Annotated in this window: 56 protein-coding genes and 3 tRNA genes (2 of these 59 running past the window's edge); 26 read left to right on the top strand and 33 right to left on the bottom strand. The window is 67.1% G+C overall.

Going from position 1 to position 55014, the window contains the following annotated elements; all coding sequences use genetic code 11:
* From WDJ57_RS06780 to WDJ57_RS06765, 4 genes are all read left to right on the top strand, one after another.
* A protein-coding gene (locus WDJ57_RS06780) for an electron transfer flavoprotein subunit beta/FixA family protein (protein WP_338905020.1) crosses the window boundary here: on the top strand, positions 1–545 show its 3' portion. Its footprint begins 250 nt before the window's first position; 545 of the gene's 795 nt are visible here — the last part of the coding sequence; its start codon lies beyond the left edge, outside the window; it ends in the stop codon at positions 543–545.
* A complete protein-coding gene (locus tag WDJ57_RS06775) occupies positions 542–1498 on the top strand; it encodes an electron transfer flavoprotein subunit alpha/FixB family protein (protein WP_338905018.1) in 957 nt (318 codons plus the stop codon). The genes WDJ57_RS06780 and WDJ57_RS06775 overlap by 4 nt, the downstream gene beginning before the upstream one ends.
* 9 nt (positions 1499–1507) lie before the next feature.
* The gene (locus WDJ57_RS06770) at positions 1508–3625 is read left to right on the top strand and encodes a (Fe-S)-binding protein (protein ID WP_338905016.1); all 2118 of its coding nucleotides are present in this window, start codon (positions 1508–1510) and stop codon (positions 3623–3625) included.
* A 75-nt stretch (positions 3626–3700) separates the two neighbouring features.
* On the top strand, positions 3701–4102 hold the full coding sequence (locus tag WDJ57_RS06765; protein WP_338905014.1) for a universal stress protein: 402 nt from the start codon (positions 3701–3703) through the stop codon (positions 4100–4102).
* Positions 4103–4111: 9 nt separating this feature from the next.
* Here WDJ57_RS06765 and WDJ57_RS06760 read toward each other — a convergent pair whose 3' ends face one another.
* Entirely contained in the window at positions 4112–4915 is an 804-nt protein-coding gene (locus WDJ57_RS06760) for an enoyl-CoA hydratase/isomerase family protein (RefSeq protein ID WP_338905013.1), read from the bottom strand.
* Positions 4916–5261: 346 nt separating this feature from the next.
* Complete coding sequence (locus WDJ57_RS06755; protein WP_338905012.1) at positions 5262–6959, bottom strand: methylmalonyl-CoA mutase family protein; 1698 nt, start codon at positions 6957–6959, stop codon at positions 5262–5264.
* 474 nt (positions 6960–7433) lie between these two features.
* Here WDJ57_RS06755 and WDJ57_RS06750 point away from each other — a divergent pair, with 474 nt between their 5' ends.
* Both WDJ57_RS06750 and WDJ57_RS06745 read left to right on the top strand, forming a co-directional pair.
* Positions 7434–7613 carry a hypothetical protein gene (locus WDJ57_RS06750; RefSeq protein WP_338905011.1) on the top strand — a complete coding sequence of 60 codons (180 nt, stop codon included), beginning with the start codon at positions 7434–7436 and terminating at the stop codon, positions 7611–7613.
* A gap of 136 nt (positions 7614–7749) precedes the next feature.
* Positions 7750–8667, top strand: coding sequence for a DMT family transporter (locus WDJ57_RS06745; RefSeq protein WP_338905009.1), 918 nt, complete (start codon positions 7750–7752; stop codon positions 8665–8667).
* A gap of 28 nt (positions 8668–8695) precedes the next feature.
* On the opposite strand, the gene WDJ57_RS06740 is transcribed toward WDJ57_RS06745, so the two are convergent.
* Both WDJ57_RS06740 and WDJ57_RS06735 read right to left on the bottom strand, forming a co-directional pair.
* Positions 8696–8821, bottom strand: a complete 126-nt coding sequence (locus WDJ57_RS06740; protein WP_338905008.1) for a hypothetical protein — start codon at positions 8819–8821, stop codon at positions 8696–8698.
* A 55-nt stretch (positions 8822–8876) separates the two neighbouring features.
* On the bottom strand, positions 8877–9650 hold the full coding sequence (locus WDJ57_RS06735) for an SDR family oxidoreductase (RefSeq protein ID WP_338905007.1): 774 nt from the start codon (positions 9648–9650) through the stop codon (positions 8877–8879).
* Between the two features lie 775 nt (positions 9651–10425).
* Here WDJ57_RS06735 and WDJ57_RS06730 point away from each other — a divergent pair.
* Entirely contained in the window at positions 10426–10854 is a 429-nt protein-coding gene (locus tag WDJ57_RS06730) for a cyclic nucleotide-binding/CBS domain-containing protein (RefSeq protein ID WP_338905006.1), read from the top strand.
* Positions 10855–11204: 350 nt separating this feature from the next.
* Here WDJ57_RS06730 and WDJ57_RS06725 read toward each other — a convergent pair whose 3' ends face one another.
* From WDJ57_RS06725 to WDJ57_RS06715, 3 genes are all read right to left on the bottom strand, one after another.
* A complete protein-coding gene (locus tag WDJ57_RS06725) occupies positions 11205–11396 on the bottom strand; it encodes a hypothetical protein (protein ID WP_338905005.1) in 192 nt (63 codons plus the stop codon).
* A 521-nt stretch (positions 11397–11917) separates the two neighbouring features.
* A tRNA-Thr gene (locus WDJ57_RS06720) sits at positions 11918–11989 on the bottom strand.
* A gap of 43 nt (positions 11990–12032) precedes the next feature.
* A complete protein-coding gene (locus WDJ57_RS06715) occupies positions 12033–12710 on the bottom strand; it encodes a DUF7114 family protein (RefSeq protein ID WP_338905003.1) in 678 nt (225 codons plus the stop codon).
* 61 nt (positions 12711–12771) lie between these two features.
* On the opposite strand from WDJ57_RS06715, the gene WDJ57_RS06710 reads away from it, so the two are divergent.
* Both WDJ57_RS06710 and WDJ57_RS06705 read left to right on the top strand, forming a co-directional pair.
* On the top strand, positions 12772–13464 hold the full coding sequence (locus WDJ57_RS06710) for an enoyl-CoA hydratase/isomerase family protein (protein ID WP_338905001.1): 693 nt from the start codon (positions 12772–12774) through the stop codon (positions 13462–13464).
* 27 nt (positions 13465–13491) lie between these two features.
* Positions 13492–14151: a hypothetical protein gene (locus WDJ57_RS06705; protein ID WP_338905000.1), complete on the top strand. Its 660-nt coding sequence runs from the start codon at positions 13492–13494 to the stop codon at positions 14149–14151.
* On the opposite strand, the gene WDJ57_RS06700 is transcribed toward WDJ57_RS06705, so the two are convergent.
* The 7 genes from WDJ57_RS06700 to WDJ57_RS06670 form a co-directional block, all read right to left on the bottom strand.
* The gene (locus tag WDJ57_RS06700; RefSeq protein ID WP_338904999.1) at positions 14148–14990 is read right to left on the bottom strand and encodes an NAD+ synthase; all 843 of its coding nucleotides are present in this window, start codon (positions 14988–14990) and stop codon (positions 14148–14150) included. The two genes, WDJ57_RS06705 and WDJ57_RS06700, sit on opposite strands and share 4 nt — an antisense overlap.
* 189 nt (positions 14991–15179) lie before the next feature.
* Positions 15180–15713, bottom strand: coding sequence for a hypothetical protein (locus WDJ57_RS06695; RefSeq protein WP_338904997.1), 534 nt, complete (start codon positions 15711–15713; stop codon positions 15180–15182).
* Positions 15710–16480 carry a hypothetical protein gene (locus tag WDJ57_RS06690; RefSeq protein WP_338904995.1) on the bottom strand — a complete coding sequence of 257 codons (771 nt, stop codon included), beginning with the start codon at positions 16478–16480 and terminating at the stop codon, positions 15710–15712. Before WDJ57_RS06690 ends, WDJ57_RS06695 begins: the two co-directional genes overlap by 4 nt.
* Positions 16481–17569: 1089 nt before the next feature.
* Positions 17570–17640: transfer RNA gene (locus tag WDJ57_RS06685), tRNA-Gly, on the bottom strand.
* Between the two features lie 128 nt (positions 17641–17768).
* Positions 17769–17996 carry a hypothetical protein gene (locus WDJ57_RS06680; RefSeq protein WP_338904993.1) on the bottom strand — a complete coding sequence of 76 codons (228 nt, stop codon included), beginning with the start codon at positions 17994–17996 and terminating at the stop codon, positions 17769–17771.
* A 65-nt stretch (positions 17997–18061) separates the two neighbouring features.
* Positions 18062–19048 (bottom strand): mannose-1-phosphate guanylyltransferase, encoded by a 987-nt coding sequence (locus tag WDJ57_RS06675; protein WP_338904992.1) that lies wholly within the window; start codon positions 19046–19048, stop codon positions 18062–18064.
* 54 nt (positions 19049–19102) lie between these two features.
* Entirely contained in the window at positions 19103–19387 is a 285-nt protein-coding gene (locus WDJ57_RS06670; protein WP_338904991.1) for a DUF7091 family protein, read from the bottom strand.
* Positions 19388–19569: 182 nt separating this feature from the next.
* Between WDJ57_RS06670 and WDJ57_RS06665 the strand changes: the two genes are divergently transcribed.
* The 3 genes from WDJ57_RS06665 (at position 19570) to WDJ57_RS06655 (ending at position 21650) form a co-directional block, all read left to right on the top strand.
* Complete coding sequence (locus WDJ57_RS06665) at positions 19570–20508, top strand: replication factor A (RefSeq protein WP_338906262.1); 939 nt, start codon at positions 19570–19572, stop codon at positions 20506–20508.
* On the top strand, positions 20508–21110 hold the full coding sequence (locus WDJ57_RS06660) for an RPA family protein (protein ID WP_338904989.1): 603 nt from the start codon (positions 20508–20510) through the stop codon (positions 21108–21110). The genes WDJ57_RS06665 and WDJ57_RS06660 overlap by 1 nt, the downstream gene beginning before the upstream one ends.
* A gap of 96 nt (positions 21111–21206) precedes the next feature.
* Entirely contained in the window at positions 21207–21650 is a 444-nt protein-coding gene (locus WDJ57_RS06655) for a CopG family transcriptional regulator (RefSeq protein ID WP_338904987.1), read from the top strand.
* 16 nt (positions 21651–21666) lie between these two features.
* Here WDJ57_RS06655 and WDJ57_RS06650 read toward each other — a convergent pair whose 3' ends face one another.
* Positions 21667–22122 carry a DUF5814 domain-containing protein gene (locus tag WDJ57_RS06650; RefSeq protein ID WP_338904985.1) on the bottom strand — a complete coding sequence of 152 codons (456 nt, stop codon included), beginning with the start codon at positions 22120–22122 and terminating at the stop codon, positions 21667–21669.
* 98 nt (positions 22123–22220) lie between these two features.
* Between WDJ57_RS06650 and WDJ57_RS06645 the strand changes: the two genes are divergently transcribed.
* Positions 22221–22293 (top strand) — tRNA-His (locus WDJ57_RS06645).
* A gap of 80 nt (positions 22294–22373) precedes the next feature.
* On the opposite strand, the gene WDJ57_RS06640 is transcribed toward WDJ57_RS06645, so the two are convergent.
* Complete coding sequence (locus WDJ57_RS06640; protein WP_338904984.1) at positions 22374–22502, bottom strand: hypothetical protein; 129 nt, start codon at positions 22500–22502, stop codon at positions 22374–22376.
* A gap of 152 nt (positions 22503–22654) precedes the next feature.
* On the opposite strand from WDJ57_RS06640, the gene WDJ57_RS06635 reads away from it, so the two are divergent.
* The 5 genes from WDJ57_RS06635 (at position 22655) to WDJ57_RS06615 (ending at position 28359) form a co-directional block, all read left to right on the top strand.
* Positions 22655–23038, top strand: a complete 384-nt coding sequence (locus tag WDJ57_RS06635; protein ID WP_338904982.1) for a cupin domain-containing protein — start codon at positions 22655–22657, stop codon at positions 23036–23038.
* A 27-nt stretch (positions 23039–23065) separates the two neighbouring features.
* Positions 23066–25105, top strand: a complete 2040-nt coding sequence (locus WDJ57_RS06630) for a DEAD/DEAH box helicase (protein WP_338904980.1) — start codon at positions 23066–23068, stop codon at positions 25103–25105.
* An 89-nt stretch (positions 25106–25194) separates the two neighbouring features.
* A complete protein-coding gene (locus WDJ57_RS06625) occupies positions 25195–27054 on the top strand; it encodes an SLC13 family permease (RefSeq protein ID WP_338906261.1) in 1860 nt (619 codons plus the stop codon).
* A 66-nt stretch (positions 27055–27120) separates the two neighbouring features.
* On the top strand, positions 27121–27447 hold the full coding sequence (locus tag WDJ57_RS06620; RefSeq protein ID WP_338904978.1) for a 2Fe-2S iron-sulfur cluster binding domain-containing protein: 327 nt from the start codon (positions 27121–27123) through the stop codon (positions 27445–27447).
* A gap of 21 nt (positions 27448–27468) precedes the next feature.
* Entirely contained in the window at positions 27469–28359 is an 891-nt protein-coding gene (locus WDJ57_RS06615; protein ID WP_338904977.1) for a prenyltransferase, read from the top strand.
* A 5-nt stretch (positions 28360–28364) separates the two neighbouring features.
* Here WDJ57_RS06615 and WDJ57_RS06610 read toward each other — a convergent pair whose 3' ends face one another.
* The 3 genes from WDJ57_RS06610 to WDJ57_RS06600 all read right to left on the bottom strand — a co-directional run bounded on the left by WDJ57_RS06610 (position 28365) and on the right by WDJ57_RS06600 (position 29737).
* A complete protein-coding gene (locus WDJ57_RS06610) occupies positions 28365–29063 on the bottom strand; it encodes a hypothetical protein (RefSeq protein WP_338904975.1) in 699 nt (232 codons plus the stop codon).
* Between the two features lie 85 nt (positions 29064–29148).
* Complete coding sequence (locus WDJ57_RS06605) at positions 29149–29394, bottom strand: ribbon-helix-helix domain-containing protein (protein WP_338904974.1); 246 nt, start codon at positions 29392–29394, stop codon at positions 29149–29151.
* A 160-nt stretch (positions 29395–29554) separates the two neighbouring features.
* On the bottom strand, positions 29555–29737 hold the full coding sequence (locus tag WDJ57_RS06600; protein ID WP_338904972.1) for a hypothetical protein: 183 nt from the start codon (positions 29735–29737) through the stop codon (positions 29555–29557).
* 130 nt (positions 29738–29867) lie between these two features.
* Here WDJ57_RS06600 and WDJ57_RS06595 point away from each other — a divergent pair, with 130 nt between their 5' ends.
* Positions 29868–31424, top strand: a complete 1557-nt coding sequence (locus WDJ57_RS06595; RefSeq protein WP_338904970.1) for an ATP-binding cassette domain-containing protein — start codon at positions 29868–29870, stop codon at positions 31422–31424.
* A gap of 45 nt (positions 31425–31469) precedes the next feature.
* Here the strand turns inward: WDJ57_RS06595 and WDJ57_RS06590 are convergent, their stop codons facing one another.
* Entirely contained in the window at positions 31470–32834 is a 1365-nt protein-coding gene (locus WDJ57_RS06590) for an ABC transporter substrate-binding protein (protein ID WP_338904968.1), read from the bottom strand.
* 265 nt (positions 32835–33099) lie between these two features.
* Between WDJ57_RS06590 and WDJ57_RS06585 the strand changes: the two genes are divergently transcribed.
* Positions 33100–34545 carry a hypothetical protein gene (locus WDJ57_RS06585; protein WP_338904966.1) on the top strand — a complete coding sequence of 482 codons (1446 nt, stop codon included), beginning with the start codon at positions 33100–33102 and terminating at the stop codon, positions 34543–34545.
* 120 nt (positions 34546–34665) lie between these two features.
* Entirely contained in the window at positions 34666–35595 is a 930-nt protein-coding gene (locus tag WDJ57_RS06580; protein ID WP_338904964.1) for a class I SAM-dependent methyltransferase, read from the top strand.
* Positions 35596–35599: 4 nt separating this feature from the next.
* Here WDJ57_RS06580 and WDJ57_RS06575 read toward each other — a convergent pair whose 3' ends face one another.
* From WDJ57_RS06575 to WDJ57_RS06560, 4 genes are all read right to left on the bottom strand, one after another.
* Positions 35600–36688 (bottom strand): branched-chain amino acid ABC transporter permease, encoded by a 1089-nt coding sequence (locus WDJ57_RS06575; RefSeq protein ID WP_338904962.1) that lies wholly within the window; start codon positions 36686–36688, stop codon positions 35600–35602.
* Positions 36681–37565: a branched-chain amino acid ABC transporter permease gene (locus WDJ57_RS06570; protein ID WP_338904960.1), complete on the bottom strand. Its 885-nt coding sequence runs from the start codon at positions 37563–37565 to the stop codon at positions 36681–36683. Before WDJ57_RS06570 ends, WDJ57_RS06575 begins: the two co-directional genes overlap by 8 nt.
* Before the next feature lie 76 nt (positions 37566–37641).
* The gene (locus WDJ57_RS06565; protein WP_338904958.1) at positions 37642–39129 is read right to left on the bottom strand and encodes a hypothetical protein; all 1488 of its coding nucleotides are present in this window, start codon (positions 39127–39129) and stop codon (positions 37642–37644) included.
* Positions 39130–39191: 62 nt separating this feature from the next.
* Positions 39192–39800: a VOC family protein gene (locus tag WDJ57_RS06560; RefSeq protein ID WP_338904956.1), complete on the bottom strand. Its 609-nt coding sequence runs from the start codon at positions 39798–39800 to the stop codon at positions 39192–39194.
* An 81-nt stretch (positions 39801–39881) separates the two neighbouring features.
* Between WDJ57_RS06560 and WDJ57_RS06555 the strand changes: the two genes are divergently transcribed.
* A complete protein-coding gene (locus WDJ57_RS06555; protein ID WP_338904955.1) occupies positions 39882–40505 on the top strand; it encodes a rhomboid family intramembrane serine protease in 624 nt (207 codons plus the stop codon).
* Here the strand turns inward: WDJ57_RS06555 and WDJ57_RS06550 are convergent.
* The 3 genes from WDJ57_RS06550 to WDJ57_RS06540 form a co-directional block, all read right to left on the bottom strand.
* Positions 40491–41390, bottom strand: coding sequence for a phosphatase PAP2 family protein (locus tag WDJ57_RS06550; RefSeq protein WP_338904953.1), 900 nt, complete (start codon positions 41388–41390; stop codon positions 40491–40493). The two genes, WDJ57_RS06555 and WDJ57_RS06550, sit on opposite strands and share 15 nt — an antisense overlap.
* Entirely contained in the window at positions 41387–43177 is a 1791-nt protein-coding gene (locus WDJ57_RS06545) for an ABC transporter substrate-binding protein (RefSeq protein WP_338904952.1), read from the bottom strand. The genes WDJ57_RS06550 and WDJ57_RS06545 overlap by 4 nt, the downstream gene beginning before the upstream one ends.
* 176 nt (positions 43178–43353) lie before the next feature.
* Entirely contained in the window at positions 43354–44337 is a 984-nt protein-coding gene (locus WDJ57_RS06540) for a DUF5784 family protein (protein ID WP_338904951.1), read from the bottom strand.
* Between the two features lie 123 nt (positions 44338–44460).
* Here WDJ57_RS06540 and WDJ57_RS06535 point away from each other — a divergent pair, with 123 nt between their 5' ends.
* Both WDJ57_RS06535 and WDJ57_RS06530 read left to right on the top strand, forming a co-directional pair.
* A complete protein-coding gene (locus WDJ57_RS06535; protein ID WP_338904949.1) occupies positions 44461–46512 on the top strand; it encodes a beta-propeller domain-containing protein in 2052 nt (683 codons plus the stop codon).
* 102 nt (positions 46513–46614) lie between these two features.
* The gene (locus WDJ57_RS06530; protein ID WP_338904947.1) at positions 46615–46803 is read left to right on the top strand and encodes a DUF5786 family protein; all 189 of its coding nucleotides are present in this window, start codon (positions 46615–46617) and stop codon (positions 46801–46803) included.
* Here the strand turns inward: WDJ57_RS06530 and WDJ57_RS06525 are convergent.
* The 3 genes from WDJ57_RS06525 to WDJ57_RS06515 all read right to left on the bottom strand — a co-directional run bounded on the left by WDJ57_RS06525 (position 46786) and on the right by WDJ57_RS06515 (position 49914).
* Positions 46786–48078: an RNA-guided endonuclease InsQ/TnpB family protein gene (locus WDJ57_RS06525; protein ID WP_338904946.1), complete on the bottom strand. Its 1293-nt coding sequence runs from the start codon at positions 48076–48078 to the stop codon at positions 46786–46788. The two genes, WDJ57_RS06530 and WDJ57_RS06525, sit on opposite strands and share 18 nt — an antisense overlap.
* A gap of 184 nt (positions 48079–48262) precedes the next feature.
* Positions 48263–48973 carry a DUF7530 family protein gene (locus WDJ57_RS06520; protein WP_338904944.1) on the bottom strand — a complete coding sequence of 237 codons (711 nt, stop codon included), beginning with the start codon at positions 48971–48973 and terminating at the stop codon, positions 48263–48265.
* On the bottom strand, positions 48973–49914 hold the full coding sequence (locus WDJ57_RS06515; protein ID WP_338904942.1) for an NAD(P)H-binding protein: 942 nt from the start codon (positions 49912–49914) through the stop codon (positions 48973–48975). The genes WDJ57_RS06520 and WDJ57_RS06515 overlap by 1 nt, the downstream gene beginning before the upstream one ends.
* An 89-nt stretch (positions 49915–50003) precedes the next feature.
* Here WDJ57_RS06515 and WDJ57_RS06510 point away from each other — a divergent pair, with 89 nt between their 5' ends.
* Entirely contained in the window at positions 50004–50207 is a 204-nt protein-coding gene (locus tag WDJ57_RS06510; protein WP_338904941.1) for a DUF7561 family protein, read from the top strand.
* Here WDJ57_RS06510 and WDJ57_RS06505 read toward each other — a convergent pair.
* Complete coding sequence (locus tag WDJ57_RS06505) at positions 50204–51502, bottom strand: hypothetical protein (RefSeq protein ID WP_338904940.1); 1299 nt, start codon at positions 51500–51502, stop codon at positions 50204–50206. The genes WDJ57_RS06510 and WDJ57_RS06505 overlap by 4 nt on opposite strands.
* An 86-nt stretch (positions 51503–51588) precedes the next feature.
* Between WDJ57_RS06505 and WDJ57_RS06500 the strand changes: the two genes are divergently transcribed.
* The gene (locus WDJ57_RS06500; RefSeq protein ID WP_338904938.1) at positions 51589–53331 is read left to right on the top strand and encodes an ATP-dependent DNA helicase; all 1743 of its coding nucleotides are present in this window, start codon (positions 51589–51591) and stop codon (positions 53329–53331) included.
* 124 nt (positions 53332–53455) lie between these two features.
* Here the strand turns inward: WDJ57_RS06500 and WDJ57_RS06495 are convergent, their stop codons facing one another.
* Both WDJ57_RS06495 and WDJ57_RS06490 read right to left on the bottom strand, forming a co-directional pair.
* Entirely contained in the window at positions 53456–54484 is a 1029-nt protein-coding gene (locus WDJ57_RS06495) for a class I SAM-dependent methyltransferase (RefSeq protein WP_338904937.1), read from the bottom strand.
* Positions 54477–55014: the 3' portion of a 60S ribosomal export protein NMD3 gene (locus tag WDJ57_RS06490; protein WP_338904935.1), read on the bottom strand. 563 nt of this gene lie beyond the right edge of the window; 538 of the gene's 1101 nt are visible here — the last part of the coding sequence; its start codon lies off the right edge, out of view; the stop codon is at positions 54477–54479. The genes WDJ57_RS06495 and WDJ57_RS06490 overlap by 8 nt, the downstream gene beginning before the upstream one ends.

Raw genomic sequence — 55014 nt, 5'->3', positions numbered from 1 at the left:
TGTGGGACGACAGCCTCGCCGACCTGGACGTGCTCGACCCGGCGACGAAGGCGACCCTGCTCGCGGCCGTCGTGGCCGACGAGGACCCGGACCTGGTCCTGACGGGCGTCCAGGGCGGCGACGACGCCTACGGTGCGACCGGCGTCGCGCTCGCGCGCGAGGTGGACTACGCCTGGGCGGCGGTCGTCAACGACCTCGACGTGGGCGACGACCACGAGACGGCGGCCGTCCACCGCGAACTCGAAGGCGGCGTCGAGGAGCTGACCGACGTCGACCTCCCCGCGGTGTTGACCATCCAGACGGGTATCAACGACCCGCGCTACGCGAGCCTGCGCGGCATCCGCCAGGCCCAGTCCAAACCGCTCGACGTGCGAACGACCGACGATATCGGTATCGACGTCGCGGCGCTGGACGACGCCCTCACGCTGACCGACGTGTACGAACCGGAGACGGAGTCCGACGCGACCGTCTTCGAGGGCGACGCGGGCGAGACCGCCGACCAGTTGGGTGACCTGCTCGCGGACAAGGGGGTCGTCGACGGATGAGCGACGTCCTCGCCGTCGCGGAACACCGCCAGGGGGAACTCCGCGACGTGAGCCTCGAACTCGTCACGGCGGGCCGTGACCTGGCCGAACAGACCGGCGGCGACCTCCACGTGGCTGTCGTCGGTGGCGCTGTCGACGAATACGCGGACGCCCTCGACCGCGAGGGTGTCGACGCCATCCACACCGTCGCCCACGGCGACGAGTTCAACCACGACGTCTCCACCCAGGCCGTCGAGCAACTGGTGGCGGCCGTCGACGCGGCCTTCCTGCTCGTCCCGCACTCGGTCAACGGGATGGACTACGCGCCGGCGGTCGCGGCCGGTCTCGACCGCCCGCTCGCGACCGACGTCGTCGGTCTCGACTACGACGACGGTCTGACGGTGACCCGGGAACTCTACGGCGGCAAGGTCGAGGGGACCGTCGACGTCGAGGACGACTGGGCCGTCCTGACCGTCCGCCCGGCGGAGTGGCCGGTGGCCGAGGAACCCGGCGACGCGACCGTCGAATCGTTCGACGCGTCCATCGACGACGGGGCCGTCCGGACGACCGTCAACGGCTTCGAGGAGGTCGCGGGCGGGGACGTCGACATCGGCGAGGCGGAGTTCATCGTCTCGGTCGGCCGGGGCATCGACGAGGAGGAGAATATCGCACTCATCGAGGACCTGGCGGATGCCCTCGGTGCGACACTGGCTGCGTCCCGGCCGATCGTGGACAACGGCTGGCTGCCGAAGAACCGCCAGGTCGGGCAGTCGGGCAAGGTGGTCACGCCGGACGTCTACATCGCCATCGGCATCTCCGGGGCGGTCCAGCACGTCGCCGGCATGAAGGGCGCCGAAACCATCGTCGCCATCAACACCGACCCGGACGCGCCCATCTTCGACATCGCCGACTACGGCATCGTCGACGACCTGTTCGACGTCGTGCCGGAACTCATCGAGACCGTCGAGGGGTAGTCACGCGCCATGGTGCTGCCGATACTCCAGACAGAGGTGACCCGGCCGACGTACTGGCAAATCAGTACGACCGGCAAGGCCGTCTTCTACTTCCTAGCCGCGCTGACCGTGCTGGTCTTCGTCGTGGGGGTCGCCCAGCGAATCCGCCGCTACCAGCGTGCCAGCGAGGAGCCGATTCCACGTATCGGCGACCTGCCGGGGACCGTCACCGGCGGCGCGGTCACGCTCGTCACGAACGTCAAACTGTTCGACCGGGACTTCTACGCCGGTCTCTGGCACGTCTTCGTGTTCTGGGGCTTTCTGACGCTGCTCATCGCGACGACCATCCTCGCCATCGACATCGACATCTACCGGCCGCTGACCGGCGACTCCTTTTTCGTCGGCGACTTCTACCTCTCGTACTCGTTCGTCGTCGACGCGATGGGGCTGCTGTTCGTCGTCGGCGTCGCGACCGCAATCTACCGCCGGCACGGAATCTCGCTCGACCGCCTGTGGGGGCCCTACAGCGGGCGCGAGGACGTCCTCTTCCTCTGGACGCTGTTCGTTCTGGGCGTCGGCGGCTACCTGCTGGAGGGGCTCCGGATTCTCGGCCAGGGGTTCCCCGACTTCGAGACGGTGAGCTTCGTCGGCTACTTCCTCGCGATGCTCGGGGCGGGTGCCGGCATCTCCGAGGGCACCGCGACCGCGGCCTATCCGCTCGTCTGGTGGTCCCACGCACTGCTCGCGTTCTGGTTCGTCGCGTGGATTCCCTACGGCAAACCGTTCCACATGCTGGCCTCGGCGGCGAACGTCATGGCCAGCGACGACGACGCCGGCAGGCGATTGCCCGGCGTGCCGCTGGACCCGGCCGCGGACACGGCGCTGGAGGACGTCGACGACTTCTCCTGGAAGCAACTGCTCGACCAGGACGCCTGCACGAAGTGTGGCCGCTGCTCGTCGGTCTGTCCCGCGAACGCCTCCGGTCGGCCGCTCGACCCCCAGGAGGTTATCCTCGATCTGAAGACCTACCGGGAGGAGCGGGACGCCGGCGGGGAGGAGCTGCCCATCATCGCCGACGGCGGTACCTCGGTGATTGCGTCGGAGACGATGGAGTCCTGTATGGCCTGCATGGCCTGTATGGACGCGTGTCCGGTGGACATCGAGCACCTGACCCACTTCACGGACATGAACCGCCAGCTCACCGAACAGGGCGACGTCGACGGGAACGTCCAGGACGTCTACCAGAACGTGATGCAGCAGGGCAACACCTTCGGCGACAGCGCCCGCTCGCGGCCCGACTGGACCGGGGACCTCGACTTCGAGATTCCCGACGCGCGAGAGGAGGAAGTCGAGTTCCTCTGGTACGTCGGCGACTACCCAAGCTACGACGGCCGGAATCAGGAGGTTGCGAAGTCACTCGCCCGCGTCTTCGAGGCGGCCGACGTCAGCTACGGCATCCTCTACGAGGACGAGGTGTACGACGGCAACGACATCCGGCGGCTGGGCGAGGAGTTGCTGTACGTCGAACAGGCGTCACAGCTCATCGCCGCCTTCGAGGAGTGCGAGTTCGAGCACGTCGTCTGCACGGACCCCCACTCCTACAACACCATCACCAACGAGTACTCCGACATCGACTTCGCCGAATTCGCGGACGACCCGATGCTGGAAGCGCCGGTCGAGGGGTACTGGAACGCCGACGGTGAAATCGGGGTTCACCACTACACCCAGGTCGTCGAGGACCTCGTCCAGTCTGGCCAGTTGTCTGTGCCCGGTTCGCTCGACCACACCGTGACGTACCACGACCCGTGTCACCTGGGGCGGTACAACGACGAGTACGAAGCGCCGCGGGAACTCGTGCGAGCGACGGGCTGTGACCTGCACGAGATGCCGCGCAATCGCGCGGAGAGTTTCTGCTGTGGCGGCGGTGGCGGCGGCCTCTGGATGGACCTCGAGGAGGAATCGAAACCCAGCGAGGAACGCCTGCGGGAGGCCCTCGAAGACACCGACGCCGGCGCGGCCGTCGAGAAGTTCGTCGTCGCCTGCCCGATGTGCATGACGATGTACGAGGACGGCCGCAAGACCGGCGGCTACGAGGACGCCCTCGAAATCGTCGGTCTCACGGAACTGCTCGCGGAAGCCGTCTCCTGAAGCGCGGACCCGCCCCGCGTTTCGACCATCTGCACAGCCGATACGTATTTGAGACGGCTGGCCGAACGGACACGCATGACCGACGTCCTACTCGGAATCGACCAGAACGTCGACCGCGCAGTGACCCAGGCGGAAACGATGCTCGACCTGTTCGACGCGACTGACCTCGACGCGAATCTGCTCCACGACTTCGTCGACAACCCGGAGGGTGCGTCCGTCAAACAGGTCGATTCGGTCAAGCGCGCACGCGACATCCTGGAGGACGCCGGTGCCGCCGTCACTCTCCGCGAGGGCAGCGGCGACCCCGCGCAGTCGATACTCGACATGGCGGAACAGCTGGACGTCGACCTGATATGTATCGCCGGACGGAAACGCTCGCCGGCCGGCAAGGCGCTCTTCGGGAGCGTCTCACAGTCGGTGATACTGAACGCCGAGCGGCCGGTGCTGACGTGTGGCTCGCCGGGCGACGAAGCGTAGGCGACCCCGCTACCGGTCGTACTCGGGGTCGCGGCCCTCCTGCATCGCCGCGACCGCCTCCTCGTGCTCGGGGTCGTTGACGCACTCCCACTGGTAGTCGATTGCCCGCTCGCAGTGGTCCGCGAACGACGTGCCGGCGCCGACGAGCCGGTTCGTCCGCTGGACGGCCACGGCCGGCTTGTCGGTCACCGTCTCGGCGAACTCCCGCGCCGCCCCGACGACGTCTTCGGCGACGCCGCTGACCAGTCCCAGGTCCTCGGCGTCCTCGGGCGTGATTTTCTCGCCCGTCAGCAGGTACTCGCGGGCCTTCGACTCGCCGATGAGCTTCGGGAGCAGCCACGCGCCGCCGTCGCCGGGCACCAGCCCGACGGTGACGAACCCCTCGGTGAAGTAGGCGTCGGGCGCGACGTAGCGGACGTCACAGGCGAGCGCGAAGTCACAGCCGGCCCCGATGGCCGGGCCGTTGACCGCGGCGACGCTCGGCTTCCCGAGCGAGCGGAGCTGTCGGACGACGGCCTGGACCTTCTCCAGGAAGGCCCCGTACTCCGCCTTGGACTGTGCGGACCAGTCGGGCATCGTCGACACGTCGGCACCGGTACAGAATCCGTCGCCTTCGCCCGTCAGCAGGAGCGCGTAGACCGCGTCGTCCCGCCTGGTGCGCCCCAGCGCGTCGTTCAGTTCCTCTATCATCGCCTCGGTGAACGCGTTGTAGACGTCCGGTCTGTCGAGGGTCAGGGTCGCGACGCCGCCGTCGACGGCGTAGGTGATATGTTCGTACACGCTGGTCTCCACGCCCGCTATCGCCTTTGTCATTACGGAGTCCTGGTGCATCGCACACTGTGTGGCGCCGGCGCGGCACCGCCGCTCGTCGGCAGCGCGGGTGAACCGACCGCGAAGCGGGCGGTCGGTTCGTCGTTACATGTCACCGTACCCGGTTCGAGGGGGAGAGTGTCTACCACCGGAACTCGAACGACACGTTTGAACCGGGCTCTGGTTGGGTGGGGGTTCGACGAGGCTCGTGGTGGCCGGCCTCGGCCGCTCTGTTCGCGGCGGTTCACGCTTTGCTATCTCGGTATATAATAATTCCTCCCGTCCTGGCGTCTAGTTCGCCCTAGACGGTGCGACCGGCCGCCGCAAGACCCGGGAAAAGAAGCGCCCGCTAGGCTGTCAGGAGACTGCTCTTGTAGGCCCCGTGGTGGTCTTCGAGCACCTTCATGATCTCCTCCATCGTGGCGTAGGCCTTGACCGCGTCGATGATCGGCGGCATCACGTTCTCCTCGTTCTCGACGGCCGCGGAGAGGGCGTCGAGTCGCTCCTGTACCTCGTCGTCGTTGCGCTCAGCCTTGACCTCTTCCAGCCGGTTCAGTTGTGTCTCGGAGACCTCGTCGCTGACGTGGAGGAGTTCGGGGTCGGTCTCCTCCTCGATGGTGTACTCGTTGACGCCGACGACGACTTCCTCGCCCGCCTCGACGCGCTGCTGGTACTCGTAGGAGGCGTCCTGAATCTCGCGGTCGAAGTAGCCGTCCTCGATGCCGTGGAGGACGCCGTCGCGGACGGAGCCGTCGCCCATCTCACGGATTTCGCCGATGTAGGCCATGATCTCCTCTTCCATCTCGTTGGTCAGTTTCTCGATGGCGAAGGAGCCTCCCATCGGGTCGACGATGTCCGCCGCGCCCGACTCCTCGGCGATTATCTGCTGGGTGCGCAACGCGACGCGGACCGCCTCCTCGCTGGGGAGTGCCAGCGCCTCGTCGTAGCTGTTGGTGTGGAGACTTTGCGTCCCGCCGAGGACGCCGGCGAGCGCCTGGATGGTGACGCGGACGATGTTGTTGAGCGGTTGCTGGGCGGTGAGTGACTGCCCCGCCGTCTGGGTGTGGAACTTCATCCGCTTTGACTCCGGGTTCTCGGCGTCGTACCACTCGTCCATGATACGGGCGTAGACGCGGCGCGAGGCCCGGAACTTGGCGATTTCCTCGAAAATCGAATTGTGCGAATTGAAGAAGAAGGACAGTTGCGGGCCGAACTCGTCGATGTCGAGACCCCGCTCCAGACAGTCCTCGACGTAGGCGAACCCGTCGGCCAGCGTGAACGCGGCCTCCTGGGCCGCCGTCGACCCTGCCTCGCGGATGTGATAGCCGGAGATAGAGACCGGGTGGAACTTCGGCGTCTCCTCGATGGCGAACTCGATGGTGTCGGTCACCACGTCGAGCGACGCCTCGGGTGGGAGCACCCACTCCTTCTGTGCGATGAACTCCTTGAGCATGTCGTTCTGGAGGGTCCCCCGGATGTCCTCGCGCGGGACGCCCTGCCGGTCGGCCAGTGCGACGTACATCGCGTAGATGACCGCCGCGCTCGGGTTGATGGTGAACGACGTCGACACGTCGCCGATGTCGATGCCGTCGAACAGAATCTCCATGTCGCGCAGCGTGTCGACGGCGACGCCCTCCTTGCCGATCTCCCCGTCGCTCATCGGGTTGTCGGAGTCGATGCCCATCAGGCTGGGCATGTCGAAGGCCGTCGAGAGCCCGGTCTGGCCCTCGTCGATGAGATAGTGGAAACGCTCGTTGGTCTCCTCGGCCGTTCCGAACCCGGCGAACTGGCGCATCGTCCACGTCCGCCCCCGGTACATCGTCGGATAGGGACCCCGCGTGTACGGTTCCTCGCCGGGGAACCCGAGGTCGTCCTCGAAGTCGACGTCGGCGATGTCCTCGGGGGTGTACAGCCGGTCGACCTCGTGGTTCGAGACGGTCGCAAAGCGGTCCTTGCGCTCGCCCCGTTCGAGAAACGGCTCCAGCGTCTCCGCCTCCCACTCCTCGCGGGATTTGCGTATCTCGTCGAGATTGTCCTCGTCGAACATTGGTACCAGTAACCGGGTCTCGAATAGACAAAAATATTTGCTCTCTACTACCGGGCTAGGTACGACGACGTAACCCGAACCGGACGCTGCCTCGTTTTCCCCCTCCAGTGTTCGACCGATGTGCGTCCACGCAGGCCGTCACCGATGTTCGAATTGGCAATCTCCGAAGCAGAAAACAAATACAAGTACGTAAAACCCAATATACTCTGAAATAGCGGATTTTAAGGTGAGAAAAACACGTAAAACAAATAGAAGGGGGTTTTTTGAGAACAAATAAGGGATATTTGAGCCCATATAGAAATATTAACAGTCGTACAAATCTAAAATCGTCTTTTTACTACGAATATCGCACGACTCGGGATTATTCTACGTTCGGCGATGCCACTTCAGCGCCCTGACTGGGGAGAACGTGGACGAGGGAGCGCGCGAGCGCATCGGCGGCAGTGTTATATGTTAACTCGCCGAACGGTTCACATGGCCCACGTTCCAGAGGAGCCCAAGCGCTACGTCTGTACGAACTGCCAGATAACCCACGCGGGGACGCCGATTCACGCGTCCGCAAGCGAGCACAGCTTCGAACCCCCGGAGTCGTGCGGCGGGTGTGGTGAGTCCTCGTTCGTCGCGCTCACCGACTGGGTACACCACCACGACTGAACGCGCGTAATGGCTACCGCTGCCGCGCGTAGCGGCAGCACGACCCGGCGCTACGCGACGTCACCGGTCGGGTGGGCGGTTTTCTCCCCGTCGGTCGAAGAGGCACGTTCATATCGGGGCCGCCCGCAGGGTGGGTATGTTTCTCGGCCCCGACGCCACAGTCTATCTCCTCGCGCTCGTCCCGGCCGTCATCTGGGGGTTCACGCCCGTGCTCGACAAACGGGGGATGTCGCTGGACGGGACTGCCCTGCAGGCGTCGCTGGTGGTGGTGGTCGTCGACCTCTCGTTGTTCCTCGTCGCTCTGTTCGCGCTCCACGGAGCGGACTTCCTCGCGGGGATAGACCCGGCCGTGGCGGGGCTGTTCCTGTTCGCCGGGGCGACGGGGACGGCCCTGGGGCGGCTCGCCGTCTTCGTCGGCGTCGACCGGGTCGGCGCGAGCATCAACAGTGCCGTCGTGAGTGCTCGACCCCTGTTTGCGACCGTGTTCGCCTTCGGGCTGCTCGGTGAACCCGTCTCCGTCGAGACTGGCGCCGGCATCGTCGTGCTCGTCGCCGGCCTCGTGATGCTCAGTCTCGCAAAGGGCGGGGACATCTCCGGGTGGAGTCCCCGGGACCTGCTCTTCCCGCTCGCGTCGGGTGCGCTCTTTGCCTTCGGGAACGTCCTCCGACGGTTCGGGCTGGGAACGGGCGAGGCGGACGTGCTCCAGGCCGTCGCACTCAACGAGGCGGGTGCCCTGCTCGTCTTCCTCGGCTACGCCGCCGTCCGGGGAACCGCCGGCTTCCGCTCGGCCGACCGCCGGTCGTACGGGTACTTCGCCGCCAGCGGCGCACTCACCGCCGTCGCCCTCCTCTCCGTGTTCGCCGCCCTCGCGCTGCCAGCGGGACGCGTCGCTATCGTCGAATCGCTGGGCTCGACGGCACCGCTTTTCACCACGCTCTTCGCGTACTTCCTCCTGCGTGACCTCGAACGGGTCACGCGTGGAATCGTCGTCGGGGCGGTGCTCGTCGTCGTCGGCGTGACGCTGGTGACTCTCGACCCAGGCACCGTATTCTGACGTCTCGGGTGCGTCTCGCATCTCGCCGTCACGTCTCGCCGTTTGTGAACGATACCGGCGGGTCCGGCCTGGCCCGTCTGCGATAGCTGGCCCGGCCGTCTTCCCGGCTCTCGCCGTGGTCGGGCGTCACCCGCGCGGTTGCCCCGAGCCCCATGATTCCCCGCCCTGCCGTGAGAATCACAGCGAGAGCGGGGTACTGGATGAGGTGTTTATCCGGTGTTCGTCATCCCGCCGTCGAGAACGAGCGACTCCCCGTTCACGTAGGAGCTCAGGTCGCTGGCGAGGAACAGCGCGGCGTCCGCCACGTCCTCCGGCTGGCCGAACCGGCGGCTCGGAATCGCTTCGAGGAACGCCTCGCCCTCTTCGGTGCCGACGATCGGGACGTCGTCGGTCGTCATCGCCGTCTCGATGACGCCGGGATGGATTGCGTTGACCCGGATACCGTCCGGTCCCAGCGCGTCCGCCGTCGAGTAGGTCATCAGGCGGACCGCGCCCTTCGACGTGCAGTAACTGACGTACTCGCCCGTCCCCTCGAGTCCGGCCACGCTGGAGAGGTTGATGATGGAACCGCCGTCATTCTCGGTCATCCGCTCGCCAGCGACCTGCGTCCCGAAGAAGACTCCCTTGACGTTGATGTCCATCAACTGGTCGAACTCGTCTTCGGAGACCGAGAGGAACTCTTCGCCACGGAAGATGCCCGCGTTGTTCACCATCACATCGACGCCGCCGAACTCCTCGGCCGCGTCCATCGCCGCCTCCAGGTCGTCTTTGTCGGTCACGTCGCACTCGACGTAGGTCGCCCGAGCGTCTGTCTCCGTTTCGATTACCTCGTGGGTCGGGACTGTCGCTTCCCGTGGCTCCTCGCGGATGTCTGCGACGACGACGTCCGCACCTTCTTCCGCGAATCGCCTGGCTATCGCGCGTCCGTTCCCGCTCATGGCTCCGGTGACGACCGCCGTCTTCCCGGAGAGTAGTTCACTCATAGTGCAACACCGTTTAATGCTTACCCAGCCGTGGTATTAGTTAGTCACCGGATTCTGATTGGGCAATAACAATCACTATCATTAACCACATTCGGATTGAAGTTCTAGGGGTTCTGAAACCGAACTTTTCCAGATAGCACTCGCTCGACACATTTGTCGCCGGCAATCGTCGGATACAGGCCACTATCTTCGCCTCGGTGGATTGTGTATTTCTTACACAATACACTGGTCGTTCACGGCCGCCCCCTCTTGGCTGCCAGGCGGTCAGCCGGGTGTTCCCGACGTGCCGGCACCGTGAACGGCTCCCGCGGTGACTGAGCGTCCGGAGCGGTTCTGTACCGCAGCATCTTGACGCTACGGCGTCCCGTTTCCCACGACGGCAGTTCCGGGAACCGCGAGCCAGACGATGACACACACGCTCCACCGACGGTCACAGCGTACGACCACCGCCCTCGGGACGAGAGGGGTCCAGCGCACTCTCCTGGCGACAGGCGCACGGGCGCTGGCCGACCTCGTCGACCTCCCGGAATTGTCAGATACTGCCAGGTCGCCATCCCACAGGTTCTCCGGCCGGTCGTAGAGGCGCTCTGCGAGTGCCAGGCCGTCGCGCCTGGAGAGTACCCGCGCCTGTGCGATGGACTACCAGTCTCGTCGGAAGGCGGGTTGCATACAGAGTGTGGATGCAGCACGCGTGTTCTGTCGCCATGTGTGGCCCACCTGCTGTGTCCTCGGCTGCCCGCAACAAGGTTATCCATGCCCGGTACGAACTGGTAGTATGATTGAACAATCTGTGGGGGACGTGATGACGCGCTCGGTGCACACAATTACCGGGGAGATGACGGCGTGTGACGTTGCTGTCCTCTTCGCAGAACACGAAATCGGTTCTGCAGTGGTGGTTGCGCCCGAGACGGACGAGGTCATCGGCATCGTCACCGAATCAGATATCATGCAGCAAGTTGCGGCAGGCGCTGATATCGAATCTATCCGTGTCGAATCATTCCTGTCCGCTCCGGTCATCACTATCGCCAGCTCGGAGAGTATCCACACGGCAGCCGACAAGATGCGAACGCAGTCGATCCGTCGGCTCCCTGTCGTTGACAATGGCGACCTCGTCGGCATCATCACGACGACGAATCTCACCCATTATCTGCCGCGCTTACGCAATACGATCCTACGGGGGCGGAAAGAATTTTCTGGGCAGTGAGATATATCTCTGCCGTGACTGCCGGTTCTCTCCGAGGGATGCGTTAATTCTCTGTCTGATGGAGTTCCGGTCGATAGGCGACGATTCCAGGCACGGCATCTAACGCGCCGTCGTGTCACTGTTTGACCATGAACGCTTCGTCAGCACGTACTCGTTACCGAGTCCGTACTCGCTCGCCCGTTCAAACTCGAAGACGGCATCAGCATCACTCGCAGTGAACGGTCGTACCTCCATGACTGGCCCCTGATGAGAGAGTCGAGCTACGTTACAAGACGCGAATCGGTTATCCTCAGTCCAGTCTTCTCCGGCTCATACCCGTTTCGACCTGGGAGGGCCTTCTCGCCGGCGACTCAGTCAGACCCGGTAGTGGCCTCGTCCACAGTCTGCAGCGCCGACGCGAGGCTTCCCAGCAACCCGAACGCACCGGTTGTCAGTCCCAGCAGGACCCACAGGTCCGAGGACCCGTATCCAGAGGCCTCGATCTGGACGGCCATGAGCATCATCACGATACTGAACAGGAGGGTATCCGTCGACAGTGCCATCGTTCCATGGGTTCGACGGGGGCCTGTTGAAGATACTGGTCACTGCCGGCGGTCACAGTGACGACTCGGTGAAACCCCACAGAGAGGAGTACAGTACTCTCGTCACATCCTGCGAGCGGGTCGAGGCCCAGGTCTTCGAGCCCGTAGTCCTCTGCGGCGAGTTGGCCCGCAAGCGTCGACTGGTCGCGTGGCGGGTCCCAGGTCGGCGTGGATGTGGCCGACCCGCCCCGAGCGAGAGTCAGCCGTCACCAGCCGTGCCAGCGGTGCGTCGATATCTGCCGGCGTCTCGCACTCGGGGAAGCAGTCGCGACGGGGGCCCGCGCTTCTTCAGGTCAGCGTCGGTCGCCGCGCGCCGGTCGTCGTGATTGTCGATAATCTCGTGACACGCCGGGAGGGAGTCGCGTCCGGCGGTCATGGACCACCCCCGTGGCGCGCACAGACGGTTCTGGTCAACGTGTGCGACGTCGAAGCCCGAAGAATCTGTAGTACAGCTTGACAGGGGCTTTCAACGTTTAGCTGCAAGCCTAGGCCGGGATTTGAACCCGGGCTCTCGTCCTTACCAAGGACGCGCTTTACCGCTAAGCTACCCAGGCGCGCATACGTCCGTTGCCCCGTACTGTCTTTAGGCGTTTCGATTCACTGGTCGGCCGAGGTGGTGACACCATGACCGGTGCCGGTCTCCGTGACCAGCGTGCTCAGCGTCTCCGTGAGCGTCTCGGGGAAGAACGAGTCCGGGTCGGAGAAGGGCTCGCCGTTGACCATCTCCGACGCGAACTCACGCAGGCGTGGTGAGGCGGTCCCGTCGCCCATCGTCGCGCCGGCGACGACGGCGAGTTCGAGCACGTCCGCCTCCAGGTTCCGGTCGAGCGAACTGTCGTCGGTCTCCCGACGGACGGTCTGGTCGCTCCCGAACGCGCGGACGACCGCGACCGCCGCCTCGGCCGCTTCCGTCCGTGCCAGCAGGTAGAATCCCCGCGAGACGAGGACGTCTGCCGCGAGGACGGCGAGGTCCGCCGCCTCCCGGTCGCCGTCGACCCACGGTTCCTCGTGGGAGAGCTGTCTGGTCAGTTGCAACCCGTCGTAGATGAGCTGGACACCGGCCGCACGCTCGGCGACCGGGTCGAGGAGGGTGCCGTCGCTGGTCGCCACCGCACCCGTGCCGTCCTTGAGCGCCCGAACCGTACGTATCGTCAGGACGCCGGGGGCCATCGACCCCCCGGTGAGTTGCGCCGCGATACGTTCCCGGAGGGGTTCCGGCTCGATATCCTCGATGGCGTCCAGCGCGGCTCCTCGAACCGCCGCGTCGTCCTCCATTACCACGCCATAGCAGCGGGAAAGGCAAAGACCTTTGGAAACGTCCGGCGACCCCCACGACATGATTCAGACCGCGGTCGACGACGACCTGCGGACGGTCACTATGGACCGGCCACAGCGGCGCAACGCTCTCACGCCCGACGGACTCGACGCGCTGGAGACGGCCCTGGCCGAGGCCACCGAACCGGTCGTCTATCTCACCGGTGCCGGCGGTGCTTTCTCCGCCGGCGCGGACCTCGACGTGGTTGCGGACCTGGATGCGGACGAGGCCGAGGCGTTCGCTCGTCACGGACAGCGGGTAGCGCGGGCGCTCGCGGACTACGACGGTGCGGTCGTCGCCGGCGTCGACGGACCGGCCCGCGGTGGCGGCGTCGAACTGGCGCTTGCGTGTGACATCCGGCTGGCGACGCCGCGGGCCACCTTCGCCGAGACCGGCGTCAGCCTCGGCCTGTTCGGCGCGTGGGGCGGGACCGCCCGCCTGCCCCGGGTCGTCGGCGAAGGGGAGGCGATGGACGTCGCGCTCTCCGGGCGGACCGTCGACGCCGACGCGGCGCTGCGGATGGGGCTGGTCAGTCGCATCGTCGACGACCCGCGCTCGGTCGCGGATACGATTGCGGACAACGACGCGGCGACGCTACGGACAATCAAACGGCTGCTGCGAGCGGACGGCGACCGCGAGACGCGGGAACGCCGCGAGGCGGCGGCGTTCGCGGAGCGTATCGCCGACTTCGACCCCGACGACCGAAACCGCTGAGTAGGCGCGAGCCGAACGGAGCGCCAGATGCCGGACTGTGACTACTGCGGGGACCACTTCGCGGACGAGGAGGCGTACCTCGACCACCTCGCGGACGCACACGAGGGGGAACTGGGTGCTATCGACAGGCGGCGGGTCGACGACCGCGTCGGCTCCGGCGAGGCCGACGGGGTGCCGACGGGACCGCTCGTGCTCGGCGGCGTTCTGCTGTTTGCGGTGGCCGTCGTCGCCTACGTGCTCCTGGGAACCGGCGGCGGCAGCGGCGGGGCCGCGGTCAACGGCATCGCGGTGGCACAGACGCCCGGGGCGGTGACCGGCAGCGCCCACGGCCACGGCTTCGCGAACGTCACCATCGCAGGCGAGCGCGTCGACTTCAGCCGGCCGGAGTATCAACGCCCGCGGGAGTTCGCCGCCTTCCACTTCGAGGGTGGCGACGGCCGCGTCTGGCACAAGCACGCGGACGGCGTCACCCTGGAGTACGCGATGGCGACGCTGGACATCGGCGTCACCGCCGACAGCGTGACCTTCCAGGGCACGACCTACAGCGACAGCGACCCCGGCACGAACGTGAGCGTCACCGTCGACGGCGAGTCGGTCGACCCCGCGAGCTACGAACTCTCGGGGGCGAGCGACGAGAACCCCAGCGCCGGCGACCGGATTCGAATCGTCGTGCAGACCGAGGCTTAGAACAGCGGGTCCGGCCCCGGCGGGAACTCGCGTTTGTGCGCGCTCCGCTCGTAGAGACCCCTGACGCGTTCGACGAGTGACTCCTCGACCGCCAGGTGACGCGCGGTGGCGGCCGTCGACAGCGGGCCGTCGACGTGCAGCGCGAGAATCGAGTCCAGCGTGTCGTAGTCGAGCCCCAGTTCCTCCTCGTCGGTCTGGTCGGCCCACAGTTCGGCGCTGGCGGTCTTCGCGGCGAGGTCCTCCGGGACGCCCACGTGGCGGGCGAGCTGGCGGACCTGCTGTTTGTACAGCGGCGCGATCGGCAGGCAGTCGACCGCGCCGTCGCCGTACTTGGTGTAGTACCCCGCCAGCGCCTCGCTCTTGTTGCCGGTGCCCAGCACCACCCCGCCGCGGTTGTTCGCCGCGAAATAGTTCAACACGGCACGCAGGCGCGCGCGGAGGTTGCCGACGGCCGTCCGGTAGCGGTCCGGGTCGTCGGCGGTCATCGCCTCCGGGACGGCACCGACGACCGCCTCGACGAGGGGCTCTATCTCGACGACCTCGTACTCGATGCCGAGCAGGTCGCTGGCGACGCGCTCTGCGTCGCTCATGTTGCCCTCGCGGTTGACCTCGCTCGGCAGGACGAGCCCGTAGACCGTGTCCGGCCCCAGCGCCTCGACGGCGAGGTGGGCGGTGAGCGTGCTGTCGATGCCCCCCGAGAGCGCGATGATCGCCTCGTCGGCACCGGCGGCCTCGACCGTCTCCGTGATGAACGTCGTGATGTGGTCGCGGTACGCGTCGAGTTCGTCGTCGGACAGCGAGAGGTCCAGCGGGTTCTCCGTCCGCGCTACGTCGGTCATACCCGTCGTTGGGGCTGCATCGCCAAATATCGCCCGTCACCGCTGTGTCAGTGGACGTTCGGTCACTCCACGCGGGACGCAGCGGACGATTCCCTTCTATCGCATCCGCTCCTCACTGCCCGGACGAAGGAGTACCTCTCGGCAAGGGTCAACCAATGTTCGCCTTTGCTGAGGTAGACCGATTAAGAATTAGGGCCGCTCGGAGACTCCAATGTAGGACGGAATCGGAAAGAGATCGTACTGTTCGACAACTCTGAGCCTCTTGGCGTATCCGTCGAGACGCAGTGGACGGACATCGGCATTTTTGACAACAGGCGCGGGCGCGTACCCGATGATTCGGTAGGTGTTCGCGTTCAGTTCCTGAACAAGGACGTAGTAGTCCGCCTCGATGTTCCGGGTAGCGTCGACCATCAGGCCGGGATTGTTGGCCCTCGGATCAACTGTTTTCACATCGATGGTCTTGCCGTCGATCTGAAGGTCATATCCGGGGTCGCCATGTTCGTATATTTCGTCATCGACTTTTTCAGGCACGCCGAAGAACTTCGCCACGGCGAACTCGCCCATAATCCCCCTGATGTGATTCTCGATGCTGCCCGGCCCACCCCGCGCTCGCATCGTACCGAGTTCGGACAGGGGAATTCGTTTCGCATCAGAGATCTCTACTGTCGGCTGAACCGCCTTCGGCATCTCCGAGACTGAAACGAGTGGATCAGATGTGCTCATGCATTGGCCGTATTCTCATCTGCTGATTCGTCCGTCTGCTCCTCTTGCAGTTCGAGTACATAATCCCGGAGAGCGACGAGCTGTCCCTTGCTTAAGTACGCCGGTGTTCCCTCGTTAGCTTCGAATCCGGCCTGCTCGCCAAGCCACTCCACGAGTTCCTTGTTGGTCATGTCGTCCGAGGAGCGGATGGCACAGTCGCTACACTGATCAAGGGCGTCACCGGGGTCGCTAAACCGACGATATTCTCGGCCTCGGAAGCTTATTCCGCACTCCGTTTTGTTGTCTTCCGAAGAACTAACATGGTGGTACTTGATTGGACTGTCGTCCGGGATTAGAACGTATTCCCGTTCTTTCGCTTCCTCACCGGTCAGCGACACCTGTTTTCCAGTGTTTTCGTCTTCGTCCGAGGTATCGTCTGGTTCGGACTTTGCCTCATCCAACCAAAGTTCTACTGTCCTGTTGTTTGAGTCCAGCCCCAGTTTCTCACGGTGGCCTTTGGGCATACCAATTCCTGCCCGGTCGGTGTATGTATCGCGCTCGTACAGTATCCAGCGCCCGTCTGCCTCGGCGTATACCCTGACCGGATCTCCCGGTTCGGCCCCAACTGCTTTCAGATCGTTTTCGTCCAGTCGGATAGATCCGTTCAGTCCATCACCGGCAGTGTTGTCATTTCTCAGTTCGAACTCTCTACAGTGGTGCATATAAGCCGGATCTGGCTCATCGGCACCTTTTTCATCGATATTCCCGTAGCTGATCATGGCTTCCATCACGGAGCCATCGGGCGAATCCTGTTGGAGAGCGGGGTCGCCCGATAATTCTCATGACTCCTTACCAGCATGTTGCGCGTGCCTTCTCCTTAAAACCTTTGTTGCTGCCACACTTGGAACTTAGTCTCTCACGCTCATCACACGGAGTTAGAGTAAGTGGGCAGGCAACTCCGTGTTTGGGACTTCAGCGATCAGGAGTTGGTGTCTGGGAAGTTATCTGTCGTCCTGATAACCGCGCCGTATTCCCTGTTTTCGCTCCTCTGTCTGTCTGTCGTAGTGTTTGGTTAGCTTCAACCGATACGTCACATTGGTCCGGCACCACGCAATTTGGCATGCAGTTGTTGAGACGAATTCACATCACCAAAACCTGGATCGTCGCTGTTCCGTCGCTTGTCATCCTACCCTATTCAGTGCCTCACGGGTCTTTTCCTCGTCGGGCTGAATATACCGCATCGTCCTCTCTACCTGCTTGTGTCGCATCTGCTTTCGTGCGTGTTCGGCAGAGGCGTTTGTCGCGACGACGTTAGCCGTGCTCCGACGGATTGAGTACCACGTTCGGTCCTGCTTGGCGATACCAGCATGCTCACACAAGTCTTTGAGTAGCCGATTCAGTGACCTGGACCCGTAGGTAGTCCCGTACTTGGCTAGTTACATCCTCTCGCTGTCCTCGTTCTTGGCCTGGGTAGATCGTTCATCAACCCACTGTGAGACGATTGTAGCCATGCGCTGTCGAAAACCACACAGCCACTGGTTGGTGTTGACTGTGTTCCTCCGGACTGATGACCAAGGTGTCCCGCTCATTCCAGAGCCATCCGTAGAAGCGGCCGGTCTTCTGTGCGACTTGTGTGACCCGCGTGGGCGCGTTGACGACTTTGATTCCGTTCACGGTCGCGTCTTCCGTCATCGGCTCACCCCATTGTACTGCCCGCTGGCGGTTTTGGCACTGTTCTCGTTCTGTAAGCCGGACACTTCGGAAAACCCGCAAGACGGCGTCGGGGTCAATTCTTGAACCCACTTTGTAAGCTTTGGCGTCCATGCTGTTTGACTCCAGACGGACGCAAAAAACCGCACGACGGCAGCGCCGTCGTATGCGCCGGCCGGGAATTGAACCCGGGCTATGAGCTTGGGAAGCTCATGTCCTACCACTAGACCACCGGCGCTCACTCGCTTCGCTCGTTCACGCCCCGTGGGTCGCAATTCCGACGGAACTGCTCACCACCGGCGCCTGTGTCGAGCTATATTCGCTGTCGGTAAAGGATGTTTCCCTTCCGCCGCGGCAGGACCGGCGCTACTGGTCGTCGGGCTCCTCGGAGACCAGACCGACGGATGTCGTACTGGCCCAGACCACGACGCCGATGGAGACGGCACCGACGAGCACGACCAGCAGCCGTTCGGTGGGGCCGACTGCGAACGGTCCCAGGTCGGGGAAGACGAACGACAGCGTGAGGTACCCGAGTGCGGACAGGCCCGTCACCAGGGCGAGCACGAGGACCCAGAACCGGGCGAGGTAGTGCATCGGCGAATAATGTCTCCGATCTCACAAATACTTTTCTCAGGTCGTAGACCCGCTCGCACGGCGGTTCACTCCCGCCTGCGGGCGACCACGTCGCGCACGCGCTGGGCCTGGTCGCGGGGCACGACCAGCGTCCGCCCGTCGAAACTGGCGACGACGAGGTCCTCGACGCCGACGACGCTGACCTGTCCGTCCGTCGCGAGGACGCAGTTCGTCGCGTCGACGGCGAGTGCGTCGCCGAGCGTCGCGTTGCCGTCGGCATCCGTGTCGAGAATCCGGCCGAGCGCGTCCCACGAGCCGATGTCGTCCCAGTCGAATCCAGCGGGGACGACGTAGACGTCGTCGGCCGTCTCCAGGACGGCGTTGTCGACGCTCACTGACTCGACCGCCGCGAACCCGCGGTCGGGGTCGCCCTCGTCCAGCGCCGCCACGAGCGGGGCCAGCGGGGAGTCGCGCGCGGCCGACAGCAGCGCCGCCGGCGTCCACGCGAAGATGCCGGCGTTCCAGAGGTAGCCCGCGTCAAGGAACGACTCGGCCGTCTCTGCATCGGGTTTCTCCACGAACCGCTCGACCGGCGCGTAGCCGTCGGCCGACGGGCCGGGGTCGATGTAGCCGTAGCCCGTCGCCGGGCGCGTCGGTTCGATGCCGACGGTAACCAGCCCCTCCGTCTCGACGGCGACGGTCGCAGCCGTCCGCGCTGTCGTGGCGAAGTCGCCCTCCACGAGGTGGTCGCTGGGGAGTGCGAGGATGGCGCAGTCCCCGACCTGCTCGCGGATTCGGTGGGCGGCGTAGACGAGTGCCGGCCCGGTGTCCTTCGGTTCGGGTTCGGTCAGCACGCCGGCCCCCGGGGCGTGGTCGTGGACCGCGTCGGCGTAGTCGGGGCGGGTCAGGACGTACGTCTCGTCGGCGAAGCCCGCGCGGTCGACGGTCCGGGCGAGCAGCGAGCGGTCGCCGCCGAACGAGCGGAACTGTTTCGGCCGGTCCGTGCTGGTGGCGGGGTAGAGTCGCGTGCCGGTGCCCCCGGCGAGGACGACGGCGACCAGCGGCCTGTCCATACCGGACCCATGCGGCCGGGTCACAAAAGAGTAAACGACGGGTACCCAGGCCCGCTACCACGTCTCGACGAGGCCGTCGCGGATGTCCTCGACGCAGCCCTCGCAGTCGGGGTGACCGGCGTCGAAACACTCCGGGCGGGCGTCCGCGTCGAGGTGGACCGCGCGCTGCTCGGCGTGGCGGCGACAGACGATGCGCGCGCGGCCGTCGCCGTCGGTGGGCAACTCCGCGAGGGCGCTCGTCCGGGCGCTGGCGTAGGCGCGCCTGGCCTCCTCGTACTGCTTGCCTGCGCTGTAGAGCGTGGTCCGCAGGAAGCGACGGAGCCGGTCCCGGTCGGTCATTGGCCCCGCTTGGGCCGGCGCGCACAAAATCCCGTCGCCCCACCCGCCCGACCCGCCCCGCTGCCCGCTGGCGGCGAGTCCCCGACGGCACCACTTTCACCCCGGTCGCGGAAGTTTTTATAGGACCGGGAACCAACTCGCCTATGTCTCCCACTGAAAACGAAGCGGAGACAGTGAACGCCATGACTGAGACAGATTTGCGTACCCACGCGGAAGACATACACGACCAGTTTTCAGACCAGCTCGACATCGGCGTCGACGACGTCGAGGAGCGGCTGAGCACGCTCGTCGACGACTACAAGGTGCCCCTCGACGAGGCGCGCCGGAGCGTCACCAACACCTACCTCGACGAGGCGGGGATGGACCGCGACGACCTGGCCAGCAGCGGCGGCAACGAGGTCAAGCAGGTCCGGGACATCGACGCCCCGGAGGAGTGGATAGACCTCACGGCGAAGGTCGTCGACCTCTGGGACGCCACCAGCGACGCCGTCGCCCAGGTCGGCCTGCTCGGCGACGAGACCGGGACCGTGAAGTTCACCAAGTGGTCGAAATCCGACCTCCCGACCCTCGAAGAGGGGAAGGTGTACAGCCTCCGGAACGTCGTCACCGACGAGTACCAGGGTCGCTTCTCGGTGAAGCTCAACCGAACCACGACCATCGAGGAGGTCGACGAGGACATCGAGGTCGGCGACGACGCCATCGAGGTCGAGGGCGCGCTCGTGGACATCCAGTCCGGGTCGGGTCTCATCAAGCGCTGCCCCGAGGAGGACTGCACGCGCGTGCTCCAGAACGGCCGCTGTTCGGAACACGGCGAGGTCGAGGGCGAGTTCGACCTCCGCATCAAGGGCGTGCTCGACGACGGCGAGGACGTCCACGAGGTCATCTTCGACCAGGAGGCGACCGAGAACCTCACCGGTATCACGCTGGAGCAGGCAAAGGAGATGGCCATGGACGCGCTCGATACGTCCGTCGTCGCCGACGAGATGCGCGAGAAGACGCTCGGCCGGTACTACCGGGTGACCGGGCCGACGCTCGGGCGCTACGTCCTGGCGAACGAGACCGACCAGCTGACCGAACCCGTCGACCCTGAAGCTGTCCTCATCAAAGCGAGGTCGATATAATGTCGAGCACACCCACCCGCGAGGTCGCCCGCCGCGTCTTCGCACGCGAGTTCAACGACGCGACGTACACGTTCAAGGAGTCCGACGACGAGCGCGCGCCCGTCTACGTGCTGTTGCCGACCGGCCAGCGCGCCAACCGGGTGTTCCTCGTCGGCACGCTCACCGAGACCGAGGACGTCGGCGAGGACTCGGAGTACTGGCAGGGTCGCATCGTCGACCCCAACGGTGACACGTTCTTCACCTACGCCGGCCAGTACCAGCCCGACGCCGCCTCGATGCTCCGGGAACTCGAACCGCCGGAGTACGTCGCCGTGGTCGGCAAACCGCGGACCTACGAGACCGAGGAGGGCGACGTGAACGTCTCCGTCCGGCCCGAGTCCATCAGCCGGGTCGACGAGGCCACCCGCGACCGCTGGGTCGTCGAGACGGCCGAGCGCACCCTGGAGCGCATCCAGGCCTACAGCGCCGACGACGAGACCATCGACGAGTACGTCGAGATGGCCCACGAGGAGTACGACCTGGACGTCGGCACCTACAAGCGGGCCGTCGAGGAGGCACTCGCCAGCCTCGAAGCCGACGAGGCCGAAGCCAGCGCCGACTAGCGACCCCGGCGCCCTCGGGTTCTTTTCAAACTCTCTCCCTCGGTACCAGCGTCTGACAAACCGTTAAGTAGCAGGAACGACGACGCTACGCTAGCGATGGGCAACAAAAACAAGACTATCTCCTTCCGCGTGAGCCAGGAGAAGTTCGAGACCCTCCGGGATATCGCGGAGGAGCGCGACATCTCGCTGTCCGCCGTCTTCAGGGACTACGTGGACATGCTGGTTGCCCACGACGGACAGGTCGAGGTGGTCCCGGAACACGAGGTGAGCGAGTCCCAGTCGTCGAGCGGGACCGCCGAGAGCTTCCCGCCGAAGGTCGAGGTGCCAAAGAGCTTCGTCCGCGAGCACGAGCGCCTGGAACTGGAGGCCGAACACCTCCGCGAACAGCTCGAAGAGCACAAGCGCTACGTGACCAAACTCCGTCAGGAACTCGACGAGGCCGACCAGGAGGACGTCGTCCAACTGGAGGACCTCGACGGCGAGGAGGACGAGGAACCATCCTACCGCATCGGCAGTAGCTTCGACGACTCGCAGTTCTGAGCGACCCGTTTCTCGGCTACCGCACCAGGTTCTGTCTCGTCTGCTGAGCGCGCCGAGCGGCCTCTGTGTGTCCCTCGACGTCGGCCAGCGTCTCCACCGCTTCGAGCGTGCGGACGCTGTCGTCGAGGAAGGAGAGTACGTCGCCCGGGTACGCGTAGAGCATGTAGTCGTCGCCCATCACGTCGACGATGGCGTCCGGGCCCAGGCCCTGCTCGCGCAGTTCCAGCAGGTAGCGGACGAACTTCCGCTCGGCGCAGCCACAGTGGGGGTTGGCCTCGCAGTCGCAGTCCAGGAAGTCCTCGGCGAAGTCGAGCACCCGGTCCTGGGTCGCGTCGTCGAGTTTCGCCAGCCCCTCACCCTGAAAGAGGATGTCGAGGGTCGCGCCCTTGAACGCGCCCTTGGGGAAGGACGTCTCTAGCTGCGAGACGATTTGCCGGTGGTTCTTGATGTATATCTTGTCCGTAATCGCCACGTTATCGGACGGAGGAGCGACGTGACCAAAAACGCCGCGGTGTCTCGGGACAGAGTCGTAACGTATTTTTGCGCCACCGGGCTACGACAGAGTGCGTGTCCGGGTTAGGGTAGTGGACTATCCTTCAGCCTTGTGGAGGCTGAGACGCGGGTTCGATTCTCGCACCCGGACTCCTAAATTTTCTTATACTTATTTCGAGACCAGCCACGGTGCTCGGGTGGCGGGACAAAAAACAGACGGAACTTTCCCAATCAGAACTCCTGGACGGCGATCCAGGTCTCGTCGTCCTCCAGCTTCTCGGCGGCCTCGCGGCGCGTCGTCAGTCGGACGCGCTCGTCTGTCTCCTCTCCCCTGTTTCCGTGGTGTGGGATGGGCCTCATACCATGTGAGACAACGACTCGCGTGCGTATATGTGCTCCTGTCACGTTCTCACCACATCGTCTGGAAGAACCTCTCAGAAACGTTCGCGACAGGTCTGGAGTCCCGCAGGACTCACCGACACGGTTTCGGCGGCGGCGTCCCAACGGACGGTATGGACGAGACAGCCAGGATTCGCCGAGCAACGGACGTCGAGTACCAGACTGTCGACGCCGCGGAGGGGCTCCGCAAGGGCGTCCTCGTCGGCGAGGAACACGGCGCGCCGAACCTCGCAATCCGCCGGTTCACGCTCGCGCCGGGCGGGGAGGTGCCGAAACACACCAACGAAATCGAACACGAGCAGTACGTCCTCGCCGGGGAGTACGTCGTTGGAATAGGCGACGAGGAGCACACCGTCAGCGCCGGCGACAGCCTCCACATCCCCGCCGGCGTCGTCCACTGGTACCGCAACGAGGGCGACGAGGAGGGGGCCTTCATCTGTGCGGTCCCGACCGGCGACGACGAGATACAGCTCGTAGACGAGGCTTCGAGCAACTGAAGTACCGGGCGCCGCGTACCACTGTCTGTGTCACAGCAGGTCGGACGGGTGGATACCCTGTTTCTCCACGAGCACGGCGACGACTACCGCGTGGTCGTCACCCGCGACGGCGACAGGGTGTTCCACGGCCGCCTCGAACTGAAGGAGACCGGCGCTGGCCCCCGCCCCGCGCGACTGCGCGTCACGGAGGGGACCAGCGAGGAGCTACGCAGCCCCGACGAGTTCGTCGAACTCGCGCGCCGGGCCGAGCGCATCCGCATCTCCGAACAGACCTCCCGGAGCGCCCGCGACCGCCTGCGCGAGATGCTCGACGCCTACCAGCTCGACGCCAAGGTCGTCCGCACCTGCCGGTTCTGCGCCGGCGACGGCCGCTACTCGCCGATTACCTCCGAGACAGCCATCAAAGCCGACGACGAGCAGATCTGTCCGGACTGCGCCCGCGAGGAACTCGACCGCGAACTCGCCTTCCGCGGGCAGATTACCGGCGACGCCCGCGCCCGCCTGGAGGACCTCCTGCTCGAAGTCCAGGACCTCGACCGCATCGAGAACCTCCTGAAGGGCGACCTGGACCCCGACCTGACGAAGTTCGACGAGATCAGCGCCACCGTCGAGGATGTCGACCCCGTCCCGACGAGTGACCTGAGCCTGCACCCCGGCATTCAGCAGAAGCTGGAGAGCAGATTCGACACGCTCCTGCCGGTCCAGAGCCTCGCCGTCGCCAACGGCGCGACGGAGGGGCAAGACCAGCTCGTCGTCAGCGCGACGGCGACGGGCAAGACGCTGGTCGGCGAGATGGCCGGACTCGACCGGGCGCTCAACGGGAAGGGGAAACTCCTCTTTCTCGTCCCGCTCGTCGCGCTGGCCAACCAGAAGTACGAGGAGTTCCAGGACCGCTACGGCGACATCGTCGACGTGACGCTGCGCGTCGGCGCGAGCCGCATCAACGACGACGGTAACCGCTTCGACCCCGACGCCGACGTCATCGTCGGGACCTACGAGGGCGTCGACCACGCGCTCCGCGTCGGCCGCGACATCGGCGATGTCGGAACGGTCGTCATCGACGAGGTCCACACCCTCGGCGAGGACGAGCGCGGGCACCGCCTCGACGGTCTCATCGCACGCCTGAAGTACTACTGCCAGCAGTTGAGCGAGGGCGACACGCAGTGGATTTACCTCTCCGCGACGGTCGGCAACCCCGAACGGCTGGCCGCCGCGCTCGAAGCGACGCTCATCGAGTTCGAGGAGCGGCCCGTCCCCATCGAACGCCACGTCACCTTCGCGGAGGGGCGGGAGAAGATGAACATCGAGAACAAACTCGTCAGGCGGGCGTTCGACGCGAAGTCCTCGAAGGGCTACCGCGGGCAGACCATCATCTTCACCAACTCGCGGCGGCGCTGCCACGAGATATCCCGGAAACTGGAGTACTCCTCCGCGCCCTACCACGCCGGCCTCGACCACAAGCGCCGCAAGCGCGTCGAGACGCAGTTCGCCGACCAGGACCTCGCCGCCGTCGTGACGACTGCGGCGCTGGCTGCCGGCGTCGACTTCCCGGCCTCGCAGGTCATTTTCGACTCGCTGGCGATGGGCATCGAGTGGCTCACAGTCCAGGAGTTCCACCAGATGCTCGGCCGCGCCGGCCGCCCCGACTACCACGACAAGGGGACGGTCTACCTGCTCGTCGAACCCGACGGCGTCTACCACAACTCCCAGGAGATGACAGAGGACGAGGTGGCGTTCAAGCTCCTGAAAGGCGAGATGGAGTCGGTGACGACCCGCTACGACGAGGAGAGCGCCGTCGCGGAGACGCTGGCGAACATCACCGTCGCCGGGTCGGGCGCGAAGCGTCTCAACGAGTCGATGGTAGGCGAGGTGCCGACGAAACACGCGCTCGGGAAGTTGCTGGAGTACGAGTTCATCGACGGCCTGGAGCCAACGCCGCTGGGCCGGGCGGTGACGCGGCACTTCCTCGCGCCGAAGGACGCGTTCCTGTTGCTGGACGGCATCCGGAAGGGCGAGTCGCCCTACGACCTGGTGGCGCGGATGGAACTGCGCGAGGACGAGCGGTAGCCTGCCGAGACGTTCGGTCCGCAGTCGCGCCATTTTTACTGACGCCGCCAGTCTGAGAGAACGTGCCACTCGCAGCCGTCACGCCGGCGATGCTCCTGGTGTTCGTGCTCATCCTGCTGGCACTCGTGTTCTTCGCGACCGAGCCGGTACCGGTGGACGTGACGGCTATCGGCGTCCTCGTCGCGTTGTTGCTCCTCGACCCTACCAGCGAACTCCTGGCGAGCGCGGGCCTCATCGCGGAGCCGCTGTACGTGTTGCGTCCGGTCGGCGGTGACCTCGGGGCCGCGCTCGACAACGGGCTCTCCGGGTTCGCCAGCACCGCCACCGTCACCGTCCTCGCCATGTTCATCCTCTCCGACGGTGTCCAGCGGACCGGCGTCATCCAGCGCCTGGGTCACCGCGTGTCCGAACTCACCGGCGACAGCGAGTCCCGCCAACTCGGCGCGACCATCGGCATCATCAGCCCGCTGTCGGGTTTCATCAACAACACCGCCGCCGTCGCCATCCTCCTGCCGATGGTGACCGACCTCGCCCACCGCGCGAAGAACTCCCCGTCGAAACTGTTGCTCGCGCTCTCCTATGCCTCGATGTTCGGCGGCATGCTGACGCTCATCGGCACCTCGACGAACATCCTCGCCAGCGACCTCTTCGCCGGGCTGACCGGCACCGGCCAGGGGTTCGGGATGTTCGAGTTCACGTCGCTGGGCATCGTCGTCACCGTCGTCGGCGCAGCCTACCTCATGACCGTCGGACGCTGGCTCACGCCCGCCCGCATCGCTCCCGAAGACGACCTCACCGAGGAGTTCGGCATGAGCGAGTACCTCACCGAGGTGGTCGTCCGGGAGGACTCGCCCATCGTCGGCCAGACGGTCGAGGAGGCGCTGGCGACCAACGACTTCGACGTGGACCTCCTGCAACTCATCCGGGACAACCGGACCTTCCTCGAACCGCTCGGGAAGAAGGTCGTCCAGTCCGGCGACGTGTTCGCGCTCAGGACCGACCGTGACACCCTGGTCGAACTGCTCGACGTCGACGGGCTGGACGTCCTGCCCGACGTGGAGGTCAACGAGGCCGAACTGGAGACCGCCGACGAGGCACAGAACCTCGTCGAGGTGGTCGTCGCACCCGGTTCCGCGCTGGTCCGGGAGTCGCTTGCCAGCTCTAACTTCCGGCAGCGCTACGACGCCTCCGTACTCGCCATCCGGCGCGGCGACGAGGTCATCCGTACCCGGATGGACAAGCTGCAACTGCGCGTCGGCGACACGCTGCTCATCCAGGGGGCCGCCGAGAGCATCGAGCGGTTGAACAGCAATCCCGGCTTCATCGTCGCCCAGGAGATAGAGCGCCCGGACTTCCGGGAATCGAAGACCCTCGTCGCGGTCGGCATCGTCGTCGCCGTCGTCCTCGCGGCGGCGCTGACGCCGGTCCACATCGCCGCTGCCGCGCTCGGTGGCGCGCTGGCGATGGTCGCGACCGGCTGTCTCCGGCCCGCTGAGCTATACGACGCCGTCCAGTGGGACGTGGTCTTCCTGCTCGCCGGCGTCATCCCGCTGGGCATCGCGCTCCAGCAGACCGGCGGGGCCGACCTGCTCGCCGACGCCGTGGTCCAGTCCTCGACGGTCCTGCCGCCAATCGGCGTCCTCGGGCTCCTCTACGTCGTCACCGCCCTGCTGACCAACGTCGTCAGCAACAACGCCAGCGTGGTCCTCATGATTCCGGTGGCCTTCCAGACCGCCCAGCAACTCGGCGCGAACGTCTTTTCGTTCGTGCTCGCGGTCACCTTCGCGGCCTCGACGGCCTTCATGACGCCGGTGGGCTACCAGACCAACCTCTTCGTCTACGGCCCCGGCGGCTACCGCTTCACGGACTACCTCCGCGTCGGCGGCCCGCTCCAGGCGCTTTTCGCCGTCGTCACGACGGTCGGCATCGCGGTCATCTGGGGCGTCTGAGGGGCGCGCCCGTGACGCCCAGTCCTGGCCCCGCAACCCAAGTTCCGCGCGCCCGTACTCCTGCCCATGCCGACGATCGAGTTCCAGGGTGAGACTGTCGAGTGCGAGGCTGGCGCGACGCTCCGGGACGTGCTGCTGGAGGCGGGACTGTCCCCACACAACGGGCCGACGGCGGTGTCCTGCCACGGTCACGGCACCTGCGGGACGTGCGCGGTCGACATCGAGGGCGACGTCGCGGAGCCGTCGAAACGCGAACGGCGGCGGCTCTCCTTTCCGCCCCACGACACCGACAGCGGGCTCCGGCTGGCCTGCCAGGTCCCGGTGACCGCGGACCTCGTCGTGACCAAACACGGGGGGTTCTGGGGCCAACACGTCGACAGCACGGACAAGTGACTGCGGCACCAAGTGCGGCCGATGACAGCACGGGAGCCGGCGTGGGTGCTGTGGGCGGCCAGCAGACCGTCCCAGCTGCTTCTCATCGCCGGCGTGTACGCGCTCGGCGCGAAGGTCGCCCTCGTCTGGGGCGCGTCGCTCTCGGTTCCGGCCCTGCTCGCGGGGCTGGCGGCCCTGCTCCCGGTCGCGGTCAGCGTCCACTACGCCAACGAGTACGCCGACCACGCGACCGACGCGCTGACCGACCGGACTCCATTCTCCGGCGGGAGCGGCGCGCTGCCGGCCGCTGGAGTCGACAGACGCGTCGTCCTCCGGGCGGCGGTCGTCGCGCTCGCGCTCGGAACTGTACTCGCGGCAGCGTTCGCTGCAGTCGGGTTGCTCTCACTGGCTGCGCTCGCGCTGCTCGGCGTCATCGCCGTCTTCGGCTGGCAGTACTCGGTCGGACCGCTCAGGCTGGCCTGGCGCGGCTGGGGCGAACTCGACAACGCCGCGCTGGGCGGACTGGTGCTCCCCGTCTACGGCGCGGCCGTCGTCGGCGGGCCGCTGGGGACGGTCGCGCTCGCCTCCGTCCCCTTCTTCCTGGTCGTCCTGCTGAACCTCTTTGCCACCCAGTGGCCCGACCGGCGGGCCGACGCGGCGGTCGGCAAGCGGACGCTGGCCGTCCAGTGGTCCCGTCGCCGCCTCCGCGCTGCCTACGCCGGCATCGCCCTGGCGGCGGCCGCGTCGGTCCTTCTCCTCCAGCCCGGGGTCCTCCCGCGTCCCGTCGCCGCCGCGAGCGTTGCGGCCGCTCCCTTCGTCGTCGTCGGAGCCGCGGGCTACACGCGCCGTCGCGTCCCCTGGCCGACAGTCTCCGCGATGGTGGTGCTCGCGCTCGCACAGTTCGCCGCCTGGTGCTGGGTCGGCACGGCGTGACCGGCCTACCCCAGCCGCCGGTCCACTTCCCGCCTGGTCTCGGCGATGACCGTCTGCTCGGCGCGGCGCATCGCGCGTATCGCCTCGTCGGTGTACTCCACCTCGACGGTCGGTAACCCGCCCAGCAGGGACCCCAGCCCCCCGACGACGTCCGCCGGGTCGAACGTCGTCGCCATCCGGAAGGCGGGCCGCCACTCCCGCAGCGGGCCGGTGAAGGCGAAGTGGTTCTCGACGAGCGACGCCGCCCGCTCGCGGTCGTAGGTCGTCTCCAGCGCCGCCCAGAACTCGTCCTCGGGCGCGGTCACCAGTGGCTCCACGGCGTCGCCGAGGCGTTGCTGGCGCGCCACGAGCGCGTCCTGGATGTCGCTCCGTCGGCTCGCACCGACGTCCTCGCGGAGGGACGCGGCGTAGGAGTCGACGGCGAGGATGTCGCTGCGGTAGGCGTCGATGCCCGTGTCGTCCTCCACGTAGTCGAGCACCACGTCGAACTGCCGGAGAATCTGGTCGCGATAGTCGTCCAGTTCGGGGCGCACGACCCGCTCCCAGAGCGCGTCGGAGTTCTTCAGGAGCCGGTCGACGAGTCGCCCGCCGGGGCCGCGCACGCCCTGTCTGAGCGCCCGCGAGACGCTGAACTGCTCGGCGGTGACGGTGACGGCGTCCTCGACGAATGTCTCGAACCCCGTCCGTGCTGCCTCGCGTGTCACGTCCACCTAGTAGTGCCGTACGAGTTTGTAGCTGACGGCACCAGCGACGCCGGGCGGCGCTGCGCGGTGGGTGCGTCAGTCCGCCTCAGAACGCGTAGCCGTCGTCCGACGGGTCGTCCTGAAGCGCCGGGTCCTGCTGGTCGTCGAACTTCTCGGTGAACGAGTCGCTGAATCCCTCGTCGGCGGGCTGCTCTCTGGTGTCGTACGCGGAGAGCCCCTTCGTGAGGAGGTCTTCAACGGCCTGCTCCCGATTCAGGTACTCGCCCTGTTCGACGAGTCTCGTGAGTTCGCTTTCGAGTTTGTCGGGGAGTGAGACTTCGAAGGTCGGCATCATCCCCTATCTTGAGCGCACCGTTGTAAACCCTCTGCTCCCCGGCCACCCCCGGTCGCCGGACTGTCCACCGGGTGCGTTCCCCGTTTCAGTGGTTCACTCGGCTACCGTCGGGCTCCTGACGCTCGCGACACGGCCTGCTGGCGCGACCCTCACCCCGTCACTTCGGCTGTGCAGCGCCGTAGCCGAAGATGGTCCCGGCGACGAAGAGGACGCCGCCGTACAGTTGCAGCTTCGCGGCGGTCCCGATGTCGGCCGCGAACACCACCTGCGACAGCAGTGCCAGGCCGAGCGCGACGAGCATGTAGAACCGGCGTGACCGCTTCCCCGTCCCAGATGACATACCGGTAGGTCGACAACCCGAAACATGAAGTTTGTGTCTCCGTGCTGACCCGTCTCTGTCCCGGTCCGGCGTCGCCGACACCCCCACTCCGTCAGGAACAGTTATGATTCGGGGAGCCAAAGCGGCGGGCGTGTCACGGGGACTCCTGGAACTGGACGGGGTCACGAAGTCATTCGGCGCGGTCGTCGCGACAGACGACGTCACGCTCTCGTTCGACCGCGGCGAGTGCCACGCCATCATCGGCCCGAACGGCTCGGGCAAGACGACGCTGTTCAACGTCGTCACGGGATTCCACGCGCCGGACCGCGGCACCGTCCGGTTCGACGGAGCGGACATCACCGGGCTCTCGCCCGACCGCATCGCCCGGCGGGGTCTCGTCCGCACCTTCCAGGTCGTCTCGCCCTTTGGCGGGTTGACCGTCCGGGAGAACCTCCTCGGCGTCTACAGCGGCCGGGGACGGTCGGCGGTCAGCGTCCCTCCCGAAACCCGCGAGCGCGCCGAGGAGGTGCTGTCGACGCTGGAACTCGACCACGTCGCCGATCACGCCGCCAGCGACATCTCCGGCGGTCAGCAGAAGCTTCTGGAACTCGGTCGGGTGCTGATGTTGGACCCGGCCTGCGTCCTGCTCGACGAGCCGACGGCGGGGGTCAACCCGGCCATCCAGGACCGCGTGCTCGCGACGCTGCGGGACCTCACCGACGGAGGGACCACACTCGTCGTCATCGAACACGACATGGGCGTCGTCGGTGACCTGGCCGACCGGATAACCGTCCTCGACGGCGGGCGGGTCCTGACCCAGGGCTCTTTCGCCGAGGTCACAGACGACCCACGCGTGCAGGATGCGTACCTCGGCCGCCGGTCCGACGGAGCGGCGGCCGCCGCGGGCTCGACCGACGACGGAGACGGTGCCCCCCAGGCTCGGCCGTTCGCGTCGGCGGCCGCAGCCAGCGAGGGCGTTGGCGACGCCGAGTCCGACACCGACCGCCTCGTCGTCCGGGACGTCGTCGCCGGGTACGGCAGCCAGACCGTTCTCGACGGGGTCTCGGTACGGAGCCACGACGGCGTCACCTGCATCTTCGGGCCGAACGGGTCGGGGAAGTCGACGCTGCTGAAGACGATTGCGGGCGTCGTGCCAGCCAGAGCGGGGACGGTGCGCTACGGGGACCGCGACCTCACGGACAGCGACCCCGACGAGGTGGTCGCGGCGGGCATCACGACCGTCCCCCAGAACGAGCGGGTCTTCCGGGGGCTGACCGTCCGGGAGAACCTCCAGCTCGGGGCGACGACCGTCGCCGACGACCGGGTCGCCGACGAGCGCATGGACGGCGTGCTGGACGTGTTCCCGGCGCTCGCGTCGTCGCTCTCGGAGCCGGCGCACTCGCTGTCGGGCGGCCAGCAGGTCATGCTCGGCGTCGCCCGGGCGATGATGACCGGGGCCGAGGTGTACCTGCTCGACGAGCCGTTCAGCGGCCTGGCTCCGTCGGTCGTCGCCGACGTGGCCGAGGTGGTCCGCTCGCTCGCCGCCCAGGGGACACAGGTCGTCCTGGTCGAGCAGCAGGTCCGCGAGGCGCTGGAACTCGCCGACCACGCGTACGTCCTCTCGCAGGGGGAGATTCGGTTCGACGGGGCGCCGTCGGCGCTGCGCGACGACGACGAACTCGTCGACCTCTACCTCGGAATCGGGTGACGCTCCAGCGAGTCGCCGGCGCGCCGTCGGGGCGACTGGGCCGTCTCACAGTCCGCCGATGGTGGCTGTTCTGAGGTCGGTCCTCGCGTACCGCTCGGGGTAGACGATGTGGCTCTCCAGGCCCTGCACCTGGTTGGTCACGGCGAGTGGGTTGGCGTTCTCGCCGCGTTCGGTAAACGAGATGGGCGGCATCGCCATGATGTGGTCGGCGAACTCCATGTTCTGTAGCGCCTCGTTCAGCGCGTCCGCGTCGGCGCTGGCCGCCTGCTCGAAGGCCTCGACCATGACCTCACCCGTCGCGTAGGCGATGCCCTGGTTGCTCTCCATCGGGGCGGTGTCGTAGGTGCTGGCGAACCGCTCGTCGATGCGCCGGGCCTTTTCGAGAGTAGTGTCTATCTGGTAGCCGGTCCACAGCGCCCCGTTCATGACGTCGCCTATCTGCTGGAAGTTCTTCTTGTTCATGCCGCCGCTGGCACACGCGGAGAACAGCCCCGGCCAGTAGTCCTGCCCCTTCATCGCGCTGACCAGTTCGAGGAGCTGGTTCGGGAACACCGTCGGGAACAGGACGTCGGGGTCGGTCTGGCGGAGCTTCGTGACCTGGGTGTCGGCCGTCTCGCCGAACCCGATGGTCTCCTCCGCGACGATCTCGAGGTCCGTCTCCCCGAGTGCCGCCTTGAGGCCGTCGCGGATGGCCTGGCCGTAGGTCGTGTCGACGTAGAACAGCCCGGCGGTGCCCGCTTCCAGGTCGGCCTGGCTGGTCCCCGCGAGCGTGTGGGTCGTGCAGTTCTCGGCCATGCTCAGCGAGTTGGGCTGGGTTCGGTAGACGTAGTCGAGGTCCCGCTCCTGGAGCAGCGAGGCGGCGACGGAGACGTCGATGACGAACGGGACGCCCTGGGACTCCGCGACCTGTGTGGCCGCGTTGGTCACGCGCGAGGAGTAGGTCCCGGTCAGGATGTCCGCCCCCTCGTCGATGAGTTCCCGCGTGACCTCGCCGCCGACCGTCGGGTCGTTCTTGTGGTCGCCCTTGATGACCCTGACCTCCGCGCCGTCCATCGACTCGATGCCGCCGTTCTCGTTCGCTATCGTGGCCGCCAGGTCGATGGCGTTGTGGCACCGCTTTCCCGTGTAGGACGTGCTGCCGGTGAACGGGTGGACGGAGCCGATGACCACCTCGTCGGGGTACGTCGGCGTCCCGCTGGTCGACGTGCCACCGCCGTCGCCGCCGTCCGCACCGTCGCCGCCGTCTGCACCGTCGCTGCCGTCCCCGCCGTCCCCGGCACACCCACTCAGCGACGCGAACGTCACCGCCGCGCCGGTGGCGAGGAACGCCCGTCTGGTCCGTGTCGGGACCCCGTCGCTCCGCTGTGTCCGTCGACTGTCCGCGTCCTGCTCACCCTGGCTGTCTGTCATCGTTTCGCTCACAGACGGTCGTGTTACAATCCCGACTAATCAAGCTATGCTAGATTTCTGGACAATTACTGGGTCGAAATCGTGAATATTGACGTGATTCGAATCTTCTTGCCAGCACAGTAACGTGGAAATCGAGAAATAGCGGGCGCCAGACGACACGTGTCGGCCGTCGGGGGTGACAGTGAGCCGGAACACGACAGCGGGGGACGCGCCCGCGCACAAGGGTTGGGAAAGCTATATTTGTCTCTACTCGGCATATCCCGGCATGGACGACGACTCCGGCATCTCCGCGGACCTGGAGGACCGGTTGCGCGAGCACCGGTCCGGGACCGACGACACTCCGGGACGACTGGCGCTGAGCGACGCCGAGGGGTACGTCGGCGACACGATAACGCTCCGGGGGCGCGACCTCGCCCCGGACCGGGAGTACGAGGTCGTCTGGCACTCGACCGACGGCGAGTGGGCCGTCCTGCGCGCCCACGAGATTCTCGGGCCACAGTACACCCCGCGGACGGACACCATCGCGACGCCGGAGACCGACGACGCCGGCGCGTTCGACGCTGAGTGGACCGTCCCCGAGGACTACGGCGGCGTCCACCGAATCGAGGTACGGGATGACGGGGAGGCCGTCGCGTCGGCGGAGTTCGAGGTCACGCCGTGGTTCGAACTCGACCGGACGACGGCACCGATGGGCGAGATGGTCACCGTCACCGGCTACGGCCTGGGGCCCGACGTGTCGACGAACAACTACCAGATCGCCTGGGACAACGGCTACGTCGGCTACATGACGGGCGTGATGAACCGCGGGACTGCGACGGCACAAATCCGGGCCGTCGGCCCGCCGGGAGAACACGTCGTGCAGGTGTGGCGCAACTACCGCGGCATCCCCTACGTCGCGAACAACACCCAGTCCCCGATGGGGCCGGTCGCCGGCGGCAGGCAGTCCGTCTGGACGGTGGAGGTGACCGAACCGGAGGAGCCACCCGAGACCGCCTGGGTCGACCCGCTGTTCGAGGAGAATCCCATCGAACTCCACTACCCCGACCTCGACGCGGACACCGACGCCGAACTCGACGTCACGCCACGGTGTGGCACGGCGGGAACGAGTGCCGTCATCACGGGGACCGGCTTCCCGCCGAAGGCCGAGGTCGACCTGCAGTGGTACCAGCACGTCGGCGAGGGTATCAGGGGGACCAACGTCACACCGAAGCCCCGGCCCGGCGTCTTGCCGGCAGTGACCGCCGACGCGGACGGTCGGTTCCAGGTCGACGTCGAGATTCCCGTCGCCGAGGGGTCGACCCGCCCCATCGTCGCCGAGGTGGACGGCGAGTCCGTCGCGGTGACGGGTTTCATGATGCAACCCTCCATCGCCACCTACGAACCCACCAGCGGTCCGGTCGGGACGGAAATCGAAATCGAACTGTCGGGTATCGGCTGGACGAACTACGAGAACTCCCCCTTCTTCGTCTACGACAACAAGGCGCTTGGCTACGCCTGCGGGCTGACCGACGAGTTCCGCAGCACCACCGTCCGGACCGTCCTGCGCGCGGCGGGGGAACCGGGCTGGCACTTCATCGACGTCTACCCCTCCCTGTTCGAGATGGAGGAGAAGGAACCCGAGTTCGAGGTCAAGCCCCACCTCTCGTACCTGGACAACCACCCCGTCCGGCCGCTTCCCGGGTTCCACTTCGCCTTCGAGATAACCGAGTGAGACCGCACATGTATCCGCATGCTAACGTGAACATCTGAACTCGAATATCGGCTCAGAAACTGCTGTTACGTTCGGCTTTCTTCCGTAGCGCTTTTCATCTGGGGCCGGAAATGTCAGCGCATGGACTCGGATTCGATATACAACCGGCACCTGGACGTGTTCCTGCTGTGGGCCTGCCGCGAGACCGGCGTCGTCGACGCGCTCCTGGCGGGACCGAAGACCCCCGAGGAACTCGCCGCGGCGAGCGAGATACGCGCGGCCGCCGCCGAACCGGTCCTCGACGGCCTCGTCGACCTGGGCTACGCCGAGGTCTCCGGCGAGGCGTACGCGCCGGCCGAGGAACTCCAGGCGTTCGACCCCGACACGCCCGCGCTGGAGCGTGGCATCCTGCCCCACCGCCTCGACTCGCTGGAGACGTACCTCTCACTGCCGGAGATTCTGCGCAGCGGCGACCTGCCGGAGGCGACGGAGGAGGGCTTTCTGAACTACATGGGCGCGATGGCGACCGTCGACGAGCAACTGGTGCGGGAGGCCGTCACGGTGGCCGAGCACGCCCACCCGCGTCCCGACCGCGTCCTCGACGTGGGAGGCGGTTCTGGCGGGTTCGGCGCGGAGTTCGTCCGCCGCGGCGCGGACGCGACGCTCGTGGACCTCCCGGAGGTGCTCGACCTGCTCGCCGACCACCACGCGGACCTGGGGCTGGAGACCGTTCCCGGCGACGCCCGCGAGTCGCTGCCGGAGGGGTTCGACCTCGTCTTCAGCGCCCGCGTGACGGTGAACTTCACCCCGGCGCAACTCCGGGCGTACTACGAGAACGCCTTCGCGGCGCTCGACCCCGGCGGGACCGTCGTCTCGACGACGCGCATCCGCGGGCGGTCGCCGGAGGCCGCGCGCTTCGGCGTGCACATGCTGACGCTCCCCGCCGACGGCACCACCCTCACCGAGGAGACGTACCTGTCGGCGCTCGACGAGACGGGCTTCGTCGACGCCGAGATTCGCGAGGTTCCGGACACCCAGTTCCAGGCGGTCGTCGCCCACAGGCCGGAGTGACCGGTCACTCCTCGTCGTCGCTCCCGTCGAGCCAGTCCGCGATGCGCCCGGGCCAGGTCACCACACCGCGGGGACTGCCCAGCACGATGGCCAGCAGCAGGAGGCCGTAGACGACGTCCTGTAGCGACGGCAGTTCGACCGCCTGCCGCCCGAGTTCGCTCACCGCCGTCAGGCCGAGCGAGCCGACGATGGGACCCAGCACCGTGCCGATGCCGCCCACCGCCGCCGGCAGCAGGATGTCGATGTTGACGAGCAGGCCGAAGACGACCTGCGGCCGGATGGAGGTGAAGTACATGCTCCAGAACGCGCCGGCCCAGGCGGTGAAGAAGGCGCTGACGGCGAAGGCGAACAGCTTGTACCGCGTCGTCGGGATGCCGACGGCGCTCGCGGCGTCCTCGTCGTCGCGGATGGCAAAGAGGTACAGTCCGACCCTGGACCGCCTGATGGCGACTGCGACCAGCGTGACCACCGCCAGGAACGCGAGGATGACGTAGTAGTAGGGCAGGCGCTCGGAGAACTGGAAGGCAAGGAGGCCGAACTCGCTGCCGTAGGACCCCGGCAGCGGCCGGACGTAGCCGTTCGCGCCGCCCAGCGCCTCGACGTTGACGAACACGTACAGCAGCAACTCGGCGAACGCCAGCGTGACGAGCGCGAAGTAGCTCCCGCTGACGTCGTACCGGAAACTGAGTGCGCCGATGCCGGTCGCGTACACGGCGGCGAGTGCGCCGCCGACGAGCATGCCCAGCCACGGGTTCAGCGCGAACTCCCGCACGAGCACCAGCGGGACGTAGGCACCGAGCCCGAAGAAGGCGGCGTGGCCGAAGGAGAACTGCCCCGCGAAGCCCGAGACGATGTTCCAGCTCTGTGCCGCCGTCGCCCACACCAGCGCCACGACGAGCAGGTGCACGGACAGCAGCGACCCGAGGCGCAGCCCCAGGACCGGCACGTCCAGCGCCAGCGGGAGCACGCCGAGGACGAGGAACGTCACGGTCAGCAGCGCCGGCGTCCCGTACCACCGCCGCCGGTGGTGACGGAGTCGCCGCGTGACGACGCGCGCCCGCTCCCGCACGGTCACCAGCCGCCGGTCAGTCATGGCTCCCCCCGAAGAGGCCGGTCGGTCTGACGAGCAACACCGCGATGAACACCAGGAGGATGAGCACGTTGTTCCACGACCCCGGCAGGTAGAAGGAGCCGAAGACGTGGAGCAGACCGACGAGGAGTCCGCCGACGACCGTCCCCGGAATCGAGCCGAGGCCGCCGAGGACCACGACGACGAACGCGATGGTCAGGTACTCGTTGCCGAGGTAGGGGTCGAAGGGCTGGACGAACGTGATGAGCGCCCCGGCGAGGCCGGCCAGCCCCGCTCCGAGACCGAACGTCAGCGCGTCGACCCGCGCCACGTCGACGCCGACGTAGGCCGCGCTCAGGCGACTGTCCGCCGTCCCGCGGATGGTCCGTCCGGTGTGGGTCCGCTGGAGGAACAGCCACACGGCGGCGAAGGTCACGGCCGCGACGGCCAGCGCGTACAGTTGGCCGTCGGGCACGTACACCCCGCGGACGCCCGTCGAGCCCAGGTCCACGTCGAGCTGTCGCGGGGTCGCCGTGAACTGTATCTCGACGAGCGCGACGAGGATTATCAGCACCGCAATGGTGACGAGGAACTTCCCGGACTCCGGCCCGTCCATGACCGGCGCGACCGCGGTCCGCTGAATGAGGACGCCCAGCGCGAACAGGACCACGGCGGCGGCCGGGATGCCGAGCAACGGCGAGAGCCCGAGCGTGTTCGAGACGTACCAGACGGTGTACATCCCGACGACGGTGAACGCGCCGTGGGCGACGTTGACGACCTCCATGACGCCGAAGATGATGGTCAGGCCGAGCGCGACGAACCCGTAGATGCCGCCGAGCAACACACCCAGGACGACGAGCTGGGCGAGGACTGTCGGGTCGAGGAACAGCGGATTGCTCACGATGGGGGCTCACTCCGTTCGTCGGGATGGCTGTCAGGACCGCCGTGTGTGCTGCGCTGGTGCGGTGGGACTGGATTCACTCGGTTATCTCGAAGGCGAAGTGCATGGCAGGCAGCGGGCGGACCGGATGGTTGTCCAGGTACGAGAGATGGGGCCGGAGCTCGAAGTCCGGGTCGTCTTCCTCCACCTCGAACAGCGAGGGGTAGACGTCGATGAAGTGCCAGCCCGGCTCGCCGGCGGCGTACAGGACGGGGTTGAGCGTCCCCGTCTCGTCGTCGCCGCCGGTCCCGCAGGCGTACCCCAGCGGGTCGTTGTCGTAGACGAACATCGCCGCGTTCTCGTAGTTCGTCCACCCCAGTCCGGACAGTTCGATTTCGATTTCCGTCCCGACCGGGCCGCTCCTGGGCTCGAACCGCTCGATGGACGGCTGCATCATGAAGCCCGTGGCGGCGACCTCGCGCCCGTTGACCGCGGCCGTGATGGGCCGCGTCGAGCCGATGTCGGTCGGCACCTCGAACTCGACCTCGAAGCGGCCGTCGCTGTCGGTCGTCACTCTCGGGAGCACGTCCGGTTTCGGCCGGGGGGTGATGGTGGGGTCGGGGGTCGACGACGTGCCCCGGCCCTCGTGGCCCTCGTGGCGGTACCAGGTGAGGTCGACGGTCTCATTCGCCGGGAAGCCCGTCCCGGTGATGACCGTGTCCGTGCCCGCCTGGCCGCTCTTGGGCGTGATGTCGAGCGTCGCCTCCGTGTCGTCGGCGACCTCCGGCAGGTGTGTGTCGAGTGCCTGCTCGTCGAGCAGCGGGTCCATCCAGGCCGTCCGCGGCGGTTCCTCCGGTTCGGTCACCTCCACCGTCCAGACGTTCCGTCGCTCGCCGGCGACTTCACCGAACGGCGACTGCGTGTTGTTCAGGAGGTAGGGGATGCCGCGGTAGTTGCGCCACACCTGGACGACGTGTTCCCCCGGCGGGCCGACCGCGCGAATCTCCGCGGTTGCCGTCCCGCGGTTCTGCACGCCGGTCACGAACCCGACGTAGCCGTTGTCCCAGGACACCTGGTAGTTGTTCTTCATCACGTCCGGGCCGAGACCGTAGCCCCGGAGCGTGAACGACTCGCCCATCTCGGCCGTCGTCTGTTCCAGTTCGAACCACGGGCGTATCTCGAACTCCGCGTCGGCGATGCTCTGGCCGTCGCCGTCGGTGACGGATAGCTGGTGTGTCCCGCCGTAGTCCTCGGGGATGGTCCACTCCTCGTCGAACTTCCCCGCCGCGTCCGCCTCGACGGTCGCGATGGTGTCCGTCCGCGGTCGGAACTGTGGGCCGACTATCTCGTGGGCCTGCAGGACGCCCCACCGGCCCTGCACCGACTCCCACTGGATTTCGAAGCGCTCGTTCGGGGGGAAGTTGCGACCCTTGAGGACGAGCGTGTCGCCGACGTACCCCTCCCGGTCGCTCAGTACCAGCGTCCCGCGACTCTCGTTGCCACCACCGCCGCGGCCCCCGCGGCCCTCGCCGCGTCGCCCGCGCAACCTGTCGGTCCGTCTCCGCGACTCGTTCGTGTCGTCCATGCCCGGCGATAGAACAGTATCCCTCAATAGGCTTTCTGCTGATAAAAACGTGATAGCGCCGGTCAGACGCCGCCGACGCCGCTCGCCGCGTCGGGCAGGTCGTGGGGTTCGGCCTCGATGCCCAGTTCGTCGAGCGCGGCTGCCAGGTGCTCGTCCTCGGCGTAGTCCGCGCCGTCCTCCTCGCGGATGCGCTGGGCCGTCGCCAGCACCTCGCCGCGGCGGTCGTCCGGGATGTCGTACTTGTCCGCGGAGAGTTCGATGATCAGCCCGTTGTTGTCTTGCGTGTACAGCGAGTGGAAGATGCCGCGGTCGAAGACGTTGTACTGCTTGCCGGCCTCCTCTAGGGCCGCCATCACGTCCTCGTACTCGGCGGGGTCGAGGCTGAAACAGAGGTGGTGGACCGCGCCGGTGCCGCCCTGCGGTCCGCGGGGGTTCGAGGGCCGGTCGCCGACGAAGACGGTGAGGATGCGCCCGTCGCCCGTGTCGAAGAAGAGGTGGGTCTGCGAGGGGTCGTCGAGGTTCGGCTGGCGCAACACCAGCGGCATCCCGAGCAGGTCGCGGTAGAATGCGATGGTGTCCTCGGCGTTGCTCCCCCAGATTGTGACGTGGTCGGTACCGGTCGTGTGGAACGGGCTGTCTGGCAACTCGGCGCTGACTGGAATGTCGGACATAGCCCACGTAGGTGGTCGACCGGCATGTATCCCGCGCCGCGGCGTCCGGACAGTTTTGTCGCTCCAGCCCCCACTACAGGTATGGCGCTCACCGGCCGGCCGACGGTCCAGACCCTCGCCGCCCTCGCTGTCGTCTTCCTCCTCCAGCAACTCGCCGGGCTCTTCGGGGCGCTGGAGGGAATCCTGTTCGTGCTCTACGGCCCGGTCGGCGACCGACCCTGGGCGCTCGTGACGAGCGTCTACGCCCACGCTGACCTCCCGCACCTGCTCGGCAACGCCATCGCGCTGGCGGTGGTCGGCCCGCTGGTCGCCCGCCGCACCACGACGCTTCGCTTTCACATCTTCTTCGTGGTGACGGGTGCCCTGGCCGGCGTCGGCGAAATCGTCGTCGGCGGGCTGCTCGGCCCGCCGCGGGGCGTCCTCGGGGCCAGCGGCGCGGTGCTGGCGCTGCTTGGCTACCTGCTCGCCGGCAACGCCGTCTCGACGCGCCTGCTGGACCGGCTGACGCTGTCGCCCCGGGCCCAGTTGGTCGTGTTCGGGACCGTCGTCATCGGCCTCACGCTCGCGACCAGCGGCCCGGGGTCGGCGGTCCTGGGCCACGCCACCGGACTGGCCATCGGACTGGCGGCCGGTCGGCTCCGCCTGCTCGATACGCGGGCCGGTCGCGCCGGGCGGCGGGACTCGGACAGCTCAGGATTCGCTTGAGCGGCTGCCGGTGAGCCACGCCCGTCCGCGCCGGAGTCTGACCCGCGCCGCCGCGACGAGCGCCCGCACCGTGCGGTCGAGACGATGCTGTCGCCCCCGCTCGTCGGTCACGAAGTCCGCCAGCAGGACGCTCCCCACTCCCAGAACGGTTCCAGCGGCGACGTCGACGCCCCAGTGGATACCGAGGTACATGGTCGACAGCACGACGCTGCCGGCGAGCGGGACCGACAGCGCTAGCCAGGCCGGGTATCTCCGGCGAGTCCGGGCGGCGAGCACCACGACCGTCACCGACAGCGACGTGTGAAGCGAGGGGAAGACGTTGATGTTCGAGTTCACCTCGCTGGTCAGCAGTTGCGAGCGGGGCCAGTTCGAGTACAGGAGCGAGTCCACCAGCTCCGGCATGAGGTTGCGGGGGCCGTAGGCGATGAAGAGGACGTAACAGCAGACGCCGATGGCGTAGTTGAAGCCGTAGGCGAGCGTGAGCCGCCGGAACGAGTCGAGGTCGTCCAGCGCGAGATACGCCAGAATCGGGAAGACGAGCAGGAAGACGTACCCGTAGACGTACGCGAAGGACAGGAACGTCGTGACGGCCGGCGAACCCGCCGACTGCAGGGCGGCGACGAACTCGCCCTCGATGGCGTAGATGACGCCCGTGATGTTCCAGTCGAGCAGCCAGGACAGCTCCTTCCCGAGGTCACGGGCGATGGAGTTGACCGCGAGTACCGCCGCGAGCAGCCCGACGTAGGGGTAGACGGCCCGCAGCCGGGCCCGCAGTTGCCAGCGTAGCAGCCGCAGTTGGGGCGTGCCGACGATGGTCACGAGCGAGACGGCGAGCAGGACGCCGACGACCAGCACCAGCCGCGCGAGCAGGTCGAGCGGTATCATCGGTCGATGACCCTCCCCTCGTCGTCGTACTCGAGCCCGGCCTCCCGGAACAGCTCCCGCGCGCCGCTCTCGTCGAGTGTGCCCTCCTCGCCGACGAACGGGACCGTCGGGTCCGTCCCGTCCCAGACGAGGTCCGTCGGGACCCAGTCGGTCCCCGTGAGCGCGCTCGTCGCCGGGCGGGCGAAGCCGTCGAAGACGGACTCGGCGACGTACTCCTTGTCGAGCAGCCGAACGACGGCACGCCTGACGTGGGGGTTGCCGAGCGGTTCCCGGCGGGTGTTGAACCCGACGTGGTAGAACGACCGGCCGTCCTCGACGTGGAGCGTCAGCGCGTCGTCCTGCCCGACGCGGGGGACGCTGTCGGGGCCGATGCGCATCGCCGTCCCATCGGTCTCGTCGGCCGACAGGAGCTGGATGGCGGCGTCGTCGGAGGGAGCCACGCGCACCGAGAGGCGGTCGAAGGGCACGCCGTCGGCGACGACGTCGGGCACCTCGGGGGTCCGTCCCCGGTGCAGGAAGTGGTCCTCGAAGCGGGTCAGCACCAGCGACTCCCCCTCGGCGCGACCCTCGAACCGGACGACGCCGCTCCCGACCGGCGTGACGTTGGGCGTCAGGAGCGCCTCGGTGACGGGTCCGGGCCGCTCGCTCCAGTTCGCGCCGGCTTCGACGGCCCGGTCGGCCCAGACGTGGGCCGGCAACACCGGGACGGTCAGCGCCCGCACCGCGACGGTCGGGCTGGTCTGTGGGCAGCGCAGCGTCACCGTATGGTCGTCCTCGGCGGTGACCGACCCGACCAGCGACGAGCGGCCGCGAAAGCGCGGGGCAGGCACGGCCGTGTCACCGGCACCCAGCAGCGTGTCGTTCAGGAACCGGTACGTGAAGGCCACGTCGTCGGCCGTCAGCGCCGTCCCGTCGTGCCAGGTCAGGTCGGGCCGGAGGCGGACGGTGCCGACGGCGTCGCCGCGCTCCCGGTGCCACGACCAGTCGGCTGCCAGCCAGGGGGTCGCCGCCCCGCCGACGCGACGTGCCAGCGGGTCGTACAGCAGACCCGTGAAGATGCCCCGCGACCGGTGCTGGACGGCCAGCGGGTTCAGGTTCCGCGTCGGTTCCGCGTCGGTCGTCGTGACCCGCAGGCGGGGTTGGCGGTCCGGACCCGCCGACTGCAGGGCGACGTAGCTCACCGGCTCCGTCAGCGGGGAGCGACTCCAGCCGTCGAAGCGGTCGTTTCGCACCGCCCATATCTCGTTGGGGAAGGCGAGGATGCCGAAGGGCTGTTTGCTCGCAATCTCGCGCTGGAGGTCCCCGACGAGCCGCCGGCGTTCGGTGCCCGCCGCCTCCCGCTGTCCGGACAGGAGGTCGTCGACCGCGATGTCGGTGAACCCGAACGGGTTCTGCCAGCCCGCCTCGCCCTCGAACACCGAGTGCAGCAGGGGCCGCAGGAAGTCCGGGTCGTCGCGGTTCGGGAACCGCCCGACGTAGATGTCGTAGTTCCCGCCCAGCAGGACGTCCTTCTGGAGTTCGCGGGCGGGCTGGAGTTCTATCCGCGCGTCCACGCCGACGGCACGGAGGTTCGTCACGAGTTCGCGCGCGATGCGGGTGCCCGCGGCGTCGGCGTCCGCCGGCAGCGTCTTCACCGTCAGCGAGAGCTGTCCGGCGACGCTGGGTCCGAGCAAGGAACCGAGTCCCTGGAGGCACCCGGCGGTACTCGCCGCAGCGAGCCCCGCTCCCGCCCCGAGCAGGTCACGCCTCGACACGCCCGGGGGTGAATCGTCTCTCTCCCGTGTCACACGTTCTTGTTTCAATCAGCAGTTACTTCGTACATAATCCTATTGATTGTTACGTATCTCTCTGTAATCGCACCAAAACAGGGTTTTCAATGTCGTTAGAGGGTATTTAACACCGCTCAAAAGTGGCCACTGGTGTATGCTGGAATCCAGCGAATGTCTCCACGCTGTGGGTCCCGCTACACTAGCCGGGTCAGCGGGTGGGGAACGTCGCCGCGCGTGTACCCATCGACGGTACCGTCGGGGCGCATCCGGTAGACGACGGCGGGTTCGTGGCCGGCGTCTGGCTGCTCTGCGGCGACGGAGTCCCACTCGTCGTCGCGGAACGACGAGCAGTCCACGAAGACGATGGCGTCGGCGTGGGCGTCTAGCTGGTCGTTTCGCTTCCCGTCGACCGTCTCCCGGAGTGCGGCCGCCGGCGTGCCCGCGCGCCGCCGGGTGGGCGGTTCGGGCCGGGTCACCTCGACCAGTACGTCCGGGGTCTCGACCCGGAAGTCCAGCGCGTGTCCCGAGTCCATCGCCACCTCCGGCTCGTAGTCGTAGCCGGCGTCGGTCAGCAGTTTGGCGGTGTTGAACTCCGCCATCGTCGCGCGCATCCGCACGAGGTCCATCCGCTCGCTGGTGCCGAGTTTCGACGCCATCGTGTACCGGTGGCCGTCCAGGTCGGCCGTCGACAGCACGTCCTCGTAGAACGCCAGTCCCTCGTCGCGGGTCGCGTCGGGGAATCCGCCGGCGTGGTCCCGGAAGAACGCGCGGGTCGTGTCGCGGCCGTCCTTCGAGAACAGCACCGGGAGGAAGAACCAGGCGACGTAGTCGTACTCAGCCAGCCAGGGGTCCGACTCGGCCAGTTCGGCCAGCAGTTCCCGCTGTGCCCACCGCGTCATCGGGTAGGGGGCCTCCTCGAAGGTCCACTTGTCGGTGCGCCACAGCACCTCCGGCGTCTCGGTGTTGCCCAGCCAGTAGGCGTCCTCGCCCCAGGCGAAGAGCGCGAGGTCGCCGTTGCCCATCGTCAGCCGCCGTGCCTCGTAGCCCGGCGGCGGGTCGTACCGCGTCGCCTCCAGCCGGGCACCGAAGCGACGGTCCAGCGGCTGTCGGAGTTGGGTGTCGACACGTTCGGCGCTCCAGCGTTCGGTCGAGCGCCGGAACCGGAGAGGGCCTGCCACTACCCCCCAGTAGGTCACCCGCCCATAAATCGCTGGCGTGGGTCGCAGCGACACGGTTTCCACACTCAAACCGTCGTTTGAGTCTTCGCTACGGTTTACCAGGTCTGTCACAGAGTAGCGGATATGACACAGCATCGACTCGGCACCGTCGGTCTCGTCGTCGCCCTGCTCGTCGGTTCGCTCGCCGGTGCCGGCCTCACGCTCTCGGCGGTCGGGCCGGCCGCGCCGGGGACGACCGGCCCCGCGACGGAGACGCCGGTCGACGACGGGGTCTCCCCGACGACCCCGCTCACCAGCGACCAGACTGCGATGGCCCAGTTCGCGGACCGCGAGGCCTTCGAGGCGTACGTCAGCGCCGGCCGACGGCTCTCTGGCGGGTACCTCGGTACCCGATTCGCCGGCGGTCGCCCGACAGAGACGAACGTCACCGACCAGGGCGGCCCGGCGGTCGTGATGAGAGCCGACGCGGCGGGCGGTGACGCCGGGAGCAGCGGCGGCGACACCGCTCCCGCGCGCATCGCCGGGACGAACGTCCAGGTCGCGGGGCTGGACGAACCGGACGTCGTCAAGACCGACGGCGAGCACTTCTACTACGCCCCCGAGAACCGTCGGTACTACGTCGAACCGCGACCAGTGGTCGGCGAGCCACGCGAGGGCGACGTGGCACCGCCGGAGAAGCGCCGCCAGTCGAAGACCCACATCGTCGACGCGAGCGACCCCGACGCGCCGGCGGTCGTCGAACACATCGACACGAGCGGGAAACTGCTGCAGACCGGCGACCGTCTGGTCGTCTTCGAGTCCGACCGCATCGCCGGCTACGACGTGAGCGACCCCGCGAACCCGGCCGAGGCGTGGTCGCACCCGCTGAACGGGACGCTCGTCACCGCCCGCGAGCGCAACGGGACCGTCTACGTCGTCACCGCGTCCGGCGTCGGCTACGACGCCCCCTGCCCGGTCGAACCGCTCGGCGGCGACGCCGCCGTCGCCTGCACGGACATCTACCGCCCCGGCACGCAGATTCCGGTCGACGCGACCTACACCGCCATCAGTCTCGACGCCGGGGACGGCGGCGTGGACGACACGGTGAGCTTCGTCGGCACGCGACAGAACACGGTCGTCTACGCGTCCCACGACGCGCTCTACGTGACGTACACGAAGTCCACTGACCGCGGGACGCTCGTCGCCGAGTTCCTCCGCGAGGAGTTCGACCGGACGCCCGACCGCGTGGCCGAGCGCATCGCCGAGATACAGTCCTACGACATCTCCGCCGAGTCCAAACAGCGCGAGACGTGGCGCGCCGTCCGTGGCTGGCTCGACTCGCTGCCGGCCGAACAGCGCCGCGAGGTCCAGCGTGACCTCGAAGACGGGCTCTCGGAGTACGTCGCCGACCACCAGCGGGCGCTGACACAGACCGGCATCGTCCGGGTCGACGTCGACGGCGGGGCCCTCGACGTGGCCGCGACGGGCGCGGTGCCCGGCCGGCCGCTCGACCAGTTCTCGCTGTCGGAGTACGACGGCACGCTGCGGGTCGCCACCACCATCCCGGCGGCGGGTAGCGCCGACAGCGAGAACGATCTCTACACACTCGACGCCGAGACGCTGGACCGGCGCGGCGCAGTGACGGGGATGGGCGAGACGGAGCGAGTGTACTCCGTCCGGTACGTCGACGACACGGCCTACGTCGTCACGTTCCGCCGCATCGACCCGTTCCACGTCGTCGATCTCTCGGACCCCGACGACCCCGCACTGGTCGGCGAACTGAAACTGCCCGGCTACTCGTCGTACCTCCACCCCATCGACGAGGACCACGTCCTCGGCATCGGCGAGGAGGACGGCCGCGTCAAGACCGTCCTGTTCGACGTCTCCGACCCCGCCGACCCGACCATCGACGACAGCGAGGTGCTGGACCGGCGCTACTCCGCCGTCGCCGAGACCCACCACGCGTTCCTCATCGACCGCAAGCACGGCGTCTTCGTCCTGCCAGCGGGCACCGAGAGCGTCGTGATGGACTACACCGGCGGCGAACTGGCCGTCGAGACGACGGTGCCGACGAGCGAACCGGCGACCCGCGCCCGCTACGTCGGGGACTCGCTGTACGTCTTCGCCGGCGACACCCTCACCGTCGTCGACGAGACGACGTGGGAGCGGACGACGACGCTCGACCTCTCCGAGTGAGCGCACCCGTCGGCCGCCAGCCGCTCGTTACGGGACGTTCCTATCGTGAAAGTAACCGTTACATTCATACCACGCAGTACCCAAGCGTGAGTGTGGTACACAATGTCGATGGGTGCATACGACGACGAGGAGCACGAACGTCGCGAGCGGAAAAACAGTGAAGTCGACGCCAGCTTCGACGACGAGCGCTCGGAGTACAAGGGCACAGTCGAGTACGAAGGTGGCGACTCGGCGGAGGAGCTCCTCGACCAGTTCAAGCAGATGCAGTCGGAGTCAGCTACCAACGGCTGAAGCCGTTGGCTTGTCGGTGGACTCCCGTTCTGCCGACACAGGAGTGTCGGACGCCACGTCAGTCGCGTTCACGGTCATCATCCCCGACTTCAGGGCGTACTGACAGAACGCCCCTCCAGCGGGGGACTTCTGCCCTCGCTGGAGTTTCAGCGCCAGTTTTCGGGCCACGTTCTTCGCTGCGTTGTAATCTGCGTTCGCAATATAAGAACAGTCTAAGCAGGCGAAGTGTTGCCCGGTACGGTTTTCTTCGAGTGTACAGCCACACTTCGAGCATTGCTGGCTGGTATAGGACGGGTCGACTGTTTCGACTACGATGCCAGCCAGTTCCGCCTTGTGTTCGGTCTGTTCTTGCAGTTCGCGGAACGCCCACTGCTGGAACTTCTTCTCGTCGCTGATACGCTCTCGAATCTGCTCCAAGTCCTCGAAGGAAATGTGCGTACAGCCGTGGCGCTTGGCTTCCGTGACGATCTCGTTGGAACACCGATGAAGGTAGTCTTCGCTCCACCGACCGAACCTATCACCGATCCATTGGAACGTCAGATGGGCGCTCCGTGTTCCAGTCTGTTGGAGGCTGGCACGCCGTTTTTCGAACTCGCGGCGCTGGTGGTTAAGATAGTCGGCGTTGCCGACGAATGCACCTGTTGAGGTTACGGCGATATGGTCATCGACGTTGCAGTCCACGCCAAGCACGTTCGAATGCTCGGCTTTCTCAGGACGTTCAACGTCGAGTTCCCGTTCCATCACTGCGTGCAGGTAGAACTCGTCGGCTTCGCTGTCGTAGTGGACGGTGCTGGTCGCAAACTCGTAGTCATCGTTCAGCAGATACTCACCGTGTGGTGTCCCATCTGGGTCGTCAGGTAGGTCGTATTCGCATTCGACTCTGCCGTTGACGGTGGCGAGACTTACTTTGTCACGATAGTAGGTCGCTGCCCGCTTGTCGTAGACGATACTGAACGTGTTATAGTGGGGCTTGCTGGTGTTCTCACCGTCTGCAAGCCTGTCAACGCAGTTGTCAATGTCGTCGGTGGCGCGTTTGATAGCTTTCTGGACGAGATTTGCGTGCAGGGAGTCCGTTTCTTCGCGGAGGTCGTCGTAGATGGCGTCTTCAGCGTCACTTTTGCTGGTCACGCAGTCTTCCTCGGGATAGCGCCACGCCCAGTCTGCGGTGCGGTTCGCGCAGTACTGGAATTTGTCGTTGGTGGCGTGAAGGTCGCTCTTGCGGTCGTCAGGCACGCCAAGACGGACGCGAACCGTTCGAGTCACCTCCCACGCCATGTACGTCACAGTAAAAGCTATCCTTTATTAACATTTTTGTATAGCGTTTGGGAGTCGGCAATGCTGTAGTCGGTGGGTTGCTTCGCAGAGTTTACGCGCTTCCTCCCACGGCTAAAGCCGGTGGGCTTCCGCGCTGTACCGCTGTGAGGCCGTCGCTGTTCTGTGCGGTAGCTACCTGCCGTCCTCAGCCGGCCGAAGGCTCGCGTAGCTGCAGGAGGAGGACGGACGTTCCGGTCACCGCAGTGACCGCCAGGAAGTGGCCCAGCACGACCGCGAACAGCACCGGCTGGTTCGTCAGAAAGGGGAGGAAGGTGAGCTGTAGCACCCCGAAGCCAAGCGTCTCCAGGTCGGCCTTCTGGAGCGAGCGGCGCGTCCCGTCGTCGAAGCGAAACCGCGCCGACCGCCACACCGCCGCCACGCTGGCCCACCACCCCGTCCCGATGCGGTAGCAGACGTCCCACAGCACCAGCAGCGTCAGGTAGACCGCCAGCACCGGGGGTTCCTCGCCGAACAGCGTCTCCACGAGCGGCGTCGCCGAGGTCCGGGGGTCCCAGACGAACAGGTGCGTCAGCAGGGCGACGTAGGCCAGCACCGCCAGCACCACCTCGATGTTCGAGGAAAAGAGCAGCCGGCGGTAGGCGTCCGGGACCGTCTCCCCGCGGGTGCGCTTCGCGATGCGCAGCATCTCCGCGCTCCCGACCGTGGCGACGACGACGGCGACGGTGCCCGCGAGCCCGGCCGTCCAGAGGTCGTAGTACCACGCCAGCGCGAGGATGGCGACCTCGAAGCCGACGAACTGGATGGCGAGCGCCACCCGCGGGCCGATGTCGATGCCGGGGAGCGCCCCGATGATGCTCTCGTAGACCCACGTCTCGCCGTACTCCGGGCGCCCCATCAGGCCGTCCCTCCGGCGCGTGCGATCGCCACGTCGCCGGAGGTCCGCTCGCCGCGTCGGGCCGCGATCGCCCGCTTGACGGCCGTCTCGAACGGCGTCAGCTCGAAGTCGAGGTACTCGCGGATGCTGTCGTCGTGCACCACGACCGGGTTCTTCAGACCGTCGATGAGTGGGCGTGCCACGCCGGCGTCGACGTTCGTGACCAGTCCGACCCAGTACGAGGACAGCCGCGGCGTCAGCACCGGCACCGGGATGATGACCGGCGTTATCCGCCCCATCACCCGCGCGGTCCGCTTGAGTATCTCGCCGTAGGTGAGCACGTCCGGCCCGCCGATTTCGTACGTGCTACCTGCCGTCTCCGGCTCGTCGAGGACGCCGACGAGGTAGGAGAGCACGTCGTCGATGGCGATGGGCTGGCACTCGTTTTGCACCCACCGCGGCGTCACCATCAGCGGCAGACGGGAGGCGAGCTGGCGGACCATCTCGAAGCTGGCCGACCCGTGCCCGATGATGATTGCCGCCCGCAGGGTCGTCAGCTCGTACTCCCCCTCCGTGAGGTACTCCTCGACCTCACGGCGGGACTGGAGGTGTCGCGAGAGTTCTTCGCCCTCCTCGCCGAGGCCGCCGAGGTAGACGACGCGGTCGACGCCGACCTCGCTGGCGGCGTCGGCGAAGTTCCGCGCGGCGGTGCGGTCGCGCTCCTCGAAGTCTTCGCCGGCCTGCATCGAGTGGACCAGGTAGTACGCGGCCTCCGCACCGTCGAGGGCGTCGTCGAAGCTGCCGGGGTCGAGGAGGTCCCCCTCGAACACAGTCACGCCCTCGGGGGTGTCGTACCGACCGGCGTCCCGGACCAGCGCTCGCACGTCGTGTCCCGCCGCGACCAGCGCGGGGACGAGGCGGCTGCCGACGAAGCCAGTTGCACCCGTGACGAGTACGTCCATACCTGCTAGTGGGCCGCCGACACCTTAATTCGGTGGCCTGCCCGCCACTCGCGGGAAAGTGGTTTCAGCGCCCGGATCGAAGGCAGGGTATGGCACGCCAGCCCTGCGACGGGTGCGGCAAGCCGGTGACGATAGCCGGCGGCATCGCGAACATCTGGACGCTGGAGAAGGACACGACAGGCGGCATCGAACTCGAACTCGCCGACGGCAGCGAGTACTTCCTCTGTTTCGAGTGCATCGAGCGCCTGCCCGACGACCACGACGTGACCGCGGAGGACGTCGCGAACCTCTAGGCGTCCGGCCCGCGCTGCTCGTCGAGGACCGCCGAGGCGTCCCCGCTCTCGGACTCCCAGACGAGGCGTATCTCGTAGTCGCTGGTGACGCCGACGGTAACGGCGTCGCCGGCCGCGACAGCGGGTTCGCCGTCCTGTTCGCTGCCCGCGCTGCCCTGCCACTGTCCGGGCCCGGTCATGTCGACGCCCTCCCGGTCGGCGAAGCCGCTCCCGCGGAGAGACAGCGTGGATTGCCCGACGATGTCCCCGCTCTGGTGTGTAATTTCCAGCACGCCAGCGTCGGCGTCGTAGTCGAAGGCGAAGTTCACCTGCGGTGCCGACACGGTATCCTCGCTGCCCCCCAGACTCGGACTGAGCGTCGACACCTCGCCGGTGGGTAGCGTCCCGGTGACGACTGCCGTCCGGCCCTGTTGTTGGGTGCTGAGCCGGTCGGGACCGTCGAAGAGGGCCGTGCCCTGGACGCGGTCGAGGACCGACTGGACGTCGACGGCGCTCTCGCTTTCGTACACCACGACGACGCTGTACTCGCTCTCGCTCTCGCCGATGGAGAACCGCTGGCCCGCGGCGACGCTGTCGGGGACGAGCCGCTGCGTATCGCCCGGCGTCGTCGTGCCGACGACCACCGTTCCCTCGCCCAGCGCCTCGACGAGCGCGCCGACGTCGTCGTTCACCACGGACGCCCGGCGACGTTCTCCCCGGTGCGTGTCGATACTCTGCTTCGCTCTCGTCACCGGGTCGGTGTTCTGTGTGACGAGGACGGTCCCGTCCCCGAAGGCGAAGACGCTGCCGTCGTTCCTGTACAGCGTGAACTCCCGGTAGGTCTCGCCCTCGCTGTAACCCTGCTCGGAGAGCGAGGACTGCCACTCGCCGACGGAGAGGTCGCCGGTGACGACGGTCCCGCCGGGCACGCTGTGGAAGTAATCGACGTCGCTCCACTCGACGCCCGGTGCCAGCGTCCCCTGGTACTGAGTGAGGTCGACGTCACCGAGGGCGCTCTCTCGCGCCAGGAGGGTGCTCGGCTGGCGGGACTGGAACAGGTACCGCTCCTGCTCGTCGAACTCGTCCGGGGAGACCAGCCACGTCCCGTAGGACAGGGCGCTGCTGCCGGTCTGTCCGTCGTCGCCACCGCCGCCGTCGGTACCGCTGCCGCCGTCGGTACCGCTGCCGCCGTCGGTACTGTTCCCGTCGCCGCCATCGTCGCCGTCGCCGGAACAACCCGCCAGGGCGGCGAGTGTGACGCTGCCGGTCGCTGTACCGGCCCGGTGGAGGAGCCGTCGTCGCGTCAGGTCTGTCATCGGTCCGACGTTGTCCGGCTGACTGATATATCCGGTGGTCCCTCCGTATCCGGAGGCTTAAGACCGGGCGCGCCACCACTTCGCCTGTGGACACGTCCCGCATCTACGAGGAGTTCCCCGCCCCCAGCTACCGCGGCGCGCAGGAGCAGGCGCTGGCGGACATCAGGGACGCGTTCGACGTCGGCAACGACGTGGTACTGGTCCGCGCGCCGACCGGCAGCGGGAAGTCCCTGCTCGCCCGCGCCATCGCCGGGTGTGCCCGCCGCGCCGGCAGCGGCGACCCGACCGCGCCGGGCCGGGCCTACTACACGACGCCACAGGTCTCGCAACTGGACGACGTGGCCGGCGACCGACTGCTCGACGACCTCTCCATCATCCGCGGGAAGAACAACTACTCCTGCATCCTCCCCGGCGAGACGGACACGCCGGTCGACCAGGCCCCCTGCGCCCGCGAGCGGGAGTTCGACTGCGAGGTGAAACACCGCTGTCCGTACTTCTCGGACCGCACTATCGCCGCCAACCAGTCCATCGCGGCGATGACGCTGGCCTACTTCATGCAGACCGCCGGCTCCGACGTGTTCGGCACCCGCGACGTGGTGGTCATCGACGAGGCTCACGGCCTGGGCAACTGGGCCGAGATGTACGCGACCATCGACCTCGGCCCCGACACGGTGCCGTTCTGGTACGACGCCGAACCGCCCGCCATCGACGACCTCGACGACGCCGTCGAGTACGCCGACTACCTCCGGACGCTCGCGGACCGCCGTCTCGAAGAACTGCGGGGCAACGCCGAACTCACGCCGGAGGAGGTGGCCGCCCGCGACCGGCTGAACGAACTCCGCGGCGACCTCGGGTGGTTTGCCGAGGAGTACCGCGACCCCGAGGGGACGACGACCTGGGTGGTCGACCAGCCCGACGGCGAGGGGTCGCGGGTCACAATCAAGCCGATGAACCCCGAGCGCTACCTCAACCACACCGTCTGGGAGCGCGGCCGGAAGTTCGCGCTCCTGTCCGCGACCATCCTCAACAAGGACGCCTTCTGCGCCAACGTCGGCCTCGATACCGACAACGTGGCACTGGTCGAGGTGCCCCACACCTTCCCCGTCGAGAACCGCCCGCTGTACGACATCACGCAGGGGAAGATGACCTACGAGCACCGCGACGAGACGCTGCCGGGCATCGCCCGGTCGCTGGTGCGCATCATGCAGTCACACCCCGACGAGAAGGGACTGGTCCACTGCCACTCCTACGCGATTCAGGACCAGCTCTACGCGCTCCTGGCCGACTTCGGCGTCGACTCCCGCGTCCGGACTCACGACAGCGACGACCGCGACGGCCAACTCGGGGCCTGGAAGCGCGCCGACGACCCCGACGTCTTCCTCTCGGTGAAGATGGAAGAGGCGCTGGACCTGGAGGGCGACCTCTGTCGCTGGCAGGTGCTGTGCAAGGCCCCCTATCCGAACACCCGTGATTCCCGTGTCGCCCACCGGCTGGAGGAGGGGCAGTGGGGCTGGTACTACCGGACGGCGCTGCGGACGGTCATCCAGGCCTGCGGGCGCGTCGTGCGCGCACCCGACGACTACGGGGCGACGTACCTCGCGGACTCGTCGCTTTTAGACCTCTTCGAGCGCGCCCGCCACGACATGCCCGACTGGTTCCGCGAGCAGGTCGACCGGATGTCACGGCCGGACCTGCCGGCCTTTGCGCCGGGGGCGGCGCTCGACGGCCAGTCCAGTGCGACCACCAGGCGACGCTCGCGGCGCTCCGGGCGGTCGAAGTCGTCGGGAACGAGCGGCGAGAATCACCCGCTCTCCGACGTGTGGGACTAGAAGAACGAGGCGAGTCCGTAGGCGATAGATGACCCCACCATCAGAAGGACGAACAGGATGGCGAGAATCTGTTGTCTGTCCATACCTCACCCTCGCCGCCCGGACAATTATGCGTTTCGTGCCTTCACTCGACGCGGGCGTCCACGACGACGTGGGCGACGCCCTCGCTGTAGCCCTTGACCTCGCGCACGTCCAGCACCTCCACCGACCGGCCAGCGTCGGCCGCGGCCGCCTCCAGGCGGTCGACGGGACGGTCCGGCACCAGCGTTTCCGGCGTGGCTTCGTGCATGTGCACCGTTCCACCCGACTCGAGCATCGGCAGCGCGCTCGGGAGGTACTCGTGAGCCTCGTAGTAGCCCATGACGACCCGCTCGAACTTTTCACCTTCGTAGGAATCGAGCACGTCGCGGTTGTCCGCGCGGTACGGCTCCACCCGGTCGGCGACGTCGTTGCGCATCGTGTTCTCCAGGAGGTACTGGAAGGCGTCGGGGTTGCGCTCGATGGCGGTCACGCGCGCCCCGGCACGGGCCATCGGCAGCGTGAAGTAGCCGATGCCGGCGAACATGTCGAGGACGCGATCGTCCTCCCGAACGGACTCGCCCATCCGCGCCCGTTCGGCCTTGTTGCCCGGTGAGAACATCACCTCGGCGAGGTCCATCGCGTATTCAGTGCCGTGCTCGCGGTGGACCGTCTCGGTGTCGCCCTCCCCGGCCACGACGGTCACGTCGGGCTGGCGGTGCTGGCCGTCGATGCCGCCGCGGGCGAGGACCGTGTCCGCTGCGCCGTGCATGGACAGCAGCGCCTCGCCGACCTCCGCCGGTCGGGGCGCGTCGGGCATCGTGACGAGGATGACGCTGCCCAGCACAGCCCACGACCCGGGCGCGGCGTCGAGTTCGTCGTCGGTCCACCCGCGCTCGCGGAGGTGGTCTTCCAGGCTCCGCAGGCGCGGCTCACCCTCCTCGCGGACGACCTCCAGTACGTCGGTCTGGGTGGGGGTCTCCGTCACTGGAATCGCGACCGTCTCGCCGCCCGCCTCCGTGACCGAGCGGCTGTCGTCGTAGACGCCCTCGGCGCGCAGCGACCCGATAGCCGCCTGTGCGCGGGGCTTCTCGACGATGGCGGACAGCGCCAGCTCTGTCGCGTCGTCACTCATCGTCGGGCAGGACGTGCAGTCCGGCGCGGCTCTTCAGCACCGGCACCTCGTCGGCGTCGGTGTCCATGTACTCGGGACGGGCGACCGTCTTCGACTCGTAGGTCTCCGGGTCTAACACCTGGACCGCGCGGTCGTCCTCGACGGCGACCAGGGTGGTCTGCTCGCCGTCCTCGCGCCAGCCCAGGCGCTCGGCGTCGGGGGCTTCGCCGTCCTCGAAGGGGGCCTCGTAGTGCTCGCCGGTGGTCAGTCGGGTCCCCTTGAGGTTGCCCTGGACGCTGCTGACCAGCACCGGCCCCTCGTCGTCCGCGGGGTCGATGACCTCGCCGGGGCGATAGGCCGGCAACCGGGCGGCGTAGGCCATCCGGTAGACGCGCTCGCCGTCCTCGTCCTCGGTGATGAGGCGGCGGGACTCGTCGACGGTCCCGCCGAGTTGCCGGACGATGCGCTCGGCGATGGCCCGCCCGAGCTGGCTCGTCGAGACCTTGATGTTCTTGCCGTCGTCCGCGTCGCCGATCTCCGTGATGTAGGCG

Origin of the sequence: Salinibaculum sp. SYNS191, assembly GCF_037338445.1 — an archaeon.
GTDB lineage: Archaea > Halobacteriota > Halobacteria > Halobacteriales > Haloarculaceae > Salinibaculum > Salinibaculum marinum.
The sequence above is the reverse complement of the archived record's forward strand: the minus strand, read 5'-3'. Positions and strand labels throughout refer to the sequence as shown.

What these genes read in the sequence shown, in the direction of transcription:
- WDJ57_RS06775 (WP_338905018.1), top strand. Translation starts at nt 542, where the DNA reads ATGAGCGACGTCCTCGCCGTCGCGGAACACCGCCAGGGGGAACTCCGC.
- WDJ57_RS06770 (WP_338905016.1), top strand. Translation starts at nt 1,508, where the DNA reads ATGGTGCTGCCGATACTCCAGACAGAGGTGACCCGGCCGACGTACTGG.
- WDJ57_RS06765 (WP_338905014.1), top strand. Translation starts at nt 3,701, where the DNA reads ATGACCGACGTCCTACTCGGAATCGACCAGAACGTCGACCGCGCAGTG.
- WDJ57_RS06760 (WP_338905013.1), bottom strand. Translation starts at nt 4,915, where the DNA reads ATGACAAAGGCGATAGCGGGCGTGGAGACCAGCGTGTACGAACATATC.
- WDJ57_RS06755 (WP_338905012.1), bottom strand. Translation starts at nt 6,959, where the DNA reads ATGTTCGACGAGGACAATCTCGACGAGATACGCAAATCCCGCGAGGAG.
- WDJ57_RS06750 (WP_338905011.1), top strand. Translation starts at nt 7,434, where the DNA reads ATGGCCCACGTTCCAGAGGAGCCCAAGCGCTACGTCTGTACGAACTGC.
- WDJ57_RS06745 (WP_338905009.1), top strand. Translation starts at nt 7,750, where the DNA reads ATGTTTCTCGGCCCCGACGCCACAGTCTATCTCCTCGCGCTCGTCCCG.
- WDJ57_RS06740 (WP_338905008.1), bottom strand. Translation starts at nt 8,821, where the DNA reads ATGGGGCTCGGGGCAACCGCGCGGGTGACGCCCGACCACGGCGAGAGC.
- WDJ57_RS06735 (WP_338905007.1), bottom strand. Translation starts at nt 9,650, where the DNA reads ATGAGTGAACTACTCTCCGGGAAGACGGCGGTCGTCACCGGAGCCATG.
- WDJ57_RS06730 (WP_338905006.1), top strand. Translation starts at nt 10,426, where the DNA reads ATGATTGAACAATCTGTGGGGGACGTGATGACGCGCTCGGTGCACACA.
- WDJ57_RS06725 (WP_338905005.1), bottom strand. Translation starts at nt 11,396, where the DNA reads ATGGCACTGTCGACGGATACCCTCCTGTTCAGTATCGTGATGATGCTC.
- WDJ57_RS06715 (WP_338905003.1), bottom strand. Translation starts at nt 12,710, where the DNA reads ATGGAGGACGACGCGGCGGTTCGAGGAGCCGCGCTGGACGCCATCGAG.
- WDJ57_RS06710 (WP_338905001.1), top strand. Translation starts at nt 12,772, where the DNA reads ATGATTCAGACCGCGGTCGACGACGACCTGCGGACGGTCACTATGGAC.
- WDJ57_RS06705 (WP_338905000.1), top strand. Translation starts at nt 13,492, where the DNA reads ATGCCGGACTGTGACTACTGCGGGGACCACTTCGCGGACGAGGAGGCG.
- WDJ57_RS06700 (WP_338904999.1), bottom strand. Translation starts at nt 14,990, where the DNA reads ATGACCGACGTAGCGCGGACGGAGAACCCGCTGGACCTCTCGCTGTCC.
- WDJ57_RS06695 (WP_338904997.1), bottom strand. Translation starts at nt 15,713, where the DNA reads ATGAGCACATCTGATCCACTCGTTTCAGTCTCGGAGATGCCGAAGGCG.
- WDJ57_RS06690 (WP_338904995.1), bottom strand. Translation starts at nt 16,480, where the DNA reads ATGGAAGCCATGATCAGCTACGGGAATATCGATGAAAAAGGTGCCGAT.
- WDJ57_RS06680 (WP_338904993.1), bottom strand. Translation starts at nt 17,996, where the DNA reads ATGCACTACCTCGCCCGGTTCTGGGTCCTCGTGCTCGCCCTGGTGACG.
- WDJ57_RS06675 (WP_338904992.1), bottom strand. Translation starts at nt 19,048, where the DNA reads ATGGACAGGCCGCTGGTCGCCGTCGTCCTCGCCGGGGGCACCGGCACG.
- WDJ57_RS06670 (WP_338904991.1), bottom strand. Translation starts at nt 19,387, where the DNA reads ATGACCGACCGGGACCGGCTCCGTCGCTTCCTGCGGACCACGCTCTAC.
- WDJ57_RS06665 (WP_338906262.1), top strand. Translation starts at nt 19,570, where the DNA reads ATGACTGAGACAGATTTGCGTACCCACGCGGAAGACATACACGACCAG.
- WDJ57_RS06660 (WP_338904989.1), top strand. Translation starts at nt 20,508, where the DNA reads ATGTCGAGCACACCCACCCGCGAGGTCGCCCGCCGCGTCTTCGCACGC.
- WDJ57_RS06655 (WP_338904987.1), top strand. Translation starts at nt 21,207, where the DNA reads ATGGGCAACAAAAACAAGACTATCTCCTTCCGCGTGAGCCAGGAGAAG.
- WDJ57_RS06640 (WP_338904984.1), bottom strand. Translation starts at nt 22,502, where the DNA reads ATGAGGCCCATCCCACACCACGGAAACAGGGGAGAGGAGACAGACGAG.
- WDJ57_RS06635 (WP_338904982.1), top strand. Translation starts at nt 22,655, where the DNA reads ATGGACGAGACAGCCAGGATTCGCCGAGCAACGGACGTCGAGTACCAG.
- WDJ57_RS06625 (WP_338906261.1), top strand. Translation starts at nt 25,195, where the DNA reads ATGCTCCTGGTGTTCGTGCTCATCCTGCTGGCACTCGTGTTCTTCGCG.
- WDJ57_RS06620 (WP_338904978.1), top strand. Translation starts at nt 27,121, where the DNA reads ATGCCGACGATCGAGTTCCAGGGTGAGACTGTCGAGTGCGAGGCTGGC.
- WDJ57_RS06615 (WP_338904977.1), top strand. Translation starts at nt 27,469, where the DNA reads ATGACAGCACGGGAGCCGGCGTGGGTGCTGTGGGCGGCCAGCAGACCG.
- WDJ57_RS06605 (WP_338904974.1), bottom strand. Translation starts at nt 29,394, where the DNA reads ATGCCGACCTTCGAAGTCTCACTCCCCGACAAACTCGAAAGCGAACTC.
- WDJ57_RS06600 (WP_338904972.1), bottom strand. Translation starts at nt 29,737, where the DNA reads ATGTCATCTGGGACGGGGAAGCGGTCACGCCGGTTCTACATGCTCGTC.
- WDJ57_RS06590 (WP_338904968.1), bottom strand. Translation starts at nt 32,834, where the DNA reads ATGACAGACAGCCAGGGTGAGCAGGACGCGGACAGTCGACGGACACAG.
- WDJ57_RS06585 (WP_338904966.1), top strand. Translation starts at nt 33,100, where the DNA reads ATGGACGACGACTCCGGCATCTCCGCGGACCTGGAGGACCGGTTGCGC.
- WDJ57_RS06580 (WP_338904964.1), top strand. Translation starts at nt 34,666, where the DNA reads ATGGACTCGGATTCGATATACAACCGGCACCTGGACGTGTTCCTGCTG.
- WDJ57_RS06575 (WP_338904962.1), bottom strand. Translation starts at nt 36,688, where the DNA reads ATGACTGACCGGCGGCTGGTGACCGTGCGGGAGCGGGCGCGCGTCGTC.
- WDJ57_RS06565 (WP_338904958.1), bottom strand. Translation starts at nt 39,129, where the DNA reads ATGGACGACACGAACGAGTCGCGGAGACGGACCGACAGGTTGCGCGGG.
- WDJ57_RS06560 (WP_338904956.1), bottom strand. Translation starts at nt 39,800, where the DNA reads ATGTCCGACATTCCAGTCAGCGCCGAGTTGCCAGACAGCCCGTTCCAC.
- WDJ57_RS06555 (WP_338904955.1), top strand. Translation starts at nt 39,882, where the DNA reads ATGGCGCTCACCGGCCGGCCGACGGTCCAGACCCTCGCCGCCCTCGCT.
- WDJ57_RS06550 (WP_338904953.1), bottom strand. Translation starts at nt 41,390, where the DNA reads ATGATACCGCTCGACCTGCTCGCGCGGCTGGTGCTGGTCGTCGGCGTC.
- WDJ57_RS06535 (WP_338904949.1), top strand. Translation starts at nt 44,461, where the DNA reads ATGACACAGCATCGACTCGGCACCGTCGGTCTCGTCGTCGCCCTGCTC.
- WDJ57_RS06530 (WP_338904947.1), top strand. Translation starts at nt 46,615, where the DNA reads ATGTCGATGGGTGCATACGACGACGAGGAGCACGAACGTCGCGAGCGG.
- WDJ57_RS06525 (WP_338904946.1), bottom strand. Translation starts at nt 48,078, where the DNA reads ATGGCGTGGGAGGTGACTCGAACGGTTCGCGTCCGTCTTGGCGTGCCT.
- WDJ57_RS06520 (WP_338904944.1), bottom strand. Translation starts at nt 48,973, where the DNA reads ATGGGGCGCCCGGAGTACGGCGAGACGTGGGTCTACGAGAGCATCATC.
- WDJ57_RS06515 (WP_338904942.1), bottom strand. Translation starts at nt 49,914, where the DNA reads ATGGACGTACTCGTCACGGGTGCAACTGGCTTCGTCGGCAGCCGCCTC.
- WDJ57_RS06510 (WP_338904941.1), top strand. Translation starts at nt 50,004, where the DNA reads ATGGCACGCCAGCCCTGCGACGGGTGCGGCAAGCCGGTGACGATAGCC.
- WDJ57_RS06505 (WP_338904940.1), bottom strand. Translation starts at nt 51,502, where the DNA reads ATGACAGACCTGACGCGACGACGGCTCCTCCACCGGGCCGGTACAGCG.
- WDJ57_RS06495 (WP_338904937.1), bottom strand. Translation starts at nt 54,484, where the DNA reads ATGAGTGACGACGCGACAGAGCTGGCGCTGTCCGCCATCGTCGAGAAG.